Annotated in this window: 50 protein-coding genes and 1 pseudogene (2 of these 51 cut by a window edge); 25 read left to right on the top strand and 26 right to left on the bottom strand. The window is 69.0% G+C overall.

What is annotated here, in order from left to right; all coding sequences use genetic code 11:
• Nucleotides 1-477, bottom strand: the beginning of a protein-coding gene (locus tag EBN03_RS10520; RefSeq protein ID WP_199742713.1) for a flavin monoamine oxidase family protein. It extends 912 nt beyond the left edge of the window; the window shows 477 of its 1389 coding nt (coding positions 1-477); it begins with the start codon at nt 475-477; its stop codon lies beyond the left edge, outside the window.
• A 132-nt stretch (nt 478-609) separates the two neighbouring features.
• Between EBN03_RS10520 and EBN03_RS10515 the strand changes: the two genes are divergently transcribed.
• Nucleotides 610-1155 (top strand): TetR/AcrR family transcriptional regulator, encoded by a 546-nt coding sequence (locus EBN03_RS10515; RefSeq protein WP_158675585.1) that lies wholly within the window; start codon nt 610-612, stop codon nt 1153-1155.
• Here EBN03_RS10515 and EBN03_RS10510 read toward each other — a convergent pair.
• The gene (locus tag EBN03_RS10510; RefSeq protein ID WP_199742712.1) at nt 1115-2089 is read right to left on the bottom strand and encodes a hypothetical protein; all 975 of its coding nucleotides are present in this window, start codon (nt 2087-2089) and stop codon (nt 1115-1117) included. The two genes, EBN03_RS10515 and EBN03_RS10510, sit on opposite strands and share 41 nt — an antisense overlap.
• A 171-nt stretch (nt 2090-2260) precedes the next feature.
• Nucleotides 2261-3052, bottom strand: coding sequence for a hypothetical protein (locus EBN03_RS10505; RefSeq protein ID WP_147471519.1), 792 nt, complete (start codon nt 3050-3052; stop codon nt 2261-2263).
• Nucleotides 3053-3416: 364 nt separating this feature from the next.
• Here EBN03_RS10505 and EBN03_RS10500 point away from each other — a divergent pair, with 364 nt between their 5' ends.
• The 8 genes from EBN03_RS10500 (at nt 3417) to EBN03_RS10465 (ending at nt 9369) form a co-directional block, all read left to right on the top strand.
• A complete protein-coding gene (locus EBN03_RS10500) occupies nt 3417-3647 on the top strand; it encodes an SHOCT domain-containing protein (RefSeq protein WP_325052065.1) in 231 nt (76 codons plus the stop codon).
• Between the two features lie 282 nt (nt 3648-3929).
• Nucleotides 3930-4613: a response regulator transcription factor gene (locus EBN03_RS10495; protein WP_122187735.1), complete on the top strand. Its 684-nt coding sequence runs from the start codon at nt 3930-3932 to the stop codon at nt 4611-4613.
• Between the two features lie 14 nt (nt 4614-4627).
• Nucleotides 4628-5866 (top strand): sensor histidine kinase, encoded by a 1239-nt coding sequence (locus tag EBN03_RS10490; RefSeq protein ID WP_122187734.1) that lies wholly within the window; start codon nt 4628-4630, stop codon nt 5864-5866.
• Between the two features lie 39 nt (nt 5867-5905).
• Complete coding sequence (locus EBN03_RS10485) at nt 5906-6427, top strand: DUF2231 domain-containing protein (RefSeq protein ID WP_122187733.1); 522 nt, start codon at nt 5906-5908, stop codon at nt 6425-6427.
• Nucleotides 6428-7026: 599 nt separating this feature from the next.
• Nucleotides 7027-7593 (top strand): hypothetical protein, encoded by a 567-nt coding sequence (locus EBN03_RS10480; RefSeq protein WP_199742711.1) that lies wholly within the window; start codon nt 7027-7029, stop codon nt 7591-7593.
• A 339-nt stretch (nt 7594-7932) separates the two neighbouring features.
• Entirely contained in the window at nt 7933-8160 is a 228-nt protein-coding gene (locus tag EBN03_RS10475) for a hypothetical protein (protein ID WP_147471518.1), read from the top strand.
• A gap of 11 nt (nt 8161-8171) precedes the next feature.
• Nucleotides 8172-8408, top strand: coding sequence for a hypothetical protein (locus EBN03_RS10470; RefSeq protein WP_199742710.1), 237 nt, complete (start codon nt 8172-8174; stop codon nt 8406-8408).
• A 169-nt stretch (nt 8409-8577) separates the two neighbouring features.
• Nucleotides 8578-9369 carry a sigma 54 modulation/S30EA ribosomal C-terminal domain-containing protein gene (locus EBN03_RS10465; protein ID WP_233608294.1) on the top strand — a complete coding sequence of 264 codons (792 nt, stop codon included), beginning with the start codon at nt 8578-8580 and terminating at the stop codon, nt 9367-9369.
• Between the two features lie 276 nt (nt 9370-9645).
• On the opposite strand, the gene EBN03_RS10460 is transcribed toward EBN03_RS10465, so the two are convergent.
• The 6 genes from EBN03_RS10460 to EBN03_RS10430 all read right to left on the bottom strand — a co-directional run bounded on the left by EBN03_RS10460 (nt 9646) and on the right by EBN03_RS10430 (nt 15726).
• Nucleotides 9646-11412, bottom strand: coding sequence for an oleate hydratase (locus EBN03_RS10460; RefSeq protein WP_122187903.1), 1767 nt, complete (start codon nt 11410-11412; stop codon nt 9646-9648).
• Nucleotides 11413-11477: 65 nt separating this feature from the next.
• Nucleotides 11478-12338: a 3-hydroxyacyl-CoA dehydrogenase gene (locus tag EBN03_RS10455; RefSeq protein WP_122187730.1), complete on the bottom strand. Its 861-nt coding sequence runs from the start codon at nt 12336-12338 to the stop codon at nt 11478-11480.
• Between the two features lie 41 nt (nt 12339-12379).
• Nucleotides 12380-13036: a TetR/AcrR family transcriptional regulator gene (locus EBN03_RS10450; protein WP_233608293.1), complete on the bottom strand. Its 657-nt coding sequence runs from the start codon at nt 13034-13036 to the stop codon at nt 12380-12382.
• A 513-nt stretch (nt 13037-13549) separates the two neighbouring features.
• Entirely contained in the window at nt 13550-14206 is a 657-nt protein-coding gene (locus EBN03_RS10440; RefSeq protein ID WP_122187727.1) for an HhH-GDP family DNA glycosylase, read from the bottom strand.
• A 438-nt stretch (nt 14207-14644) separates the two neighbouring features.
• On the bottom strand, nt 14645-15022 hold the full coding sequence (locus tag EBN03_RS10435) for a DUF2784 domain-containing protein (protein WP_122187726.1): 378 nt from the start codon (nt 15020-15022) through the stop codon (nt 14645-14647).
• An 83-nt stretch (nt 15023-15105) separates the two neighbouring features.
• Nucleotides 15106-15726 carry a CGNR zinc finger domain-containing protein gene (locus EBN03_RS10430; RefSeq protein ID WP_233608312.1) on the bottom strand — a complete coding sequence of 207 codons (621 nt, stop codon included), beginning with the start codon at nt 15724-15726 and terminating at the stop codon, nt 15106-15108.
• A gap of 85 nt (nt 15727-15811) precedes the next feature.
• On the opposite strand from EBN03_RS10430, the gene EBN03_RS10425 reads away from it, so the two are divergent.
• Nucleotides 15812-16147 carry a VOC family protein gene (locus tag EBN03_RS10425; protein WP_122187725.1) on the top strand — a complete coding sequence of 112 codons (336 nt, stop codon included), beginning with the start codon at nt 15812-15814 and terminating at the stop codon, nt 16145-16147.
• 34 nt (nt 16148-16181) lie between these two features.
• The gene (locus tag EBN03_RS10420) at nt 16182-16601 is read left to right on the top strand and encodes an SRPBCC family protein (protein ID WP_122187724.1); all 420 of its coding nucleotides are present in this window, start codon (nt 16182-16184) and stop codon (nt 16599-16601) included.
• A 532-nt stretch (nt 16602-17133) separates the two neighbouring features.
• Here the strand turns inward: EBN03_RS10420 and EBN03_RS10415 are convergent.
• Both EBN03_RS10415 and EBN03_RS10410 read right to left on the bottom strand, forming a co-directional pair.
• Nucleotides 17134-17487, bottom strand: a complete 354-nt coding sequence (locus EBN03_RS10415) for a hypothetical protein (RefSeq protein ID WP_122187723.1) — start codon at nt 17485-17487, stop codon at nt 17134-17136.
• A 478-nt stretch (nt 17488-17965) separates the two neighbouring features.
• Complete coding sequence (locus tag EBN03_RS10410) at nt 17966-19447, bottom strand: SDR family NAD(P)-dependent oxidoreductase (RefSeq protein ID WP_122187722.1); 1482 nt, start codon at nt 19445-19447, stop codon at nt 17966-17968.
• Between the two features lie 171 nt (nt 19448-19618).
• On the opposite strand from EBN03_RS10410, the gene EBN03_RS10405 reads away from it, so the two are divergent.
• A complete protein-coding gene (locus EBN03_RS10405; RefSeq protein ID WP_158675584.1) occupies nt 19619-19963 on the top strand; it encodes a YrdB family protein in 345 nt (114 codons plus the stop codon).
• A gap of 4 nt (nt 19964-19967) precedes the next feature.
• Here EBN03_RS10405 and EBN03_RS10400 read toward each other — a convergent pair whose 3' ends face one another.
• The 4 genes from EBN03_RS10400 to EBN03_RS10385 all read right to left on the bottom strand — a co-directional run bounded on the left by EBN03_RS10400 (nt 19968) and on the right by EBN03_RS10385 (nt 23742).
• The gene (locus EBN03_RS10400) at nt 19968-21029 is read right to left on the bottom strand and encodes a DNA polymerase domain-containing protein (RefSeq protein WP_122187720.1); all 1062 of its coding nucleotides are present in this window, start codon (nt 21027-21029) and stop codon (nt 19968-19970) included.
• On the bottom strand, nt 21026-22117 hold the full coding sequence (locus tag EBN03_RS10395; RefSeq protein WP_199742708.1) for an ATP-dependent DNA ligase: 1092 nt from the start codon (nt 22115-22117) through the stop codon (nt 21026-21028). The genes EBN03_RS10400 and EBN03_RS10395 overlap by 4 nt, the downstream gene beginning before the upstream one ends.
• Nucleotides 22118-22226: 109 nt before the next feature.
• Entirely contained in the window at nt 22227-22604 is a 378-nt protein-coding gene (locus tag EBN03_RS10390) for a cold-shock protein (protein ID WP_233608292.1), read from the bottom strand.
• 37 nt (nt 22605-22641) lie between these two features.
• Nucleotides 22642-23742, bottom strand: a complete 1101-nt coding sequence (locus EBN03_RS10385; RefSeq protein WP_122187718.1) for an SPFH domain-containing protein — start codon at nt 23740-23742, stop codon at nt 22642-22644.
• A gap of 444 nt (nt 23743-24186) precedes the next feature.
• On the opposite strand from EBN03_RS10385, the gene EBN03_RS10380 reads away from it, so the two are divergent.
• Nucleotides 24187-25161 (top strand): hypothetical protein, encoded by a 975-nt coding sequence (locus EBN03_RS10380; RefSeq protein ID WP_147471517.1) that lies wholly within the window; start codon nt 24187-24189, stop codon nt 25159-25161.
• A 19-nt stretch (nt 25162-25180) separates the two neighbouring features.
• Here EBN03_RS10380 and EBN03_RS10375 read toward each other — a convergent pair whose 3' ends face one another.
• Nucleotides 25181-25399, bottom strand: coding sequence for a hypothetical protein (locus EBN03_RS10375; protein WP_199742707.1), 219 nt, complete (start codon nt 25397-25399; stop codon nt 25181-25183).
• Nucleotides 25400-25556: 157 nt separating this feature from the next.
• Between EBN03_RS10375 and EBN03_RS10370 the strand changes: the two genes are divergently transcribed.
• A complete protein-coding gene (locus EBN03_RS10370; protein ID WP_122187716.1) occupies nt 25557-27098 on the top strand; it encodes a DHA2 family efflux MFS transporter permease subunit in 1542 nt (513 codons plus the stop codon).
• Nucleotides 27099-27167: 69 nt separating this feature from the next.
• Here the strand turns inward: EBN03_RS10370 and EBN03_RS10365 are convergent, their stop codons facing one another.
• Together EBN03_RS10365 and EBN03_RS10360 are read right to left on the bottom strand one after the other, a co-directional pair.
• The gene (locus EBN03_RS10365; RefSeq protein WP_122187715.1) at nt 27168-27719 is read right to left on the bottom strand and encodes an HAD domain-containing protein; all 552 of its coding nucleotides are present in this window, start codon (nt 27717-27719) and stop codon (nt 27168-27170) included.
• 409 nt (nt 27720-28128) lie between these two features.
• On the bottom strand, nt 28129-28635 hold the full coding sequence (locus EBN03_RS10360) for a hypothetical protein (RefSeq protein WP_122187714.1): 507 nt from the start codon (nt 28633-28635) through the stop codon (nt 28129-28131).
• A gap of 516 nt (nt 28636-29151) precedes the next feature.
• Here EBN03_RS10360 and EBN03_RS10355 point away from each other — a divergent pair.
• On the top strand, nt 29152-29730 hold the full coding sequence (locus tag EBN03_RS10355; protein ID WP_122187713.1) for an LppU/SCO3897 family protein: 579 nt from the start codon (nt 29152-29154) through the stop codon (nt 29728-29730).
• 81 nt (nt 29731-29811) lie between these two features.
• Here EBN03_RS10355 and EBN03_RS10350 read toward each other — a convergent pair whose 3' ends face one another.
• Both EBN03_RS10350 and EBN03_RS10345 read right to left on the bottom strand, forming a co-directional pair.
• The gene (locus tag EBN03_RS10350; RefSeq protein WP_267899272.1) at nt 29812-31389 is read right to left on the bottom strand and encodes a serine/threonine-protein kinase; all 1578 of its coding nucleotides are present in this window, start codon (nt 31387-31389) and stop codon (nt 29812-29814) included.
• 146 nt (nt 31390-31535) lie between these two features.
• Nucleotides 31536-31814, bottom strand: a complete 279-nt coding sequence (locus EBN03_RS10345) for a hypothetical protein (protein ID WP_147471516.1) — start codon at nt 31812-31814, stop codon at nt 31536-31538.
• Between the two features lie 432 nt (nt 31815-32246).
• Between EBN03_RS10345 and EBN03_RS10340 the strand changes: the two are divergent.
• From EBN03_RS10340 to EBN03_RS10320, 5 genes and pseudogenes are all read left to right on the top strand, one after another.
• Nucleotides 32247-38306: pseudogene (locus EBN03_RS10340) on the top strand (amino acid adenylation domain-containing protein); the annotation flags it as partial.
• 398 nt (nt 38307-38704) lie between these two features.
• Nucleotides 38705-39082, top strand: coding sequence for a hypothetical protein (locus tag EBN03_RS10335; RefSeq protein WP_147471514.1), 378 nt, complete (start codon nt 38705-38707; stop codon nt 39080-39082).
• A gap of 101 nt (nt 39083-39183) precedes the next feature.
• Nucleotides 39184-40779, top strand: coding sequence for a MutS-related protein (locus tag EBN03_RS10330; RefSeq protein ID WP_147471513.1), 1596 nt, complete (start codon nt 39184-39186; stop codon nt 40777-40779).
• A 139-nt stretch (nt 40780-40918) separates the two neighbouring features.
• Complete coding sequence (locus EBN03_RS10325; protein WP_158675583.1) at nt 40919-42415, top strand: MutS-related protein; 1497 nt, start codon at nt 40919-40921, stop codon at nt 42413-42415.
• Between the two features lie 265 nt (nt 42416-42680).
• Nucleotides 42681-43358 carry a CPBP family glutamic-type intramembrane protease gene (locus EBN03_RS10320; RefSeq protein ID WP_122187707.1) on the top strand — a complete coding sequence of 226 codons (678 nt, stop codon included), beginning with the start codon at nt 42681-42683 and terminating at the stop codon, nt 43356-43358.
• Here EBN03_RS10320 and EBN03_RS10315 read toward each other — a convergent pair.
• Nucleotides 43334-45202, bottom strand: coding sequence for a Na+/H+ antiporter (locus EBN03_RS10315; protein WP_122187706.1), 1869 nt, complete (start codon nt 45200-45202; stop codon nt 43334-43336). The genes EBN03_RS10320 and EBN03_RS10315 overlap by 25 nt on opposite strands.
• Before the next feature lie 113 nt (nt 45203-45315).
• On the opposite strand from EBN03_RS10315, the gene EBN03_RS10310 reads away from it, so the two are divergent.
• Complete coding sequence (locus EBN03_RS10310; protein ID WP_233608311.1) at nt 45316-46782, top strand: FtsW/RodA/SpoVE family cell cycle protein; 1467 nt, start codon at nt 45316-45318, stop codon at nt 46780-46782.
• A gap of 6 nt (nt 46783-46788) precedes the next feature.
• On the opposite strand, the gene EBN03_RS10305 is transcribed toward EBN03_RS10310, so the two are convergent.
• The 5 genes from EBN03_RS10305 to EBN03_RS10285 form a co-directional block, all read right to left on the bottom strand.
• Complete coding sequence (locus EBN03_RS10305) at nt 46789-48117, bottom strand: pyridoxal-phosphate dependent enzyme (RefSeq protein WP_122187704.1); 1329 nt, start codon at nt 48115-48117, stop codon at nt 46789-46791.
• Nucleotides 48117-49769, bottom strand: a complete 1653-nt coding sequence (locus EBN03_RS10300) for a type III PLP-dependent enzyme domain-containing protein (protein WP_122187703.1) — start codon at nt 49767-49769, stop codon at nt 48117-48119. Before EBN03_RS10300 ends, EBN03_RS10305 begins: the two co-directional genes overlap by 1 nt.
• Complete coding sequence (locus tag EBN03_RS34530) at nt 49766-51658, bottom strand: heavy-metal-associated domain-containing protein (RefSeq protein ID WP_199742706.1); 1893 nt, start codon at nt 51656-51658, stop codon at nt 49766-49768. The genes EBN03_RS10300 and EBN03_RS34530 overlap by 4 nt, the downstream gene beginning before the upstream one ends.
• On the bottom strand, nt 51655-52863 hold the full coding sequence (locus EBN03_RS10290; protein WP_122187702.1) for an aminotransferase class V-fold PLP-dependent enzyme: 1209 nt from the start codon (nt 52861-52863) through the stop codon (nt 51655-51657). Before EBN03_RS10290 ends, EBN03_RS34530 begins: the two co-directional genes overlap by 4 nt.
• 325 nt (nt 52864-53188) lie before the next feature.
• Nucleotides 53189-53722, bottom strand: a complete 534-nt coding sequence (locus EBN03_RS10285; protein WP_233608290.1) for a DUF2599 domain-containing protein — start codon at nt 53720-53722, stop codon at nt 53189-53191.
• Between the two features lie 165 nt (nt 53723-53887).
• On the opposite strand from EBN03_RS10285, the gene EBN03_RS10280 reads away from it, so the two are divergent.
• The 4 genes from EBN03_RS10280 to EBN03_RS10265 form a co-directional block, all read left to right on the top strand.
• Nucleotides 53888-54973, top strand: a complete 1086-nt coding sequence (locus EBN03_RS10280; protein ID WP_199742705.1) for a TerD family protein — start codon at nt 53888-53890, stop codon at nt 54971-54973.
• Between the two features lie 151 nt (nt 54974-55124).
• On the top strand, nt 55125-55652 hold the full coding sequence (locus tag EBN03_RS10275; protein ID WP_233608289.1) for an HAD family hydrolase: 528 nt from the start codon (nt 55125-55127) through the stop codon (nt 55650-55652).
• Between the two features lie 200 nt (nt 55653-55852).
• Nucleotides 55853-57193 (top strand): NHL repeat-containing protein, encoded by a 1341-nt coding sequence (locus tag EBN03_RS10270; protein ID WP_122187699.1) that lies wholly within the window; start codon nt 55853-55855, stop codon nt 57191-57193.
• A gap of 96 nt (nt 57194-57289) precedes the next feature.
• Nucleotides 57290-57671: the start of a family 1 glycosylhydrolase gene (locus EBN03_RS10265; protein WP_122187698.1), read on the top strand. Its footprint extends 926 nt past the window's final position; only the first 382 of its 1308 coding nucleotides appear in the window; its start codon is at nt 57290-57292; its stop codon lies beyond the right edge, outside the window.

The raw sequence follows: 57671 nt of genomic DNA, 5'->3' as shown, positions 1-57671 counted from the left end.
GTCTTCGGCGTCGTCCTGGGCCTCGGCGAGAGCCGCGGCGATAGCGTTGCGCCAGTGCTCGATCCGGTCGGCGGAGTCCTGGCCGACTCGGTGACCGTCGGTGCCGTAGACGGTGTTGTCGTCGGCACCGGTGGGTATGGTGCGCGCGCCCGCTCGGCGGGCCAGGTCGGCGATCGGGTTGCCGTCCACCCCGTGGATCCAGGATGCGCCCAGGTCCACCGGAGCGTCGGGCCACTGATCGGATGTCCGGATCCGGCCGCCGATGCGATCGCGGGCCTCGAGCACCATCACATCGTGGCCGCGATCGGTGAGGGCCCGCGCTGCGGACAAACCCGCGATCCCGGCGCCGACCACGATCACTGAGCGCCGTGCGCCCGCGGGTGGGGTGGTGTCGTCGGTGTTGCACGCCGCGGCGGCGAGCGTCGTCAGCGCGGACAGTCCGCTCGCCCGCAGGAATCGGCGCCGATTCATCGTCATGTGCCACCGAACCTGTCTGTCGCCCCTTCGCGCCATGGCTCGGCAGCGGCGACATCTAGAATGATCATCTGATACACCAGAGAATACTTTGAGACACGAATGTGTCAAATGAGACGTATGGAGTGCAGTGAAATGCGTACCGATGCGACAGACGTCCTGGATGCGGCGATCCCGGTCCTGGTGCGGGACCGGGGTGCGTCGATGCAGGTCGTCGCGGCCCGCGCCGGCATCAGCCGTGCCACGCTGGCCCGCATGTTTCCCACCCGGCAGGCCTTCGTACAGGCCGTGGCGGCCAAAATCCTCGACGACTGCGACAGTGCACTGACCGCCGCCGAATCCGGTTCGGGTCTCACCGATGCCGCGCTGGCCGGACTGACCGCGGAATACATCCCGTTCGCTCAGTTGTGGAATCTGGTCTATGTCGAGCCGGACGTGCTCGGCGCCCCCGAGGCCGCTGAACGAGCCGAGCGGATCTTCGCCCGTACCACCGCCTTGATGGCCGCCGGCCAGGACGCCGGCATACTGCGCACGGACATGCCTGCCACCTGGCTGGCCTCCACCTTCTGTGGACTGGCCGAGACCGCGTGGGAGTTGACCTTGGAAGGCCATATGGGTACCCGCCAGGCCCCCAGTTTCCTCACCGCGGTGCTGCACCACGGCCTGGCCGCCGCGCGGTAACAGGTGTGCCAACCCTGTCGCGGTGCGGGTCGACCGCCGCGTCCAGGGACGCATTCAAGGCCCGGAGCTGCTCGACCGTGTCGCCGTGCTCGCGCAGGAACTCCGCGCGCGCCTGCCCGCGCCGGAAGTGGACAAAGGCCCGGCCGGTCTCGAGCTGCCAGGTATACCAGAACAGGTACGGCACGGTGAGGACGAAATTCACTACGCCCCAGACGATCCAGATGTCGTTGTCGAACCAGCCGTCCGAGGGCATCACCTTCGGGAAGATGTTGTAGATCGCGATCACCAGCATCAGCACCGGCAGGGTGTAGATGCGGGCCATGATGTACAACTCCGGTCGCCGCTTCACCAGCGGATAGATCTCCGCTACCGCCAGAATGCAGATGCTGGCGGCGAAGTGCTCTTCCTTCGGCGGATAGCCGCCGTAGGTGAAGCACAGATTCCAGGTGGTGTAGAGGAAGTTCCACGCCATGGTCGTGTAGGCGACCAGTTCGGCGTTGCGGCCCGGGATCACCTCCCAGAAGCGGGGGCAGTAAGGGATCGTGAGACACAGCCCCAGGCCGACTGCGGCGTTCCAGTAGTTCCCGATCTCGGCATCCCGGAGTGTGGCCTCGGCGATGTTGAGGAACAGGATCGCGTACGGAAACCACAGGAACCGAGGACTGCGCAGCAGCTCCCAGATCCGGCCCGTGCGCTGTTCGGCGACCGCGACCCGCATCGCCCCGACCACGACCAGCGGAATCAGTACCGACAGGATCTTCGCCCAGGAGAACCAGTTGACCAGCCCGATGTCGCGGCCGGGTCCCCAGATCCACAGCGGAAAGGTCAGCAACGACAGTCCCCACGCCCAGCCCGACGCGCGGGGGTGCCGTCGCATGAATTCGACCACGAGCCAGAGGACTGCGCAGAAGACGAGCATCGATACCGCAGTCACCCAGGTGAATCGGGCCGGGTTTCCGGAAACCGCTTCGGACGCCGCCAGTATCATGCCGCTACCGCCTCTCGCATTGTTCGGGACGACGGGCCGCTCCGGTAGCGGAACGGTTCCCCGTATCGTCGACAGCGGTCGCGCCGGAACCGGGTGCGACGCGCCTGTCGCTGCAGGTCAGACTTCCGCCGCCACAGGAACAGCGGCAGCCGCCGGCTGATCGGAGCGGGTGTTCTGCGGAGTGCCGCGGTACATCCCGAAGTAGACGCGGGCGGCCATGTACAGGTACGCCACGGTCTTCGGGATCATGAGCAGGCCCACCTGCGGGATGCGCCGGGCGAACAAGATGACCGGGGTGTAGCAGGCGAACGATGCCGCCATGGCGTCGGCGAGGGAACGGAACGTGCGATCGCCGGCGCGATCGGCCTCCCGACGCATCATGACCATCTCACCGGCACCGACGGACAGCAGCGGCAGGTTACGGACCACACCCCAGCCCGGCGGGGTTTCGTCACGGTCCCACCGATTGAACGGCATGGCCAGCAGCAGCAGCCGTAGCCCGGACAGTCCCAGCAGCGAACCGGTGAAGCGGTCCCATGACTTGCGGAACCGCAGCCGCCAGGCGTCGAGAGTCAGGACGTAGAACAGCGTGATGGTGATCGAGGTCGCCATCTCACCCAAGCCGATCAAGCTGGCCCGCTGCCCGCGATACCGGATGAAACCTCGCCCCTCGCCGCGCGCCAGCGATACCGAGCGCAGCGCCAGGTGACCGGTGTCGCCGACTGCCAACAGGGTGAACGCTTCTCGCAGCCGCTCGGCCTCCGGGCGCTGCTCGACCGGCACCCGATCCCGTCGGCGGCGCATGGCGACGACCAGGCCCCAGAGGCTCACCAGGTAGGACAGGTTGAAGATCAACTCGATTCGCTTGCGTGCCGTCGACACCATCGTCTGCTCCGTTCGTTCGATCACGATGGCTCGAGTCTTGTCGGGGACCGCGTGCCCGCAGTAGGGACATTGGTCCCGACCGGTCGATCATTCGGTTGATTCGTCCCACAAGCCCGTCCGGTGAGGACCTTCGGCCCGCGATCGGTGCCGCAGGCCCCTACGGCCGGCGTCCGGGACCGGCGAATATCGAGGTCGAAACACTGGATGGCCCCTGTGGGCCGGCCTGGAGGAGGTCAGATGGATACGCCGATGCCGGACATGTCGATGCAGTCGCCGCTGAGGCAATTGCTGCACCCGTTCATGATGTGGATGCACCAGATGGGCATGTGCCCGCCGATGGCCATGTGACGCGGGCGGTGCGCTGATGATGATGTGGTACGGAAATGGCATGGGTGGCTGGGGTTACGCCCTCATGACGATCGGCATGATCGGATTCTGGAGCCTGGTGCTGGCCGGGTTCGTGTTGCTGCTGCGCAGCACCGGTGCGTCGGTCTCCGGGCAGCGGCCGGTCCCGCATCGGCCGACTCCGCAACAGATCCTCGCCGAGCGGTATGCCCGAGGAGAGATCGACGACGATGAATACACCCGCCGCACAAGGGCTTTGAATTCGACGACCTGATCAGGAGCTGGGGCTGACGATCGCCGTGATCGCGTGCCGCCGCGGCAACGCAATTCGGGATCGAGAGAGTCGACACGGCCGGCAGGCCCCGGAGGCTCGGTCACCAGCAGAGCACCGACATCGCCCCCGATGCGGGCGCGGTGTCGGCGCGTGCGGCAAGCCGATGACGCGCGGATCCATGGGGCGCCCGGCTGGGACTCCCGGTCCCGGTGATTCGGAAGGATTGTCACACCCGTGTACGCCGCGTCAGGGAGAGATCGGCTGCGATGGCAGGCTGACAGCATGTCGAGTCCGGACCGTGCCGTGCCCCGAGTGTTGCTGGTCGAGGACGACCGTACCCTTGCCGACCTGGTGAGCACCCTCCTCCAAGAAGAGAGTTACCAGGTCCGCCTTGCCGTTGACGGCCAGCTCGGCTTGCATCGCGGGCTTACTGAACGGTTCGACGTTTTGATCATCGATCGTGGCCTGCCTGTCCTGGACGGACTGGATCTGCTGCGTGCACTGCGTGCTCACGGTGTCGACACCCCGGCCCTGCTGCTCACCGCTCTGGGTGCGGTCGCCGACCGAGTCGAGGGCTTGGACAGCGGGGCCGAGGACTATCTTGTCAAGCCGTTCGAGGTGCCGGAGTTCTTGGCGCGGGTCCGGGCCCTGCACCGTCGGCATCGAGCCACCGCGGCCTCGTTGCCGATCGGTACGCGGCGGCTGGTGCCGGTCACCAGGACCGTCGTCGATCCGACCGGCAGAACCGCGGATGTGTCGCTGTCCGAACGGGAATGCGCGCTGTTGGCGCTGTTGGCGCGAGCGCCGCATCAGATATTCACCCGGTCTCAGCTCCGGGAACTGATTTTCGACCGAGCCGACAAGGACAGTACCGTCGACACCTACGTGCACTATCTGCGCCGCAAACTCGGCCGCGACACGGTGCAGACGGTCCGTGGCCTCGGTTACCGGCTGGGTGCCCGGTGAGTCGGCGCACCCCCATGACCGAACCCGCCCGGCTGCGCCGAGCCACCCGGATGGTGGCACTGCAGGTAGCACTCGTGCTCGGTGGACTGTTGATGCTTGTCGGGGTGGTGCTCTATGCCGTTGATCTGCGCTTCCAGCACCAGCAGATCGACGGCCAGCTCGCCCAGGTCGCCGCGCGCGTGGATGACACCGACGACCCGCCACCCGGGATGGCAATCGGCATCGTCGACCAGGGCACCGGCCGCGTCGTGGTCAGCGACCGCGCACCCGAGCCGACCGCCGATTCGACCCACGGCCCCATCGGCTACCGCGATCTGCGGGCGGGCGACGTCGACTACCGAGTGCTGGTGACCGAACGGCCCGGCCGGCGCATCGCGGTACTGGTCGACCAACGGCCTTGGCAGGCAGGCCGGCAGCGTCTACTCGAGGCTCTGCTGGTGGCCGAACTCACCGGCGGGGTCGCCGCTGTCGGTGCCGCGGTACTGCTGTCGCGTCGGGCGATCCGGCCGCTGACCGAAGCACTGGCGCTGCAGCACCGCTTCATTGCAGACGCCTCGCACGAACTGCGAGCGCCGTTGACGGTGCTGCACACTCGCGCTCAGCTGCTCGCTCGCCGCGCTGAACGCGAGCAACTGCCCGGCCCGTGGCGCGAACAATTGGACGGCCTGGTCACCGACACCAGGGCACTGTCCGGCATCATCGACGATCTACTGCTGACCGCAGCCGCCGACCATCACCCGGACCGGGTCGAGTCCGTCGACCTGGCAGCACTGTGCCGGGAAGTGGCAGGCAGCTTCGAGGCCCACGCGCAGACCCTCGGCGTCGCCGTCGGTGTCGAGACCGTCGCGGCTGGTGCCGAAGCGACAATCGACGGGGTACGCCCGGCGCTGCGCCGCGCGATGTTTGCGCTGGTGGACAATGCCCTGCAGCACGAACAGTCGGGCGGCTCGGTTTCGATTCGGCTCGCCCGCACCAGATCCGATGTTCTGGTCACGATCAGTGATACCGGCGCAGGCCTCGAACCGCGGGACGCCGGCCGACTGTTCGAGCGGTTCGCGCACGGCGACGGGCACACCGCCGGAGTCCGGCCGCACGGTATCGGCTTGGCACTGGTCCAAGCAGTCGTCGAGGCCCATCGCGGGCATATCACGGTAGACGGCGCCCCGGGCCACGGCGCCGAATTCACTCTTGTACTGCCCGCGCGCACAGACGTCCGAGAATTCTCCAAGAATTCGGACCTAGGCTCACGCTGACCGCTTCGAATTCGTTCTCCTGAGGAGTGCTCGATAACCATGGGCCCAGTCACGTTCAATGGCCTACCCGCTCACGTTTTGCTCGTGCACTTCGTAGTCGTGCTGGTGCCGCTCGCGGCCCTGCTGCTGATGGTTGCGGTGTGCTGGCCGGCGGCCCAACGCCGGCTCGGCGTCGTGTCGCCGCTGGCCGCGTTCGTGGCGCTGGTGTGCGTGCCGCTCACCACGCACTCCGGCGAATGGCTGGAGGATCAGCTTCCACACGACCCGATGATCCGCACTCACGCCCACCTCGGTGACGACCTGCTGGTGTGGTCGCTTGCCACGTTCCTGCTCGCGACCGCATGGTGGGCAATTCGCAGCGAGACCGCCCGGGCCGCGCTGAGCTCGCGAGTCCCCGTCGCCGCAGGTCTGGCCGGCCGCAGGGCCGTAGTGGCGGTAGTTGCCGTCCTCTCCGTTGTGGTCGCCGCCGGATCGATGGTTCAGGTCTACCGGATCGGCGACAGCGGCGCGAAAGCCGCGTGGCACGACCAGATTTCTGCGACGGCTCCGAACGGGCGGTAGTCGGCTCCGGACATCGGACACCGCACCGCGACCACCGGGTTGCCCGACTGGTGGCCGACCTGCGAAGGCCGCGCGCACACCGGCAGATCGTCCACGCGGGCGATCAGATGTCGTTCGGGGCTCGCGCTGTGGACTTTCGGCCCCTGCGCCCGACCGGCGCGGCAGGTGATCTTTGGATGTGGCAGTGACAGCGCCGTCATTGCCACTTCGAGAAGGTTCCTGTCGATCGGGAGAATCGCATGAGCAACACCACCCGGCCCACCGTCCGCCGTATCCCTGCCTCGGTAGCCTGGCCCGACCCCAGCCCCCTGGACACCTGGTGGCGCAGCGTCATGTATCCCGAAGCCGAGTCGGTTCCGCAGACACTTCACACGACACGGTGACCAGCGCCTGACAGTCGATCGGTACGTCAGCGACGGCCCGAGAGGAGTGTTTCCGGCAAGGCGCTACACCGCGAACACACCGCCGGTCAGGATGCTGTTCTGGCCGCCGGCAGGGACCCTTGTCAGAGATTCGAAAGGACGGCGGGTGAACGATTCGCTGGCGGACACCTATAGCAGGCAGCTCCGGTGACCGCGGCTTGGCACTACTCGGCAGTCGTGGGCATCGTGTTCCTGGCAAACCTGATGCCGGCCTTCGCGCCACCGACCTGGACAATCCTGGTGCTGTTCAAATTGAACTGGCACCTCGATCCCGTCGCCCTGGTCATCACGGGTGCTGTTGCCGCGGGCAGCGGGCGCTACCTGCTCGCTCTCGCTACCGGCCGTATCCGTGACCGCCTCAGCCCACACCGCAAAGCCGGTCTGCAGGCAGCCGAGAACTATCTCACCGGACACAAAGGCCGGTCTCTGCTGGGGTTGGCGTTGTTCACGCTGTCTCCACTGCCATCGGCTCAGCTGTTCGAGGCGGCTGGACTCATGGACGTTCCGCTGCTGCCGGTCACCACCGCCTTTTTCGCAGGTCGGCTCGTGAGCTACTCGCTCTACATCGGCGCCACCCGTATCGCCGAGCGCAACCTCGGCTCCGCGTTCACCGCCTCGCTCACCTCCCCTTACGGCATCGCGATCCAGCTCGTGCTGATTCTGGGTGTGGTAATGCTCGCCCGCATCGACTGGGTCCGAATCCTTTCACCGCGTGACGCGGCGACAGGTCATGAACCCGAATGAGCGCGACACGATTACCCGCAGGCGACGTAACGGTTGCGGGGACCGCGCCGGCTACTGCCGCTGCGTGGGCGAACACCATCACGCCGCGCGAGCGGCGCGGCGTCTGCGTAGAAATCGGCCACCGCCTCCGCGGAACCGACCGAGACAGCCGGCACGATGCGGTCGGCGCCACGTAGCCGGGCGATGCGGCGCCCGGCGCGAGCCGTGACGCCAGTGGCAGGGTTGATCTCCGGCTGCGGGCGATATCACCGGGTGTCGACCAAGTCAGGGACGAAAGACCTTGTCGGCAAGGACTTCGTGATCGCGTGCCGCCTCGTGGTGGGGCGGATAGTTCTCCCCATGGACGCCACAACACCCTGCGAGACGCAATCGGTGGAGATCGATCACATGATGCTTCACCTCGAATGTGCGGTCTGGTGGTCGCCGGCCGATTCCGCGTATGTCGCGGTCGACCTCCACCACGCACCCTTCATCCATTCCGATCCGCGTTCGGCGCAAGCGGCGATCGATGGCCTCGAATCCGCTGTTCGCGCCCACCTGCTGTCCGCATCGCGGCGAGCTGCCTGAAGGAGAATGTCATGTCGTCGGTATTCGGTGTCGCCGCGATCGTCGTCGTGCTGATGATCGTCCTTGCGGCACTGTCCATTCGGATCGTGACGCAGTACGAGCGGGGTGTCTTGTTCCGGCTCGGCCGGGTCGTCGCGGTGCGCAGCCCCGGACTGAATGTCATCGTCCCGGTCGTCGATCGGCTGCCCGGGAGGCATCCGCGGCGAGTGCGCGGCCTGCGGTCTGATGGATCGATCGCGCGTCAGTGATTTCGAGATCCGGCCGGGCGGCGGCGCCCTTGCTGCTGGGGGCAGATAGAGCCGATAGACCCTGCCCGACAAGTGAATTCGACCCTGCCGGCGATCCCGGTGAGCGTGCAGGGTGGAAGTGCATCATCCGGGTCGCCGTTGTCATCGGCGCACGAGAGTGAGGAAGACCATGCACGACGTTGTGCAAACACCCCAGGAGTTGCTGCGGATATCGGTCGGTGATCGAGTGTCGATGGGGGCTGCTGCCTATGCGCAGGAGAAGATCGGCCGGGTCCTTCGCCACGTGAGTGTCCCGGTGCTGGCTGTTCAGGTGCGGCTGACCCGCCATCGCGACCCGGTGGAACCGATCATCGCGCAGGCCAATGTGGATATGAACGGCCGCGCGGTGCGTGTCCAGGTCGCCGCTAGCAGCACCCGCGAGGCGGTCGACCTGCTCGAGGCGCGCCTGCGCGCGCGGCTCGACCACCTGGCACGGCACCACGAGGCGGTACGTTGTGCGCGCCCGGACTGCGGGCCGGCCACCTGGCAGCACGGTCGAGCCGCCCGGACTCCGCTACCGTACTTCCCGCGGCCGGTCGAACAGCGAGAAGTGGTGCGACACAAGTCGTTCGCGCTGACCGGTGAGACCTGCGACGAAGCGGCGTTCGACATGGAACTGATGGACCACGACTTCCATCTGTTCACCGAGCACGGTAGTGGTATCGACAGCGTGCTGTACCGCGCTGACGGCGAATTCCTTCTGGCGCAGCTGGAACCGCGTTCCGACACCGTCACCCGGGGTGCGTTGCCGGTGACCGTGAGCCCGCTGCCGGCGCCCACGCTGACCGTGGACGGCGCGATCGAGCGCCTGGAACTGACCGGGGTCCCGTTCGTGTTCTTCCGCGATCCGAATCTGCGCCGCGGTTGCGTGCTCTACCACCGCTACGACGGACACTACGGACTCATCACCCCCACCGTTTAGTGGCCTACAACAGCAGTGGTGGCCGCAGCTGGGACCGGACCGTTCCAACCTGCCCGCGGTCACAGCCGACACGGTACCGGCTTCGGCGGTCCGGCCATGACCGCCGAAGCCGCCGAGCCGAGAGCCGACCACCGGTGTCCTGGCCGCCGGCTGTCGATGATGTGGTGGACGGCACCCTCGTCGGTGTGGCATTACCGGTGCCGCACACCTGAGTTGTCCACCTTCGCGCGCGGAAGCGAGGATCGGCCGCCGGTCGATCCTCGCGAGTGAGCGCCGCTATTTGTCTGCGATGAGCCCGAATTCGGTGAGCAGCTGACCGACCTCGGAACTGTCCAACTTGCCGATGAGTCTGCGCCGCAGCGCATCCGGGCCGGGTATTTTCAGCGGGTCCCCGTCGCGCATGTGGCTGACGGCGTTGAGCAGGCTGCGCAGGTCGTAGGTGGAGTTGAACACCTCCGGTATGCCCCGCTCGATGCCCAGCAGCCGGTATGCGGCCTCCATGCCGGTGCGCACGGAGTACTCGGTGGTGAAGATGCAGTCACGGCTCGTCTCGGCGAACTGGCCGATGAAGGCGAAGTTCACCGCGCCCTCGGGCACCACGTCGGGCCGGTCACCGGCCTGGCGCGGCATGAAGAACGAGGTGACATAGGGCATCATCACCGGCACGCACTTCGCCGCCTCCGCCGCGAGTTCCGGGATGTCGTCGAGCGGAACGCCCAAGTGGTACAGCCATTCCTGGGTGATCTCCTCGCCGGTGCACTCCTGCATCGGCTTGTGCACATAGTCGCCTGGCTTGTCGACGAACAGCGAGTACACCCAGACCACGATCTGATCGGCCGGCTGCTGTTTGAAGTGTGGTTGCCGATTGACCGTCCAGCTCATCAGCCAGTTCGAATCCCGGGCGGTGACGATGCCGCCGGTGACGACCTTGCCGCTGAACGGGTCTCGCTTGCAGATCTTGCGGATGTATTCCGGGATGCGCTGGTCGAGTGTGGTGACGGTCGCCGATTCCCATTTGGTCTCGGGGATATGGGATCCGAAGACGTCGGGGCGGCCGAAGGCGGGGTCCACGGCCGCGATCCGGCGCCACAATTCCCATGCGGGCGCCGGTCCTTCGTTCAGTACGGCCGGGGTGTGGTGATCGCCCTCGTCGGAGTTCTCCACCAGCGATCCGATCGTGGTGAACAGCAGATCGTCCGGGCCCAGCCGAACGCCGCCCTCGACCCCCTCCGAAACCCAGTGGATACCGGTGGCTTGCTTGCGATCCGGGGTGATGTCGAAGTCTATGTCGGTGACCTCGGTATCGAAGCGGAACGTCACGCCCTGATCGAGCAGCCACCGATACAGCGGCAGCACCAGCGATTCGTACTGGTTGTATTTGGTGAACTTCAGCGCCGAGAAGTCCGGCAGGCCGCCGATGTGGTGGATGAACCGGTGCAGGTACAGCTTCATCTCGAGCGCGCTGTGCCACTCCTCGAAGGCGAACATCGTGCGCCAGTAGAGCCAGAAGTTGCTCTGCAGGAAGTCTTTTCCGAAGACCTCGTCGATACGCTTGTTCTCCATCTCCTCGCGGGTGGCGAGGAAGATCTTCGCGATGTCCTTCTGCGCCTTGTCGTTCAGCGCGAACAGGCCGTCGGTGTGCGCGTCCTGACCGCGGTCCACGGTGGCGCGCTGTAGCGAGTAGTTCGGATCGTCCTTGTTCAGCCAGTAGAACTCGTCGAGGACGCTCGCGCCCTCGATTTCGATCGAGGGTACCGACCGGAACAGATCCCACAGGCATTCGAAGTGGTTCTCCATCTCGCGGCCACCGCGGATGACGAAACCTTTTGCCGGTTCCTTGATTCCGTCCAGCGCGCCGCCGGGCAGCTTCAGCCGTTCGAGGATGGTGATCCGGTCACCGGACATCTGCCCGTCGCGGATCAGGAAAGCCGCGCCCGAGAGCGAGGCCAGGCCGGCGCCGACGAACCACGCCGTCTTGTCGTCGACTCCCTCGGGTTTGCGCGGGCGAGCGAACGCCTCGTAGTTTCCGCTGCTGTAGTACATCCGAGTTTTCTCCTGTCTGTAGTTCATGGGCGCCGACGTGTCGAATGTCTTCGTGTCGCAGTGGCCTAGGCGTTGTAGCGGTAGAAACCCTCGCCACTGGCCAGACCGAGCTTGCCCTTGTCGATGTATTCCGACTTCAGCCACTGCGCCAGCTTCTTGCCCTCCTCGCCGCTGTTGACCAGGATGTTGTACGGCGTGGTGAGACCGACGATGTCGAGGATCTGGAACGGGCCCGCCGGTGCGCCGGTACCGATGCGCCAGGTTTCGTCGACCGCCTTCGGTTCGGCATAGCCGCCCGCTGCCAGTGCCATCGCGGAGTTGAGGAACGGCACGAGCAGGGAATTGAGGACGTAGCCGGCCTTCTCCTTGTGCAGTTCGATCGGAACCATGCCGATGGCCCGAGCGAATTCCACCACCACCTGGTACACCTTCGGGTCGGTGTCCTCGGTACCCATGACTTCGGCGGTGTTGAAATGCCACACCTGATTGGCGAAGTGCAGAGCGAGGAATCGGTCTGGGCGGCCGGTGGCGTCCCTCATATCGCTGGGCAGCAGCGTCGAGGAGTTGGTGGCGAAGATCGTGTGCTCGGGCGCGAGCTCACCGAGCCGGCGGTAGGTGTCCTGTTTGATCGACAGCACCTCGGGCACCGCTTCGATGATCAGGTCCGCGTCCCGGGCAGCCTCGGCGAGATCGCTGGTGAGCGTGACGCCCGCGGCGGTTGCCTCGGCCTTGCCGTCGCCCGCGCCCGGTACCTGCTCACGGTAGGTGGTCGCGAGTTTGTCGAAACGCTCGTGCGCCGCGGTCAGCGCCTCGTCGTTGATGTCGTAGGCAGTCACCTCGAAACCGTGGAAGGCGGTCTGGAAGGCGATCTGGGATCCGAGGACTCCGGTCCCGAGGACGCTGACCTTGCGAATCGTGCCGGACATGTCGACTCCGTTCTGCGGACCGTGGCCCGCGCTGGTGTTTTTCAGGTTCGGGTGACCGCGGTGGCGCGGAAACCGGCGACGAGCTGAGTGATCTGGGCGCTCAGGTCGTCGATCGGATCGTGGTGGGGGTGGACGCCGGTGGACGGGCGCACCAGCGCCATGTGCAGCACCGCGAAGAGACTGCGGCCGGCCACGCGGGCCGCTTCCCGTTGCGCGGCCGTGGGCTCACCGGAGTCCGCGACAGCGGTCAGCAAGATTTCGGCGAGGGCCGACTCGAGCTGCGCCACCAACGCCAGCCCCTGTTCCCGGTAGGTCTCCTCGGGCGGCCCGAACAGCAATTCGCGCTGGTAGGCGATGGTGTTTTCGGAATTACGCGCGGCCGCGACCAGGATCGGTCGCAGCAGTGCCGTGATCGCCCCGACCGGATCGGCGATGTCGCGGGCGCGGTGGGCCCCGGTCTGGAGTGCCGATCGGAAGTCCTCGTTGTAGACCATGAGCAGCAGCTGCCCCTTGGACGAGGCGTAGCGGAACAGGGTTCCCGCGGCGATATCGGCCTGATCGGAGACCTGCTGGGTAGTGACCGCGCCGAATCCGCGCTCGGCAAACAGTCGCGCGGCAACCTCAAAGATCCGGCCCTGCTTCTCGCGCATACTGCGCGCCCGGCGCCCGGCCTGCTGGCTTTGCTGTGGACTTGCCAACCGACACCTCGCATCTACCGATAAAAATGAGTGTGCTCATAAATGAGCATACTCAGTGAGGAAGATGGTGGGCAACGTGAGCGACCTGACCCCGGTCACGGGTGCACCCACGTGGGCGGCCGGAAGCTGGAGCGCGTCGCCGGCGGAGGTAGTCCGGCGGCGGATCGCTGTCCAGTCCGCGTAGACGACGGCGACTCGGCGCTTGGTGGAAGTCATGACATTCAGCGTCGCCGGGCGGCTGTGCGGGCGGGAGGGTCGTGGGCCCACGGAAGTAGGGCCGTTCGTCATCACGAGACGGGCCGGGGAAAGGAGGCCGTCCGGTAGATCGCCCTGCGGCGGCAGCGGTAACCGATCACGACCGGTGGCCCAGCAGTCCGCCGGGCGGGGTCGCCGACGGTTCTGGACGAGGCCGCGACCGGCGTTCGACCGCATGCTGGCGGCTGTGCGCGAACGCTCCAAGCCTGAGCAGCCTTGTCCCCGGATGACCGTCCGCTCAGCCTGGGTGTGCGACGGTTAGGCCGGGATGATTTTGGTTGCGGCGAGGACCTGATCGGCGACCTCGTTGTTCAGGGTGACGCGGACCAGCGCCGCGGCCAGGTCGGCGGTGTGGTTTTCGGGGGCGAGGTCGGCCAATCGGTCCGGGTCGGCGGGGAGTTGTACGCGTTCGGCGCCGCGCAGCGCGCGTTCGTCGAAATGCGGTCGCGCCCAGGTCCAAATGTCTTGGACTTCGCGCAGGAAGATGTCGCTGCCTGTGGGGCCGATTCCCTGGAACTGTTGCAGCAATTGGGCAGCGCGGGCTGGGTCGCGCTCCGCTTCGTCGGCCAGCTTGCGCAGGTCGCCGCCGTAGCGGTCCAGGATGCGGGAAGCAATATCCCCCAGGCGGGAAGCCGTACTTTCGTCGTAGCGCTTGTAGTGGGCGCGGCCGAGTGCGTCGACCAGTTCCTGCCAGTCGGCGTCGGCGACCCGCTGTGGGGTGCGATATCCGGTGCTGACCAGCTCCTTGGCGGCGGCGACGGCGATATCGGCGGAGATCCTGGTGCTGAGCAGTTCGGTAAGCATGAGCAGTTGGAACAGTGGAGCGGGTTTATCGGCCAAGTTTATTCCGGCCTCTGCCACGTAGCTCGTGCCCGCCCGATCCATCAATACGTTCACCACGTCCTGTTGAGTCATTGCGCTCTCCTTGCCTCGGTAATTCCAGGCGTACCGCAAGTGACAGATCGACACAAGCGACAGGTCACGCGGTTTCCACCACCGCGTCGATCTGAGTGGTCACTCGAGCGAGCACCCGCCCAGCGATTCGCCAGTTTCGTGGTGGAGATATCGGTGTAGGCCCACGCTGTCGCGCCATCGATCTGCGCGGACGCTGCTGAATCGCGGCGGTGTGGCCGGTGGGCCGGGCGTCTCCGCAGAACGGGCCGGAAAAGGCAACACAGGACAGACGAACCGTCCTTGCCCCGCTACGGATCCACGACGGCTCCCCAGCCTTAATTCCGGACCCGTGGCGGTGGTCTCGGACCACGGACCTCACCCGCCGCCGGCATGCAACCCGCGTGAACGCGCGGGACCGAATGGGGCTCCTAACTGAACAAACCAGCCTGGCGCGTTCGCCTACCGGACGGCATGCCCGGGCTGGCGATGCCGACCGCGCAGCCAGAACCCGAGCCACGACACGACCACCGCGACCACCACCAGCATCCGAACCAACTGCAGGTCCTCCCGCGGATACAGCACCCCGGTCAGGTAGTGATCAATGAACCCGCTGGGCGGCAGGCCGGCCTCGCCGGCGCGGTGGCGGGCCCAGTTCTCGAGGGTGGTCAGGGGGCAGTCGACGGTGAAGACGACCGTGCTGAAACCCCATACGACAGCGAGTACGTGCAGCCAGATGGTCCGGCGGAAATACCACGCCAAATATCCGCCTGTCACCACGTAGGCGACGAAGAGGAAGTGGAAGACGGCGGTGGCGTCCGCCAGGAGTCGGAACCCCATGGGTCCAGCGTAGAAGCGTAGAGCCTGCGTGGCGTGCCCAGGGCGATCCGCTCCGGCACTTTCGCTGGGCGGGTCGTCGTGGATCAGCGGTCTGCGGCTGAGGGCGGGGCGGACTTGCGGTGATGGGAGGCGCGGGCTTTGGCGCGGTTTCCGCAGAGGTCCATGGAGCACCAGGTCCGGCGGCGATTGCGTGAGTGGTCGTAGTAGGCCCATCGGCAGCTCGGTTCCCGGCAGGCCTTCAGTCGTGTCCAGGTGCCCGCCGCAACGGCCTCGGCCACGATCACGAGGAGCCCGGCCAGCGCCGCCTCCACCGGTACGGGAGAACAGGCGACCAGTCGGGGCGGAGACACCGTCACGTCGAGCTTCAGCGGGAATTCTCGGGTGAGTTGCGCGAGTTCGGTGCGGGCGGCGGGGTCGAGGCCGTCGGGGTGTGGGCTCGGAACCGGTTCGGCATTGTTCTCGGCGATCAGTGCGCGTAGTCCCTCGCGGATCCGCTCGGCGCGGTCGCGCTGCTCGGCGGTCACGATCTCGCCGGCCGGTACCAGGCCGTGGTCGTGCAGCCACGTCGCCAGCTGAGGTCGGGTTCCGATCTCGTCGCTGTCGCGGCGGCGCGTGTTGATGAACTCCTCGATCAGGCGCAACGGCATCGGCGCGGAACCGGCTGCGAGGTCGTCCGACTCGGGGGCGGACGCGTTGTCGTTCATCACTCCTCGCATTCTACCCGTCTATCGGCTATGGTCGGTTATGTAACCGACGTAACTGGTACGTCAGTTAGATGAAGGGCAGCTTGTGAGCGTCACCATCGGCAATATCTGCATCGACACGAACGACCTGGCGGGCAGTACCGCCTTCTGGCAGGCGGTGACGGGATACCGCGTCGCCTCCTCGGATGAGGGCGCCATCTATCTGGAAGACGCGAACAAGGCCGGCGCCGGTCTCTCGCTGCAGGCCGTACCGGAGCGCCCCGAGGGCAAGAATCGATTGCACCTGGACCTGTTCGCCGACGACCTGGCGGGTGAAGCCGAGCGAATTCAGGCCCTGGGTGCTATCGAAGTGCGGCGCTTCGACAGCTGGATCGTGTTGGCAGATCCCGAAGGCAACCAGTTCTGCGTCGTCGCGGCGTAGCCGACGACGCGTCCGGCAGACAGGAAGGGCCGACATGGCTTCCGTGCAGAAAGAGATCGCCATCGACGCCGACGCGGCGGTGGTGTGGGCGATTATCGGCGACTTCACCGCCGGGCCCGTCAGAATGGCGCCCGGCTTCGTCACCGACAGCAGGCTCGACGAGCCGGACGTCCGAGTTGTCACCTTCGCCAGCGGAATCGTGGTGCGAGAGCGGCTCATCGCGCTCGACGACGAATCGCGCCGGCTGGCCTTTTCGATCATCGGCGGCAGCTTTACGCCCACCCACGACAACGCGACATTGCACGTCGTACCTGAGGGGGAGGGCCGCAGCCGAGTGGTGTGGATCCATGATGTGAAACCGGACGAGCTCACCGTCTCGATGGGCGCTGCGATGGACCAGGGTCTCGGCATCTTCAAGCAGACGGTGGAAACCGCCGACCAGCACCACGGCTAGCTCTGTCTCGAAGTGAGTGATGGGGTGGCACCGCGCACCAGCGGTGTCACCCCATCAGCATGTTCGACCGAAGTTGTTGCCTGCGTTGGCGTGTGGGCGAGGTCTGCGGTATTCGGGTAGGGGACCGGCCTGAGCGCACAATGTCGGCCAGCTGCGGGCAAATCTTGCCGGTCCGCGACCCCGTTTGTGCGCTCAGGCGGGTGTCGGAATGGGGCGCTACCCACGCCGGGAAGTAGATTGCGATACATGGATATGCGCATCAATGCATTAATACGTCCGTGCGATCGGATGTAGCTGACCATCTCGGCCGGCATGCTCAGGGTGCGATCGATCCGTTCGATCGCCGCGGACTTACGTCCCTAGTCGACCTCGGTCGCCATGAACGACACGGACAGTTCGATCGGGGGAGGGGCCGAGCAATGTTGAGTTCGGGTGTGGCAGAGGGGTTTCGTCGCAGTGCCCGGCTCCGGCTCAGGTCTTCGAGCCGAAGCCGAGCTGGAACCGGGGCCATCTTTGCCGCATGGCGAGCCGGCTACGCCGGGTCCAGTCGGACCTCGACGGTCACCCGTCCACTGTCGTCGCGGTGGGCGACGGCGTGGCCGGGCCGGTCGACGCCGTCGAGGCGCAGGGAGGCCGGGCCGCCCGCGCCGAGGAAGTTGCGCCACCAGGTCTTGGCGTCGGGCATGATCACGTTGATCGTCACCGTGTCGCCGCTGCGGGTGAACGCGATGGGTGTGGTGATGGTGCGGCCGGAGCGGCGGCCCACGTAGGTGATCTCGGCCAGGTTCTTGGAGATTCGCGGACCGATCACCGGCAGGCCGGCCAGGGTCATGACTCCTGCGTTGACCACCCGTGCGACGGGTGAAAGTACTGCTCTGAGTGCCATCGTCTCTCCATATCGTCCGAATGCCTTTGGGGGCAATCTAGTTGATCGGAGTGCGATCGCGCCCGCCCACGGTGGCGCCGGAAGCGCGCGGGCATGTCCCGGTCCGCCCGGCTTTTCGGCAGCAACCGATCGTGGGCGGGGAGGGTGTGCACTTGACGGTGCCGCTGGCGACGCGGGGGGAGGTGGAAGTGATTGTGGGGGAGCGGTTTTGCGGATGCGAGCGCCCTTGCGGGGGAGTGCGGCGGCATGACCGAAGAGTATGTGGGGCGCGGGGCTCGGGCATGCCTGTTCGAATCGCCCCAGGTGAGAGGACCCTCGGATCTCATTTATAGAAATGGAGATATGCGCATCTAAACATGAAAGATTTCGAAGTGTCCGCAGCACTGTTCCAGCACACGTGCGGTCCCACACATTCAGCTCAGACGAAGGGGGTTGCCCCGACTGCCGGGAGCTTCCAGCCCGGCAGCCGGGGTTGCTCTCACCAGTCGGACGGTTCGAAGTCCTTGAGGAAGCACCCGAACAGATCTTCACCGGCTTCGCCGCGCACGATCGGGTCGTACACGCGGGCGGCGCCGTCGACCAGGTCGAGCGGGGCGTGGAAGCCTTCCTCGGCGAGACGGATCTTGGTGTAGTGCGGGCGCTCGTCGGTGATCCATCCGGTGTCGACGGCGGTCATGAGGATGCGGTCGGTCTCGAACATCTCGCGAGAGCTGGTGCGGGTCAGCATGTTCAGTGCTGCCTTGGCCATATTGGTGTGCGGGTGTCCGGGGCCCTTGTAGCCGCGGCTGAACACGCCTTCCATCGCGGAGACGTTGACGATGTACTTGCGGCGCCCGGTGGCGGCGGCCATGGCGGGACGCAGCCGGGAGATGAGGATGAACGGTGCGGTCGAGTTGCACAGCTGCACCTCGAGCAGTTCGGTCGGGTCGACCTCGCCGACGGTCTGCACCCAGCTGTTCGTGTGGGCGAGATCGGGGACCAGGCCGCCGGCGTCGATGGCGACACCGCGCGCGATCCGTTCCGGCGTGGCCGATCCGGCGACCAGGGCGAGTTCGGTGAGGTCGGCGGCGGAGAGGTCGGCGGACAGGTCCGCGGCGACCGACAGTGACGCGGTGAGTGCGGTCGGGTGTGGCTGCATGGTCTTGCCGAAGCTGACCACCTCGGGCAGTTCGCCGGCGGGCAGCGGGCCGGATTCGGCGTCGACGAGTGCGGCGTAGGAGCCGGCCGAGCGGCGGACGGTCTGGGCCGCGTTGTTGATGATGATGTCGAGCGAGCCGGCCGCGGCGACGTCGTCGGCGAGGGCGACGACCTGGGCGGGGTCGCGCAGGTCGATGCCGACGATCTTGAGCCGGTGCAGCCAGTCGGCGCTGTCGGGCTGGGCGGTGAACCGGCGGATCGCGTCGTTGGGGAAACGGGTGGTGACGGTGGTGTGGGCGCCGTCGCGCAGCAGCCGCAGAGCGATGTACATGCCGATCTTGGCGCGGCCGCCGGTGAGCAGGGCGCGCTTACCGGTGAGGTCGGTGGCGGCGTCGCGTTTGGCGTGGCTGCGGGCGGCGCAGGTTGGGCACAGCTGGTGGTAGAAAGCGTCGACGACGGTGTAACGCTGTTTGCAGATATAGCAGGGCCGGGCGCGCAGGAGGGTGCCGGCGGTTCCGTCGCCGGTGGGGGAGCTGATCAGGATGCCGGCGGTTTCGTCGTCGATGCGGTTGGGTGAGCCGGTGGCGGTCGCGGCGACGACGGCCTTGTCCGCGGTGGCGATGGCGTCGCGGGCTTCGGTGCGGCGGCGGATCTTGAACTTCTTGAACATGTGGCCGACCGCGCGCTGCACGGTGATCGAGTCGGGGTGTTCCTTGTCGAGTTGTCCGGCTTGTTCGAGGACCCGGAGGCAGACGGCCAGATCGGCGGGGTCGATCGCGGGTTCGGTGGTGGCCTGATCGGTCGTCGCGTCGTGTTCGGCCATGGGGCTGCGGTGGTGTCCTTCGTGCGCGGGCGGGATGACAGGCCATTGTCGCATCGTGGTGGTTGTGGTCCGGCACACGGTGAGGGTGTGCGTGCGGTTGACGGCGGGCCCGCGAGAGTGCACACTGCTCTATATAGAGAGCGGTGCTCTCGACGATTGAGGGAGATGGACATGTCGGAACTGTGGAAGTGGGGCAACCTCACGCTGGCCTTCGTGATGGAGCTGGTCGCGCTCGGCGCGCTGGGCCTGTGGGGCTGGAAGGTTTCCGACACCCTGGCACTGAAGATCGGCCTGGCCGTGGGGGTTCCGCTCGCCGCCGCCGTGGCGTGGGGTCTGTTCGCGGCTCCGCAGGCGGCGATCCATGGGACCGTGATCGGTCTGGTGGTGAAGGTCGTCGTGTTCGGTGGTGCGGCGCTTGGGTTGTGGGCGGCGCACTATCGTACGGCGGCAGTGGTTTTCGCGGTGGTGCTGGTGGGGAACCTGCTGGCGATCAAGTTGGGGCACTTGGCCGTGTGACGGTTCAGTCGGTCTTCTTGGCCCGGCTGGGTGCTACGCGCGGTGGTTCGTTGGGCATCTTCGGGTAGACCGGTGGCCAGGGTGCGTCCATGAGGCCGGCGGCGAGGTCGCGTTCGGACATCTTCAGCAGGGGTTCGATGGATTGCGGGACCCGCCCGGCCCAGGGATCGCCGTGGGCGGCGACGCGGGCGGGGACGGTGGCGATGGTGAGTTCGTCGGGGACGACGGTGGCGAGTTCGTCCCAGCTGATCGGGGTGGAGACCTGGGCGCCGACCTTGGGGCGCACCGACCAGGCGCCGAAAACCGTTTTGTGTGGAGCGTTCTGGTTGTAGTCGACGAAGACGCGGGTGCCGCGTTCCTCTTTCCACCAGGCGGCGGTGATGGTGTCGGGGTGGCGGCGTTCGAGTTCGCGGGCGAGGGCGACGGCCGCGGCGCGGACCTGGTAGCCGTCCCAGCGCGGTTCGAGGAGGGCGTAGATGTGCAGGCCGCGGGATCCGGAGGTCTTGATCCGGGTTTCGATGCCCAATTCGGTGCAGAGGGTGCGGGTTTCGACGGCGGCGGCGCGGAGTTGGTCGAATCCGATGCCGGGGGACGGGTCGAGGTCGATGCGGAGTTCGTCGGTGATGCCGGTGGGTGGGAGCAGGGCGCCGGCGGCGTCGTGGACGGGTGGGGCGGAGGTGTCGGGTTCGGGGTCGGCGTGGGTGGGCCAGACGTGGAAGCCGAGGCAGCCGAGGTTGACGGCCCACAGGATGTGGGCGAGGTCGGCGGCGACGAGTGCGTCGCTGGTGGTGCCGTTGGGTGTTTGGACTTCGGTGGTCTGTAGCCAGTCGGGTACGCCTTTGGGGACGCGTTTCTGGAACCAGGATTTGCCGCCGGCGCCGTCGGGGTAGCGCTCGAGCAGGACGGGGCGGCCGCCGATGGCTTCGAGGAGCGGGCCGGCGACGGCTCGGTAGTAGGTGACGAGGTCGAGTTTGGTTTCGCCGCGTTTGCTGAAGTAGATCTTGTCGGGGTTGGTGATGGTGACGGTGTGGCCGTCGGCCTGGATTTCGGTGGCGGCGGCGCTCATGGGCGTTCCTGTCGTGCGCTGGTGAAGATGTCGGCGAGTTCGGCGGGGGCGACTTCGTCGAGTTGGGCGTAGGTGCAGGATTCGGGGGTGCGGTCGTCGCGGAAGCGGACGAGGCGGCCGCCGTGGCGGAAGCGGCCGGCCATGACGTGTTCGTAGCGGACTTCGGCGACGAGTTCGGTGCGCAGGGGTTCCCAGGAGAGGTCTTTGCCGCCGCTCCAGCGGCTGAGGCCGCCGGGCATTTTGCCGTCGGCGGCGGCTTGGGCGGCGGCGTCGGCCCAGTCGCGCCAGGGGTGGTTGTCGAGGGCGTGTTCGCGCAGTGGGGCGAGTTCGTCGACGAGTTGGGCGCGGCGGGCGGCGGTGAAGCTGGAGGCGACGCCGACGTGGTGGAGGTTGCCGTCGTCGTCGTAGAGGCCGAGCAGGAGGGAGCCGATGCCTTTGCCGTCTTTGTGCCAGCGGAAGCCGGCGACGACGCAGTCGGCGGTGCGTTCGTGTTTGACCTTGATCATGACCCGTTTGTCCTGCAGGTAGGGCAGGTCTTTGCTCTTGACCATGACGCCGTCGAAGCCGGCGCCTTCGAAGCGGGTGAACCAGTCCTTGGCGACCTGTGGGTCGGTGCTGATGGGGGTGAGGTGGGTGCTGGGGTGGTTCCGGGTGAACAGGGTTTCGAGGATGCGGCGGCGTTCGTGGAAGGGTTCGCCGGTGAGGTCGGTGTCGCCGAGGGCGAGCAGGTCGAAGGCGATGAAGCTGGCGGGGGTTTCGGCGGCGAGTTTGTTGACTCGGGAGGCGGCGGGGTGCAGGCGCTGCTGCAGGACGTCGAATTCGAGGCCGTTCTCCGAGACGATGACGATTTCGCCGTCGAGGACGCATTTGTCGGGCAGGGCGGCGGCAAGGGCGGCGACGAGTTCGGGGAAGTAGCGGGTGAGGGGCCGGTCGTTGCGGGAGCCGAGTTCGATGTCGGCGCCGTCGCGGAAGACGATGCAGCGGAAGCCGTCCCATTTGGGTTCGTAGTAGAGGCCGGGGTCGTCGGGCAGCTCGGCGGCCGCTTTGGCCAGCATCGGTTTGACCGGCGGCATGACGGGCAGATCCACGGCGAGCACCTCCTGGGTCGGTTACATCCTTACCGACGATGTGGGCACCGTGTTCTCATCGGTGCCTGTGCCCGATCGTAAGGGCAGGCACCGACAAAGTCGGGGCAGGTCAGTCCAGCCAGCCGTGTTGTTCGGCGAAGGTGGTGAGGCGTTCGCGGAGGGTGACGATCTCGGCGGCGGTGAGGTTGGGTGTGGCGTCGAGGAGGAGTTCGGTGAGCAGCCGCTTGTGTTCGGTGGCGGTCATGGTGCCGCGGTCGCGGCGGGGGTGCCTGGGTGCGGGTGCGGGGCCGATGGCGGTGAGGTTGACGGCTTTGGGGCCGCGGTCGCCTTCGGTGACTTCGAAGTCGAACACGCGGCCTTGGCGGAGTTCGTCTTCGTCCAGGCCGATGTCGTTGACGTGGACGAAGACGTCGGGGCCGCCGTCGTCGGGGCGGATGAAGCCGAACCCTCTGGAACTGTCGAAGGACACCAATTTCCCGATCGACACCCGGCACCCGCTCCCTGTAGCAACTCTCGTCGTGACTCTAGCTGGATTCGGTGTCGTTGGCCGATGAAAGCGCCTTCTGCAGCGAGTTGAAGACTGTAAGTCCTTGTCCCACCATGCCATTGACGATTTCGCTGACGCCGTCGGGGCCGTTGAGGACGGTGAGGTTGGCCTTGGAGAGGCCGAGGGATGCCTGCTTGACGATCTCGGGGAGCTGTTCGATGAGCAGCTGGTCGAGGGCGATGCGGTTGTTGGAGGCGGCGGCTTCGGCTTGGATGCGGGTGCGGTCGGCTTCGGCTTGGGCGAGGATGCGGACGCGTTCGGCTTCGGCTTCGGCGGGCTTGACGACCTCGGCTTGCAGCTGCTGTTCGCGCAGGGTGGCTTGTTTGCGGGCGCGTTCGGCTTCGGCGGTGAGCACTTCCTGCAGGGCGATGGCTTCGGCGAGCGGGCCGGCCTGTGCGGCTTCGGCTTTGGCTTTGTCGATGTCGCGCTGGTATTCGGCTTGCAGGATGGCGGTCTGGCGCTGGTATTCGGCTTGGCGGCGCAGCGATTCCTGTTCGGCTTCGGCGGCGGCCTGGGCGGCGTTGGCGCGGGCGATCTGGGCGTCGCGCTGGATGGCGGCGTTGTGTGGGGCGGCGAGGGCGGAGATGTAGCCGAGGTTGTTGTCGTCGATGGACTGGATCTGGAACGAGTCGACCCACAGGCCGATGTTGCTCATCTCGACTTTGGAGGCGACGAGGACTTCGTCGGCGAGCTTCTGGCGTTCGCGGATGATCTCCTCGACGGTCATGGAGCCGACGATGGAGCGCAGGTGGCCGGAGAAGATGCGGCCGGTCAGCACGGACATCTCGCGTTGCTGTTCGGAGAGGAAGCGCTGTGCGGCGTTGACGATGGATTGGGTGTCGTTGGGCACCTTGAACGCGATGACGGCCCGGACGTCGAGCTGGATGGCTTGGCGGGTGACGCAGCGTTCCTGGATCTCGGATTCGAACATGGCCAGCGACAGGTAGCTGACCTTGCGGAACATGGGCATGACCCAGGCGCCGTGGCCGGTGATGACCCGGAAGGGGGTGTTGTCCTTGGCGCGGCCGCCGCTGATCAGCATCGCCTCGTCGGGATCGGGTACGTGATATCCGAACATTGCACTCTCCCTGAGTGTTTCGTTTTCCGCCTGACCAGCTATCCAACGGTGTGTGCCCGGGATTGTCCAGCGGAATCTCGGTGGTGTTACCGGTACGTGTTGGGGATCGGGGCTTTCGGTGCCGTGGTAGGGCTCTGATCGCGCCTCCCATGGTCCATGGTGGCGTAGCCCGCGGCGACCCGGTCGGGTCGGATGGTGTGGTCGAGGGCGTTTGCCGGGTAGATGTCGCCGGGTGATGCGGTCGATCAGGTCGGCTCTGCCATGACGAAATCGCCAGGCCGCGAACGTGATCGGGGCTGGGCGCGCGGCGGCAAGTGGTGATCGAAAACGGTTCCAGCACAGTAGTATTGAAGATGCTCACACGGCGGTCGGAGGGTAGTGCGCACTTCAATCGAGCGGTTGCAGCGGTCGATCGTCCTCGCGATCCGGCGACCGGAGCAGTATGTGGTGGCGGCGAGCATTGCCGCGGCCGGGCTGCTGGGTTCGCTGCGGCCGTTTCGTCCGATGTTTCAGCAGATCGAGCATATACCGGATGTCATCGACAGCGATTGGCTGAATACGGTGCTCATGACGCCCGTCGCTTACCTGTGTATCAAAGGCGCGGCGCTGCTCATCCGGCGGGCGTTCGGCCGGGATCCGTTCGAGGCGTTCGCCGCCACATTGGATCGGACCGCGGGGGCGCCCAGCCTGACAAAGCATTTCGAACGCCGGATGGCCGGCTACCCGGCCGAGGTGCTGGACTACCGGATGCGGATCGTGACCGGGCGGGAACTCGATCTGCTGTCGCAGCTGAATCGGGAAGTGTTCGGGCGCACCGCGTTCTCGTTGCCGCTGGACGTGATCAAACGTCGTAACCGCAGTTTGTTCGAGGCCAATCCGTTGGTCTTCGCGTTCATCGAGGCACGGATCGGATCGGGCTATGTTCCGATCGGGATGTCGAATATCTTGCCGCTGAACGCTATCGGTGATTCGCTGTATTGCCGGACCGGTGGCCTGCGAGATTCGCAGCTGCGTGGGGTGCATGTCGCCGGTGTCGGGGAATGGCCGGAATCGGTACTGCTGTTCTCCATGGGGATTCTGCGGTCTTTCCGGGGGCGGCTGGCGGACAGCCCCCTGACGCTGGGCAACGTCTTCGTGGACCATTTGGCTGAGATAGTGGCGGCGACGCGGAGCCGGCAGGTGGGCGAGTCGCAGCTGCGAGTTCTGGCGCAGACCGAGTATCCGCGCGGGGGTATCGGAAAGTTGTTACAGCGCTGTGGCTTCACCGATTCGGGCATTGTCACTGGGGACGGCTACCCGTTGTGGGAGATCCGCGGTGCCGTGCCGTCGGCGACGCCGCCGTCGGCGACGGCTCTGGCTCTGTTCATTCGGTCGCTGACGAGTCTGTCGACGGGTCGTCGGCCGCTGCCGCGGAGCTGATTCGTCGGCCCGGGCGCGGTTACGGCTGGTCCGGTGCGATCCATGGCACGACATCGAGTATGCGGCCGGGAGCCACGGCGACGACGAGGACGGTGGTGCCGGTGGGGATGGGTTCGTCGGCGCGCGCGAGGAAGATCTCGGTTCCGCCACGAATCGCCACACGAACCTCACCGATCGCGCCCGCTGCGCGGATGGGCGTTATCAGCGTGCCGGTGGAACCCTGCACCGGGTCGTTCACTGCGGTGATACTCCTTGCGGGACAACGGCAAGCTGGATGACGTTCCAGCCTACACAGCGGCAGGGGTGCGCTGGGTCGTGATCATGCAGGTGAACGATTCCCCATTGGTGGACGAATGCACTTGGCGTAGTGGGGGGAGCCCTGGCACGCTTATGCGGTGACTACTCCTCCGGATAATGTGGCTCCGGCAGATCCGACCACGGACAAGCTCGACGCTGCCGTGCTCAAGATCGCCGGCGTGGTCGTGCTGGGCGCGATCATGTCGATCCTCGACGTGACCGTCGTCAACGTCGCGATGAAGACCTTCACCTCGACGTTCGACACCACGCTGGCCACGGCCGCGTGGGCGATGACCGGGTACACGCTGGCGCTGGCCAGTGTCATCCCGCTGACCGGCTGGGCAGCCGACCGGTTCGGCACCAAACGGCTCTACATGATGGCGCTGGTGTTGTTCGTCGCAGGCTCGGTGCTGTGTTCGACGGCCTGGAACATCGAGACACTGATCGCGTTCCGCGTGCTGCAGGGTCTCGGTGGCGGCATGCTGATGCCGCTGGGCATGACGATCATGACCCACGCCGCCGGGCCGAACCGGATCGGGCGGGTCATGGCCGTCCTGGGTGTGCCGATGCTGCTCGGCCCGATCCTGGGCCCGATCCTCGGTGGCTGGCTGATCGACAGCTTCAGCTGGCACTGGATCTTCCTGATCAACCTGCCCGTGGGTGTGGTGGCGCTGGCGCTGGCCTACATCGTGTTCCCGAAGGACAAGCCGGAGCCGTCGCAGACGTTCGACTTCGTCGGCATGCTGCTGGCCTCACCGGGTCTGGCGCTGTTCCTGTTCGGCGTGTCGTCGGTGCCGGAGAAGCAGACGGTGCTGGCCGCGCGGGTGTTGATCCCGGCGATCATCGGTCTGGTGCTGCTGGTGGCGTTCGTGTTCCACGCGCTGCGCACCGAACATCCGCTGATCGACCTGCACCTGTTCCGCAACAAACAGTTGCGGTTCTCGGTGTTGACCATGGTGTTGTTCGCGACCGCGTTCTTCGGCGCCAACCTGCTGCTGCCCACCTACCTGCAGGAGGTGCGGAACCTGAGCACGTTGAAGTCCGGGTTGATGCTGGCGCCGCAGGGTCTGGGCGCGATGCTGACCATGCCGGTGGCGGGCCGGCTGGTCGACAAGATCGGGCCTGGCAAGATCGTGATGACCGGTCTGTCGATCATCGCGCTGTCGACCGCGTTCTTCACCCAGCTGTCCTCGACCACGCCGTACCCGGCGATCTGTGCCGCGCTGTTCGTGATGGGTCTCGGTATGGGTTGCACGATGATGCCGACCATGACCTCGGCGATCCAGACCCTGAGCCGGGATCAGATCGCTCGCGGTTCGACATTGATGAACATCATCAACCAGGTCGGTGCCTCCATCGGCACCGCGACGATCTCGATGGTGCTGACCCTGCTGCTCAAGCGGAACCCCCCGGTCCCGCCCGCCCAGCCGACCTCGCCGGACCCGTCCGCCCTGGCCGAATTCAAGCTCAAGATGGCGGAGTTCGGTGCCGCCATGTCCAAGCACGCCGGCGAGGCCTTCGCCCACACCTACATCGTCGCGGTGTGCCTGATCGTCCTCACCTTGGTGCCGGCGTTCTTCCTGCCGCGCACGAAACCGGAAATGCCCGCCGACAGCGACGAACCGGTGCTGATGCACTGAGTCACCGACAGCGGTTCTGTGCGGCTCGGGTAGCGATCGCTACCCGAGCCGCACATTTTTCTGCCGCGATCAGTCGGTCGGTTGTGTCGCCCAGTCGGCGAGGGCGGCGATGTTGATGTCGGTCAACCCGATTGCCGGGTCGACCCACTGGGGGAGCGTGGCAGCGGGGTAGTTGCGGTCGAGGTAGCGGCGGTCGGTGTCGCGGATGTCGTCGTCGACCCAGGCGAAGGGGCGGCCGGCGGCGTAGGCGATCAAATCGACGGTCTTGAAGAATGTGCCTTCCGGGCCGGGGGACCGGGCGCTGCCGGTGAATTCGACGACGGGGAGTTCGGGCAGGCCGAGCAGCGGTGCGATGTGTGAGTTCGCGTCGTGCTCCCAGGTGGTCGCCCACACCAGATCGAAGTAGGCGGCCAGCTCGAGCAGCGCGGAGCCGTGGGACGGATTCAGCCACACCCGAAGAGGTTTCACCTGCCGGGACGGCCCACCGAGGTGTGCGATCCAGTTCGGCGGCGTCAGGTGATGAGTGCGGTAACCGTCCGGACGTCGGTGCGGTTTCGCCGCATACGGGTTGAGAGGGCCGTCGACGTCGACGAACAGGATCGGGCGGGTTGTCGGTTCCACGGGGTCCTTTCCGGGGTGGGTCCGGCGGGCCGGATCGAACTTGGAGTGGTGAAATCGGTTGCGGCACGCAGGGTGTCGACTTGCGGCCGGTATCGGTGCGGAGGGAATCACCGCGTGTGGGCTGCACTGGCGCGCGTGGTCGACGAGTCGGCGGTGCAGCGAGCCGGAGCGAGCCGGGCGGGTGTGTGTCCACGAACCGGCGGTGCAGCGAGCCGAGCGGTATGTCTCGCCCGGCCAGGTGCAGTGCCGAGGTATTCGTCGCGGCTGCCGGAGATTCGTCGCAGCCGGTCGTCGACGAAATGGGCGGCGACATCGTGCACCGTCCGGGTGTTGCACCGATTCGGTCGGATGCGTCCAGGGACCGCAGCGGATGCATCCGCGACCGCCGTTCCCGCGTGACCCGGCGGGATCAGCGTGTGGCGTCGAGGAGGGCTTGGCCGGCGATGTACCACCAGAGCAGGAGTAGGCCGGCGGTGGCGCCGGTGGCGGCGGGGATGCGCCAGCTCGGGGGTGGTTCGGTGACCGGACGGTCGTGGGGGATGCCGCGCAGCCGGTTCCAGCGCCAGCGCAGCGTGGCGCGGGCGGACTGTATCGAGGTCGACGGGAACAGGCCCAGGACGAGGCCGAAGCCGCGGGTGCCGCCGATCCCGATCCCGCCGGCCCACGCCACGCCGACCGCGAACTGGCCGATGGCGGCCAGGCCGATTGCCAACTGGCCCACCGCGATTCCGCCGCGGGCGAGCTGCCCGATCGCGATCAACCCGGTCGATACCTGACCCAATGCGATAGCACCGGTCGCGATCTGGCCGAGTGCGAACACTCCGGTCGCGTGCTGGCCGACCGCGAACACCCCGGACGCCATCGGCCCCGAGGCGAAGAATCCGACCTCGCCGGGGCCGACCGCGAACAACTGCACGGCGGGAGCATACAAGAGCGGATTCGCTTGCGCGCGTGGTCGACCGCGTCGCGGTTGCGCGACAGTGCGTGCGGCACCGGCGATCCGGTGCACCGGCCGGTCGTGGCAGGCTCACAGTGAGGGTTGTGGCCCTGTGCGCGTGCCGATTCGGGGTTGTGTAGCGTCCCTTGGTTGCCCGCCGGATCGGAGGAGCGGGCCATCAGTTGTGTAAGGGACAATGTGACAACTCCATCGAGTATTCCGCCGCAGGGACCGGGACCGGGCGCGCCGTACGGGGAACCGGCGCCGACGCCCCAGTACCAGGGTGCGCCACAGCATCAGGGCGGCGCGCAGGCCGGCGGAACGGCACCCGGGTATCAAGCCGCTCCGGCGCCGGCGGGCGATCCGGCATCCGGATACCAAGCCCCTCCGGCGCCGGCAGGCGGACCGGTACCCGGCTATCAGGCGGGTGGGGGGCAGCCCGGCGATCCAGCCCCCGGCTACCAGGCGCCTGTGCCGCCCGGATACCAAGGCGCTGTGGTACCGCCGGCGGCGCCCGCCAAGCGCGGTATTCGCGCCCGGGTGGGTTCGCTGGTCGGTGGTGTGCTGGCGGTGGTGCTGGTGATCGGGCTCAAGCTCGGCATCGCGGGCGGTGTCGCCGGCATCTTCCACATCGTGGACAACAAGACCTCCGATGCCGCGCTGGCCTCGGTGGGCGACTGCGTGCAGGTCACCGACAAGAGCCTGACCACGGTGAAGGTGACCACGCTGGGATGCGGTGACCCCGCGGCCAGCTACAAGGTCGGCGCCCGGATCGGCAACGCGGGCGGGTCGTGCCCCGACGGCGACTACATCAAGATCACCGACACCAACCTGGGCAACGACTACCTGCTGTGCCTGGCGCTGAACGTCACCACCGGCGACTGCGTGCAGGACGAGGCGACCAAGACCCCGGTGAAGGTGGCCTGCGGGCCGGCCGCCACCTACAAGGTGGGCCCGGTCGTCACCGGCGCCACCGATCGGTCGGTGTGCGGTCCGGGCTCCGACGACACCAACACCATGTTCTATCCGAAGCCGAACCCGGTGGTGATGTGCCTGGAACCGGTCGACCAGTAGCCCTACGGCACGGATCGGGCGCGAACGCTGCGCCCGATCCCGTTGCGCGGCAAGCGTGAACGCCGCCCAGGTGCGGCGAGCTCAGTAGAGGTACACGACGGCGTTGTTGCCGCCGCTGCACACCACGACCACCGACTGTGGCACGCAGTGCATGTCGTAGTCCTGCTGCGTGGTCGGCGAATGAGCATTGACGGTGCGATCGGTGCCGCGCGGCCCGGCGCCGTAGGCCTGCCGCACGTTCTCCGCGAACGGGCAGCGGGTGTTGGGGCCGACCGCCGAATGCGTGTAACCGTTCTGCGGGCCGAGGGTGGGCGTGAAGTCCGGCGGCCGGCATTGTGTGGTGCCCGCCGGGAAGCTGATCGCGACACCCGGCGCGGTTTTCGTGGTCTTCCACTTGTATGCCGCGACCCCGCCGGCGCCGGCGACCGCGAGCAGTACGACGATCAGCACCGCGGGCCACACCCGGCGCCGCCGCCGCGGCGGTGCGGCGGGCGCGGCCTGCCGGTCGACGGCGGGAATGGCCCTGGTCGCCGGGGTCGGCACCGGCAGCGACGCGGGCAGCCGGATCGGCGGCGCGGCGTGCTGTCCCAGCGGAATCCGCTGCGACCCGGAAACCTGCGGCGTCACCTGGCCCTGCGGTGACCCCCCGCCCTGTGTCGATCCCGCGCCCTGCGGCTGTGCCTGCGGCGGTGCCGAAACCCGGTGGGACGTCGAAATCTGCTGCGGCGGAATCGAATCGATGCGGCTGTAGGCGATCGGTGGTGCCGCCGGCACCCCGACCATCGAATCACGAGTCTCGTCACCGGCATCCACCGCCGCGATCCGATGCGTCGGTGGTTCGGCGGGCCGTCCCCCGGTCAATGCCGCGCGGGCGGCCGCGGCCAGGTCGCCGGCGGTGCGATAGCGGGCGGCCGGGTCCTTCGCCATACCCCGCGCCACCACCGAATCGAACACGTCGGACACCGGCGCGTGCCGGGACGGCAGCGGAATCGGGCCCGACAGGTGGGCCGTGATCAGGCGGGTGATGCTGTCGGCCGGGAACGGTTTACTGCCGGTGAGGCATTCGTAGAGGATGCAGGCCAGGGCGTACACGTCGGCGTGCGCGGTGGTGGGTCCGCTGTCGAACCGTTCCGGTGCCATGTAGGCGTAGGAGCCGATCAGCGAGTCGGCGGCGGTGAGGGTGCTGTCGCCGCTGGCCTGCGCGATCCCGAAGTCGCACAGGTACGCGAAATCGCTGGGTGTGACCAGGATATTGGCGGGTTTGACGTCGCGATGCACCAGCCCGGCGGTGTGCGCGGCGTCCAGGGCCGCCGCCACCTGCTCGACGAGGGCGACGCAGCGTTCCGGTGGCAGCGGTCCGCCGCCGGCGAGAACGGTTTTGAGGTCGTTGCCGGCGACCAGGCGCATGTCGATGTAGAGGATGCCGTCGATCTCGCCCCAGTCGTGGATGGGGATGACGTGCGGCTCGTTCATCTGTGCGGCCGTGTGGGATTCGCGGCGGAACCGTCGCCGGAACACCGGATCGTCGGTCAGTTCCGCGCGCAGCAGTTTGAGGGCGACGACCCGGTCTCGTCCGCTGTCGTAGGCCAGGTAAACCTCGCCCATGCCGCCTCTGCCGAGCAGGGAACGCAACTCGTATGCCCCGAACCGCGTGCCCACCCGCGTTCCGGGTACCACGTGCACAAGCGTAGCGAATCCCCTGCCCGCGACAGTAATTGAACAGGTAACCAGCTGGTGTCGAGGTGCGCGCCGGGTCGGTCGGTTCGTTCGGAGAGCCGGAGGTGTGGCCCGCGGTGGCGCCGTTGTCAGCGGGGTGACCTGGTGCTACCAGGGACCGTCCAGCCGATGTTGGTGACCGCGGGTTGGCGGCCGAGGCGACTGACGACGGTTTCCGTCCGGCGGTCGTCGCGGTGTTCGCCGGCATCCCCGGCGGACACTTCCACCTGCCCGCCGGGGGTGTCGCTGCCGGAGATCGAGGTCAGGTGGAAGCCGACGTGGGTGGGGTCGGCGGAGCCGCCGTGGAATCCGTTGGCGGACAGCAGGACGAACGGGTGCGGACGCGCGGTACGGTGAATTTTCGGCAACCTCACGAACGGCAGGTCTCGCGGCGGGACGAGGAGGGGCGCGGACCGTGCTGTCGGGCAGTCGATGTCGGCGTGCACTCGATGCAAGATCGGGAGGGTCGGGACAACGGCCCGGTGGCGGGCAGGTTTCCCGCTATCATGGCCCGGCTAGGTTCGGGTGGCGGTCGCTGTAACAGTCACGAACAGCCACCCGAATAGGTGCACATACCCGGGTTCGAGTGTTTCGCCTGGGTTGATCCCGGACCGGGATCTGCATTTAGATGCGTGACAGTTCGGCCGCGATGGGGATGCTCTGCTCGGTACGCCAATTTTCCATCCATCTGTGCGGCACAGGGAAAATCGGCCGGGCCCGGGTGGCCCGTCCCCGTGCGGGAGGATCGGGACCGGATGCGACGACGCGGTGGCGCGACGGCCGACAGGCACCGGCGGACCCGGACACTGCCGCAACTGCTGGCAGCCGCGGTCGAGATCGACCCGCGCGCGGTCGCGGTCCGCGCCGGCGGCATCGAATGGACCTACGCCGAACTCGACGAACGATCCAACCGGCTCGCCCGCGTCCTGATCGGGCACGGCATCGGCCCCGAGGACCGGGTGGTCCTGGCCCTGCCCCGCAGCGCGGACTCCATGCTCGCGGTCTGGGCCGTCGCCAAAACCGGCGCCGCGTTCGTCCCCGTCGACCCGAACTATCCGCCCGAACGCGTCGCGCACATGCTCACCGATTCCGCCGCCACCACCGCAATCACCGTCGGCGGCAACGGGCCCGCCCTCGGCGGCGGCGCCGGAGCGGGCCTGCGCTGGCTCGACCTCGACAGCGCCGACACCGCGGCAGCCTGCGCCGCCGTCGCCGACCTGCCCGTCCACTTCGGTGAACGTGTCCGCCGACTGCACGCCACCCATCCCGCCTACGTCATCTACACCTCCGGGTCCACCGGCACACCCAAGGGCGTGGTCGTCACCCACGGCGGGCTGGCCGCCCTGTCCGCGGAACTGCTGCGCGCGTTCGAGGTCACCGCGGGCGCGCGCACCCTGCATTTCGCCTCGCCCAGCTTCGACGCGTCGGTGCTGGAACTGCTGCTCGCCGTCGGTGCCGGCGCGACCATGATCGTCGCGCCGACCGACGTGTACGGCGGCCCGGAACTGACCGATCTGCTGCGCGCCGAACACATCACGCACGCCTTCATCACCCCGGCCGCGCTCACCGGCACCGACGTCGTCGCCCTGCCCGAGCTGGCCGTGCTGGGCGTCGGCGGCGAAGCCTGCCCGCCGCAACTGGTGACCCGTTGGGCGCCGGGCCGGCGCGTGCTGAACCTGTACGGGCCCACCGAAGCCACCGTCGCCGCCACGATCAGCGACCTGCGGCCCGGCGGGCCCGTCACGATCGGGCGCGAGATCGCGGGCGTGGCCGCGCTCGTCCTGGATTCCCGGCTGGGTCCGGTACCCGACGGGGTCGCCGGCGAACTGTATCTGGCCGGCACCGGTGTGGCCCGCGGCTACCACGACCGTCCCGCGCTGACCGCCACCCGGTTCGTCGCCCACCCCGGCGGGGAACGGCTGTACCGCACCGGTGACCTGGTGCGCCGCACCGCCACCGGTGACCTCGACTATCTGGGCCGCACCGACACCCAGGTGCAGATCCGCGGGTTCCGGGTCGAACCCGGCGAGATCGACGCGGTCCTCACCGCCGCCCCCGCGGTCGCGTTCGCGGTGACCGTGCTGCGCGCCCTGCCCGGCGGCGCCGACGCACTCGTCTCCTATGTGGTTGCCGTACCGGGTAATTCGATCGACGTGGCCGCGCTCGGCGAACTGTGCCGGCGGACGCTGCCCCGCCACGAGGTGCCCGCCGCGATCGTGGTGCTCGACCGGGTGCCGGTGACCCCGGCCGGGAAACTGGACCGGGCCGCGCTGCCCGCCCCCGAACTCGCCACCGCCGCATACCGGGAACCGGGCACCGACACCGAACGGCTGGTGGCCGAGACGATCTCGGAGCTGCTGGCCGCCGAACGCGTCGGCACCGACGACGACTTCTTCGACCTCGGCGGCAACTCGCTGCAAGCCACCAGGCTCGCGGCCCGCCTCGGCGCGCGGCTGGGCACGCGCGTGCCTGCCCGGCTGGTGTTCGACCGGTCCACCGTCGCCGGGCTGGCCGCGGCGCTCGCCGACCTGGAACCCGGCGATCGGCCCGCGCTGGCCGCCCGCGCGCGCGGACCGCGCCCGCCGCTGTCGCCGGCCCAGCAGCGCATGTGGTTCCTGGCCCGCCTGGACCCGGACTCGGCGGCCCTGCACATCCCGATCGCGTTGCGGCTCACCGGTGTCCTCGACCCGGACGCGCTCGCCGCCGCCGTCCGCGACCTGCTCGACCGGCACGAAGTGCTGCGCACCCGCTACCCCGAAGCCGACGGCACCGGCTATCAGGAGATCCTGCCGGCCGACGCGGTCCCGCTGCGGCTGACCCCGGTGCCGGTCACCACCGCCGACCTGCCCGCCGCACTGGCCGCCACCCTGCTCGCCGGCTTCGACGTCACCCGGGATGTGCCGCTGCGCACCGGGATCTGGCGGCTGTCGGACACCGAACACGTGCTCGGCGTGGTGATCCACCACATCGCCGCCGACGGATTCTCCCTGGGCCCGCTCACCCGCGACCTGGCCGCGGCCTACCTGGCCCGCACCGGCGCCGCCACCGCGACATTGCCGCCGCTGCCGGTCCAATACGCCGACTACGCGATCTGGCAGCGCGAACTGCTCGGCGCGCCCGAGGACCCGGAATCGTTGCAGGCCCAGCAGTTACGGTTCTGGACCGGCACCCTGGCCGGGCTGCCCGACCTGCTCGAGCTGCCCGGCGACCGGCCCCGCCCGGCGGTCGCCTCCGGCCGGGGCGCGATGTGCGGGTTCACCGTCGACGGCCAGGTGCGGGCCGCGCTGGAGCGGATCGGCCGCGCGCACGGGGCGTCGCTGTTCATGGTGGTGCACGCCGCGTTCGCGGTGCTGCTGGCCCGGGTGTCGCGCAGCACCGATATCGCGGTCGGCGCCCCGATGGCCGGGCGCGGGGAACGCGAACTCGACGACCTGATCGGCATGTTCGTCAACACTGTGGTCCTGCGGACCCGGGTCGAGACCGCCGAACCGTTCACCGCCCTGCTGACCCGGGTCCGTGACGCGGACCTGGCGGCGTTCGCGCACGCGGAGATCCCGTTCGAACTGCTGGTCGAGCGGCTGGATCCGCCGCGCAGTCGAGCCCATCATCCGCTGGTCCAGGTGGCGTTGTCGTTCCAGAACCAGGACCGGGGCGCACTGTCGCTGCCCGGCCTGACGGTGGCCGCACTCGACCTCGACGAACACAGCGCGCCCATGGACCTGCAACTGACGGTCGTGCCCGGCGAGCACGGAATGTCGTGCAGCTGGCGGTATTCCACCGACCTGTTCGACGAGCGGACCGTCACCGCGTTGGGGCAGCGGCTCACCGCGCTGCTGGCCGGGATCGTCACCGACCCGGGCCGGGCGGTCGGTGACCTGCCGCTGCTCACCGCGGGCGAGCGGGCGGCGCTGCCCGGGCGCGGTCCGCGGCGCGCGCTGCCGCGGCCGTTGCTGCCCGACATGCTGCGGACCCGGGCCGCGCAGTTGCCGGCCGCGATCGCGGTGGTCGCCGACGGTGTGGTCCTCACTTACGGTGATCTGGCGCGGCGCTCGAATCGGCTGGCGCGCACCCTGATCGGCGTCGGTGCCGGGCCGGGTAGGGCGGTGGCGGTGGCGTTGCCGCGCGGGGCCGACCATGTGGTGGCCTTGCACGCGGTACTGGCCGCCGGTGCCGCCTACGTGCCGGTCGACCCCACCCAACCGGCCGACCGGATCGGCCACCTGCTCACCACGGTCCCGCCGGTGTGTGTGATCACCGGCAGCGCAACGGAATTCACCGCCACCGGGGCCGAAGCGGTGCCTGTGCTGCGGCTCGGTGACCCGGCCCTGGCCGACACCATGGCCGCCCACGCCGACACACCGGTGACCGACATCGACCGGATCCGGCCGCTGCACCGCGACGACCTGGCGTATGTCATCTTCACCTCCGGCTCCACCGGCCGGCCCAAGGGCGTCGGGATCCCGCAGTCCGCGGTCGCCGCGTACCTGGACTTCCTGACCGGCGAATTCGGGATCACCGCCGCCGACACGTATCTGCTGCACGCGCCGACGACGTTCGACGCCTCGATCATCGGGCTGCTGTCGACCGCGGTGGCCGGGGCGCGGCTGGTCATCGCGGCGCCTGGACAGCAGTTGGATCCGGTGGCGCTGGCCGAACTGATCCGCGCCCACCGCGTCACCTACACCCTGTACGTGCCGTCGCTGCTGGCCGCGCAACTGGAGTTGGCGCCGGCGGGGAGCCTGGCGTCGCTGCGGCTGGTGTTCTCCGGCGGTGAAGCGCTGCCCGCGGATCTGATCGGCCGGTTGCGGGCGGTGAGCGGGGCACGGCTGCAGAACCTGTACGGGCCCACCGAGGCCACGGTGTCGGCCACCGGCGCCGACGTCACCGCCGTCACCGGCGGGCCGGTGCCGATCGGGCGGCCGCACTGGAACACCGGTGCCGCGGTGCGCGACGAGCGGCTGCATCCGGTGCCCGCGGGAACCGCGGGTGAGCTGTATCTGTCGGGGCCGCAGTTGGCGCGCGGCTATCTGGGCCGTCCCGGCCTGACCGCGGCCACGTTCGTCGCCGACCCCGACGGGGAACCCGGCACCCGCATGTACCGCACCGGTGACCTGGTGCGGCAGCTGCCCGGCGGCGACCTCGAATACTTGGGCCGCACCGACTTTCAGGTGAAGTTGCGTGGCTTGCGGATCGAGCCCGGTGAGATCGAGGCCGCGTTGACCGCCGTGACGGCGGTGACGCGGGCGGCGGTGACCGTACGGGGCGAACAGCTGATCGGATATGTCTGCGGCACCGGCGTCGACACCGAATCGGTACTGGCGCAGGTTCGTTCGCGGCTGCCCGGATATATGGTGCCGGCCCGGCTGGTGGTCGTGGACGAGTTCCCGGTCGGGGTGAACGGGAAACTGGATCTGGCGGCGCTGCCCGAGCCCGCAGGACCCGACCGTGAGTACCGGGCCCCGGAATCGGCGGACGAGACGATCGTGGCCGATGTCTTCGCCGATCTGCTCGGTGCCGCGAAGGTCGGCCGCGACGACGACTTCTTCCTGCTCGGCGGCACGTCACTGTCGGCGATCCGGGTCCGGGCCGCTCTGGAACGCGAGCTCGGGGTGCCGGTCGCGTTGGGCGCCTTGTTCGCTCATCCCCGGGTGGCGGAACTGGCGGCGGTGTTGCGCGGTGGTGCGGTGGCCGAGTCGGGGCCCGACCCGGTCGCCGACGCGGTCCTGGACCCCGGCATCGACCCCGCCGGCGCGGGCCCAGTGTATTCCGGTGCGCCGCAAGCGATCCTGTTGACCGGTGCGACCGGATTCCTGGGCGCGTACCTGGTGCGGGAACTGCTCGACCGCACCGACGCCACCGTCTACTGCCTGGTCCGGGCCGGTTCGGATGAGGCTGCGGCGCGGCGTGTGTCGGCGGCCGCCGCCCGGTACCGGCTCGATCACTCCGGCCGCGCACAACGGATCGTGGCCGTCGCGGGGGATCTGGCGCAGCCGCGGCTGGGGTTGAGCGCTTCCCGGTTCGCGCGGCTGGCCGAACAGGTCGATGTGATCGTGCACAACGGCGCCCAGGTCAACCACCTCGAACCGTACGAGCGGATGCGGGCGGCGAACGTGACCGGCACCGCGGAGGTGCTGCGGCTGGCCACCACCGCGCGCGTGAAACCGGTGCACTATGTGTCCACCGGTTCGATCGGGGACGCCGGCGCGCGGCCACCGCAGGCCGGCGGCTACGTGCTCACCAAATGGGTCGGGGAGCGGCTCGTGCACGCCGCCGCCGAGCGTGGCGTGCCCGCCGCGCTGTACCGGCCGGGGCTGATCACCGGCGCCTCCGACACCGGCGCGACCGCCACCGACGACGCGTGGTGGACCATGCTGCGGTCGATGCTGATCCTCGGCGCGGCACCGGATCTCGGGGCCGCCGAGGTGGAGATGGTGCCGGTCGATCATGTCGCGGCCGCGGTCGCCGCGCTGGCCGTCCAGACGCCGGACCTCGCGGCCCGTACCGCGCCGACGCGGCACGTGGGCGCGGCACGGCCGGTGCCGTTGCGGGACCTTGTGAGCGAGGTGCAGCGGGCCGGATACCGGATCGAGGTGGTGGCGCCGGCGGAGTTCGGTGCGGCGCTCACCACGGCGGCGGAGTCGCGGGCGGCGGCCGGTGACGACAGCCTCGCGCGGGCGGCCGCGTTGAGCATCAACTACGCGGGCGGGCTGGGTGCGGCGCCGGCGACGGCCGACCCGGCCACCGACGCGGCCCTGGCCGCGGCCGGTGTGGTCCGGCCGATCGTCGACCGCCCGATGCTGGCCCGCTATATCCGGTACTTCGTCGAGGTGGGATTCTTTCCGACACCGCCGGCGGACTGAAATTCGCGGGCTGACATCGCGGGCGGGACTCGCGGGCTGACATCGCGGGATGACTTCGCGGGATGACTTCGCGGGATGACTTCGCGGGATGACTTGGCGGGATGACTTCGCGGGATGACTTGGCGGACGGGACTTACGGACTGGCATCGCGGCGGAACTCGTGGACTGACTTCGTGGACTGACTTCGTAGGCGGGATTCGTAGGCGGGATTCGCGGGCGGAGTGGCGCCGCCGCGAGCTGCGGGATTCGTGGACTGACGTCGCGGCGCGATTATCGAACGAAACGGTCTCGTTCGCGCACTTCCGCCGCTACGCTGCGAAACGTTTACATTTCAGATATTGGCATCGCGTCGCGGCAGTTTCGCGACAGCGGGCTTTTTCGGAAGGAACTTTTCTTCGATGCGTATGTCCTTGTTGCTCAACGGTGTCGCGGCCGGTGCCGCCGCGATCGCCTGCTCGGCCGGCCTCGCGGCCGCCACCACCACCCCCGCCACCGCCATCACCACCGACGGCACCTTCCACCTCGGTGTCGACATCCAGCCCGGCACCTACACCACCACGACCGCCGGCACGGTCTGCGCCTGGGCGCGACTGTCCGGCAACGCCCAGGGCACCGCGACCCTGCAGGCCGGCGGCGCGATCAACGGCACCACCACCGTCACCATCGCGCCCACCGACTACGCCTTCGTCACCACCGGCTGCGGCACCTGGAACCTCACCACCACCGTCAGCGGCGGCTCCTCCCTCTTCCCCAGCGGCACCTTCGGCAGCTCGTAGCCGGCAAGCGCGGGCGGCCCGGCACCGGCCGGGCCGCCCGCGGCAACCGGTGCTTGACGCCGGTCCACCGCCCTTCTACCGTGCTGACCCGGGAGGTCGGGATGCAGGAAACCAGCGTGCTGTGGGCCACGCCGTACACCGGCGGCGACGAGCCGATCCTCGGCGACGACACCCTCACCGACCTCGCCCTCGACCAGGTGATCGCCGACATCGTCGGCGCCCCCGACGAATTCGGTCTCACCGCCGTGTTCGCCCGCCCGGTCACCGACCCCGCCACCGTGCGCCTGCGGCAAGACATCTTCGACGACCTGGTCGAACCCGGACTTCGCAGCGCGGCAGACGAATTCGCGCTCGGCATGCGGCGGCTGCGACTACGCGCGCAGACCGTGGCCCGCGCCACCCACCCGCAGGTCCGCCACCGCGCGATCCTGGACGCCGCCACCGACTACCTCACCGTCGTGCGCGCACTGGCCGCTGCGCTCGCCGCCGCCGACCTCACCGCAGCCGCCCTGCACCGGCTGCGCGACCGGCTCGACACCTACATCGGCAGCAGCGAATTCGCCGACCTCACCGCCGCCGTCGAACGAACCGGATCCGCGCTGGCCGCCGTCCGGCTCACCATCACCGTGCGCGAACGCACCGTCGAGGTCGGCACCAACCCCGGCACCGACTACAGCGGCACCGTCGCCGCGCTGTTCGCGCCGTTCGGGGTCACCGCCCCCGCGCAGGCGCCCCCCACACCGGCCGTGGCGTCCCCGCTCGACGAACTCGTCGCCGAACGAGCCGCCGCCATCCACCCCGAAGCGTTCGCGCTGCTCGACGAATTCGCCCGCGAACACGCCGATTTCCTGGCCCCCGCCCTGGTGGTCCTCGACCGCGAACTGCAGTTCTACCTGCGCTTCCGCGCCTTCGCCGACCGCGTGTGCCGCGACGGCCTGCGGCTGTGCCGGCCGCGGATCGTCGCCCACGACAGCGGCGTCGAAGCGACCGACGCGTTCGACCTGGCATTGGCCGCCCAGCGGGTCCGCACCCGCCACGTCGTGCGCCGCCCCGGCGGCACCGAACCCGCCGCCACCGCGCCCGAACCCGCCGCACCGGCCCGGGAACCTGTGGTGTGCAACGACTTCCGGCTCGACCCACCGGAACGGCTACTGGTCGTCACCGGACCCAACCAGGGCGGGAAAACCACCTTCGCCCGCACCTTCGGCCAGCTCGTCCACTTCGCGGCGCTCGGCTGCCCGGTAGCCGCCACCTCCGCCCGCCTGCCCCTGGCCGACCGGCTGCGCACCCACTTCGGGCAACCCGAACAACCCGGCGACCCCGACGGCCGGCTGCTCACCGAACTGCGCCGCATGCGCGAGATCCTCGACGTGATCACCGACCGCAGCGTCGTCGTCCTCAACGAGAGCTTCGCCGGCACCACCGCCACCGACACCGCCACCATCTCCCACGACATCCTGACCCGCCTGCTCGACACCGGCCCCCTCGGCGTCTGGGTCACCTTCACCGACACCCTCACCGACGCCGGCCCCGCCGTCGTCGGCATGGTCGCCGCCACCGACCCCGCCGACCCCGCCCGCCGCACCTATCGCATCCACCGCCGCCCCACCGACACCACCGGCCACGTCGCACTACTGATCCAGCGCTACCGGCTCACCTATGCCGACATCACCGCACGGATGGGGGACCGCGCATGAAGCTCATCTGCCGTGGGGACGGCTACATCCGGAATCTACTCGGTGGCAACAGGTTCCGGATCGCCGAGCGGGGCACGACCGTCGCCGTCGTGGACTCGGTCGCCGTGTCCGGTCCCGCTGCCCGATGCGGAGGCCGCGCATGATGCGCTTCGATCTGCTGGCACCCGCCGGCCCGGCTGCCACCGCACCGGTGGCGGCCGCCGCCGAGACAGCCGCGGACCTCGGCTTGGACGCGCTGTATCAGGCCATGGCCGAACAGGATCCGGTCGTGCTGGAGGCCGTGCGGGCGGTCCTGCCGCTCTCGCTCACCGACGCGGCGGTGATCCGATACCGGCAGCAGGTGCTCGCCGACTGTCTCGCCCACCCCGACGCGATCCGGGAGCTCTACGAGATCGCCTGCCGCGCAACAGGTATCCGCCGCTACACTGTGGGCCGCAGTCGCCGCTCCAACGGCATGCTGCGTCTGGCGCTGCAACCCATGACCGAGCTGATCGCGACCCTGCGCACGCTGCGCGAAGCCTGCGACCGGCACCGGGCGCGGTTCGACTCGGCCGGGCTGAACGAGCTCACCGGCAGCCTCGCCGCCGTCCTCACCGACGACTACCTGCACCGCGTCGACACCCAGCTGGCCGCACTGGAATTCGACCACGGCCTGCGATTCGGGGCGACCCTCGGCCCCGGCGGCACCCTGACCGGACTCACCCTCTACGACCCGCCACCACCACCCGCGCGCCGCCGCCTCGGCTTCGACCGGGCCCGCCCGCAATCGTTCACCGCCCCCGAAACCGCCGAACCCGGCACCGACCCGCTCACACAGCTCAAAGACCGCGCCCTCACCACCGTCGCGGCGACCGTCAGCCACGCCGCCGACCGGATCCAGGACTTCTTCACCCGGCTGCGCGACCAGCTGGCCTTCTACATCGGCTGCCTCACCCTGCACCGCCGCCTCACCGCCGCCGGAGTCCCGGTCTGCCTGCCCGTCGTCCACCCCGCCGGCGCACCACGCCTGAACTGCACCGGCCTGCGCGAACCGGGACTGTGCCTGTCCACCCCCGACCCCGCGAACACCGTGACCGGCAACGACATCGACGCCGACGGCCGCAGCTTCCTCATCGTCACCGGCGCCAACAACGGCGGCAAATCCACCTTCCTGCGCAGCGTCGGCTATGCCCAGCTGATGATGCAAGCCGGAATGTTCGTGACCGCCGACCATTTCGAAGCCGACGTCCGCGCCGGCGTGTTCACCCACTTCGCCGCCGGCGAGGACCGCGCCCTCACCCACGGCAAACTCGCCGAAGAACTCGCCCGCATGAGCCACCTCGTCGACACCCTGCACCCGAATTCGCTGCTGCTGTGCAACGAATCGTTCGCCGCCACCGGCGACCGGGACGCCACCACCATCGCCACCGACCTCTTCGCCGCCCTCACCACCGCCGGCGTCAAGATCGTCCTCGTCACCCACCTCACCGCCTACGCCCACGCCCGCCACACTCTCGCCGACCCCGGCGACCTGTTCCTGCGCGCCGCCCGCGCCACCGACGGCCACCGCTCCCACCGCCTCACCCCCGGCGCCCCCGAACCCACCGCCCACGCCACCGACCTCCTGCGCACTGTGTTCCCCGACGGCCGAGGGTGATCATCGACGGCCCCAAGCGCGTACGGCAGTGCCCGGATCCTGCTGTACGGCTCGCCACCTGGTACGTCGCCGACATCGCGTATGCGCCGCCACCCCGTGCGTCGCCGCCACCCGTATACGCCGCCGCCGCGTACGCGCCGACACCCCGCACGCGCCGACACTCGGTGGATTCGGTGCCGCAGCCAGCGACCGTCGACAATGGTGTCCCGCCCCGGTGGCAACTCGTCGCCCGCCGCGCGAGGCGCGCGCGAATTAGTCTGTGCCCATGAGGATCCGACGGTGGAAGCCGGTGTATCTGGCCGCCGAGTACGCGGCACTGTTCTTCGGCGGGACCGCCCTCTGCAACCGGTATCTGCGCGGGAAACCACCGATCCCGATCCTGATCGCGCTGTCCGCGGGCGCGGTGCTGTATCTGCGCCGCTCCCCGGGTTTCGACCGTGCCGCCCTGTGGCGTCGCGAGGCCCTGCCCGGGCACGCGCGATCCATGACGGTCCTGGCCGGTTCGACCGCGCTGGCGCTGACCGGCGCGGTCGCCGCCACCCGCCGCCAGGATCTGTTCGACCTGCCGCGCCGCAGCCCGCTGCTGTGGGCGGCGGTGATGGTGCTGTATCCGGCGCTGAGCGTCTACCCGCAGGAAGTGGTGTTCCGTTCGTTCCTGTTCCACCGCTACGCGGCGGTTTTCGGTGACGGATACCTGATGGTGGCAGCCAGCGCGGCCGCGTTCGCCTACGCGCACATCATCTTCGGCAGCTGGTTCTCCGTCGCCGCCAGTGGTGTCGGCGGCTGGCTGTTCGCGGTGCGGTATCTGCAGTCGCAGTCACTGTTCACCGCGTCCGTCGAGCACGCGCTGTACGGGATGCTGGTGTTCACTGTGGGTCTGGGCCGCTACTTCTACCACGGCGCGGTGGCCGAGAACGGTCAGCCCAGGATTTCGTCGAGGTAGCACCAGCGCCAGCTCTCACCCGGCTCGACGCTGCGGATCACCGGATGGTCGGTGACCCCGAAATGCTTGGCGGCGTGGTTACCGGGGGAGGACTCGCAGCACGCGATGTGCCCGCAGGACAGGCACATCCGCAGATGCACCCACACCAATCCCTCCTCGATGCACTCCACGCACACGTCGGGATGGTCGGGAACCATCGTGCAGGGCGCGTACCGCAGGTGATCGCAGGCGTCGGCGGGGACCGGGACGGCCAGCACGGCGGGTGCGCGGTCGTCGGGTTCGATCACCCGGTCGACGGTCGACTCCTCCAGATCCAGGGTCGACATGACGGCCTCGAGCACCTCGTGGTCGAGGCGGCCCGTGTCCCGGGCTTGCAGCACCGTTTCGCGTTCGGCACGCAACATCAGCAGGCGCAGCCGCCGGTACTCGCCGCTGGGTGTCACCCGCAGCGATTCGTCGCGCCCCAACTGCTCCCACGCGCTCTGCGCCCGCTGCGCGGACCGATTACGCAGCGCCGCAATCACTTCCGGTGGCGTGTCGGGTGTGATCTCGGCATCGAGGACGGCCAGGCCCGCGGTGGTGGCCCGCTGCAGCAGCCCCGCCTCCTGCAGCGCGTCCTCCGCCCGGCTGGGTCCGCGCAGACCCAGCAGCCGGATCAGCCACGGCAGCGAAACACCTTGCAGCAGCAGCGTTCCGCCGACCACCACCAGCGCCAGCAGTTTCAGGGTCGCCAGCTGTGGTGTGTCGGCGGGCAGCGACAGCGCACCGGCCAACGTCACCACACCCCGCATCCCCGCCCACGACACCACCGCCGGATACTGCCACGGCGACCGCGGCATCCCCTGACGCCGATAATCCACCAGCCACGCGAAATACGTGGCCGGGAACACCCAGATCGGCCGCGACACGATCACCACCAGCAGCACCGCCGCGCACACCAGCAGCAACCGCGAATGCGGCAGCCCGCCGCCCCACGCGTCGGTGACCAGATGCCGGACCTGCAAGCCCATCACCAGGAACACCGCGTTCTCCAGAATGAACTGGATCGTGCGCCAGTTGGTGCGCTCGGCGATCCGCGACGCCGCGCTCTGCCACTGTGGTGCGCCCCGCGACAGGATCAGCCCGCACACCACCACCGCGATCACCCCGGACGCGTGCGCGGCCTCGGCCGGCAGATACGCGATGAACGGCGCCAGCAGCGACAGGCACGTGTCGAGCACCGAGTCCTCGATGCGGCGGCGCAGCATCCCCAGCACGGTGGCCGCGACCGCGCCGATCACCGCGCCGCCGATGGTGGCGAGCAGGAAACTGCCGCCGGCCTGCCAGACGCTGAACGCGGCCGCGGTCGCCGCGAGCGCGGTCCGCAACGCGACCAGGGCGGTCGCGTCGTTGAACAGTGCCTCGCCCTCGAGCAGGGTGACGATCGGCCGCGGCATCCCCACCCGGCGCCCGATCGCTGACGCCGCGACCGCGTCCGGTGGCGAGACGACCGCCCCGATGGCGACCGCGGTCGCGAACGGTATGTCGAGCAGCTTCCACACCACCACGGCGACGGCGAAGGCGGTGAACAGCACCAGCCCCACCGACAGCATCGTGATCGAGGTCCGTTTGCGTTTGAACTCCACCAGCGACGCCGACAGCGACGCGGTGTACACCAGTGGCGGCAGGACACCGAGCATCACGATCTCGGGCTCGATGTCGACCTGGGGAACGAGCGGCAGATACGACACACCGAGCCCGGCGACCGTCAACAGCAGCGGCTCGGCGACGCCGACACGCCGGGCGAGGGCCGCCAGTGACACCGTCACCGCGACCAGCACAACCAATCCGATCGCGAATTCCACCGGATCATCCTGCCCTACCTCGACCGCGTTCCCGAATCCGGCGTTCCCGAAATTGCGGATGCGCTCCGATCACCCGGTGGCCCGACCGGATGTCGGTGCGGGACCGCATACTGGTGGATGTGAGCGCGTTCAGGGACGGTTCGTCCGGTCCGTTTGCTGCGGTGTCCGGTCCCATCGGGCGGCCCAATCCGCGGCGTGCCGAACTGGTGTTGTGTCTGGCGGCGATCGCCCTGGTGGCGGTGGCCGGGCTGGGAATGGCCGCTGGCGCGGGCGGTGAACCCGCCGCCGGTGCCGCGGGGGTCTCGCTGCCGATGGCGCTGGGTATCTTCGCGGCACTGAGCCTGCTGGCGCACGTGTCGGTGCGGGTGCTGGCCCCCATGGCCGACCCGGTGATCCTGCCGTGCGTGATTCTGCTCAACGGACTCGGCCTGGTCCTGATCGACCGGCTCGACCGCGCCGAGGCCGCCGACGCCCTGTCGGTCGGCCAGCCGGTTCCCGAACCCGACAGCGCCCACCAGCTGATCTGGACGGCGGTGGGGATCGCGTTCTTCGGCCTGGTCCTCGCTGTGGTGCGCAACCACAGCCAGCCCGCCCGTTACGCCTACACCTGCGGCCTGGCCGGTGTGGTGGCGCTGCTCGTGCCGGCGGTGCTGCCGTCGCGGTTCAGTGAGGTCAACGGCGGCAAGAGCTGGATTCTGCTGCACGGCTTCTCGATCCAGCCCGGCGAGTTCGCCAAGGTCCTGCTGATGATCTTCACCGCCGGTTTCCTGGTCGCCAACCGCGACCTGTTCACCGTCGCCGGCAAACGCGTCTTCGGCATGACCGTGCCCCGGCTGCGTGACCTGGCCCCGCTGCTGCTGGTCACCCTGGTGTCGGTGCTGGTGCTGGTCTACGAGAAGAACCTCGGCTTCTCGCTGTTGGTGTTCGGCGCGACCCTGGCCATGGTGTACATCGCGACCCGGCGGGCGTCGTGGCTGCTGATCGGGCTGGCCATGTTCAGCGTCGGCGCCGTCGTCGCCTACCAGCTGTTCCCGCACGTGCGGGTGCGGGTGTCGGTGTGGGCGGACCCGTTCGCCGACTACAGCAACAAGGGCTACCAGATCGCGCAGGGCCTGTTCGGGCTCGGCACCGGCGGCCTGTGGGGCGCCGGGCTCGGCGAGGGCCGCCCGCAGAAGGTGCCGTTCGCCAAGACCGACTTCATCGTCGCCACCATCGGCGAGGAACTGGGCCTGATCGGGCTCACCGCGGTCATCCTGATCTTCACCGTCATCACCATGCGCGGATTCACCGCCGCCCTGGCCACCCGCGACGCGTTCGGCAAACTGCTCGGCGGCGGGCTGGCGTTCTCGATCGGCTGGCAGCTGTTCGTCGTGGTCGGCGGCGTCACCAAACTGATCCCGCTGACCGGCCTCACCACCCCGTTCATGTCCTACGGTGGTTCGTCCCTGCTGGCCAACTACATCGTCATCGCCCTGCTGCTGCGGATATCGCACGACGCCCGAAGCCAAGCCGCACCGGCCACCCCCGCGCCGTCCACACCGCTGGCCGACGCCATGACCCAGGCGATCCGCCGCCACTGACCCCGCTCACGCGGGCCGGGGAGCCGTCTCCAGCGGATACCCGCCGTCGCGCCACGCGATCATCCCGCCCGCCAGACTCGACGCGTCGTAGCCCGCGCGCCGGGCCGCCACCACGAACCGGGCCGACTGCTCGCCCACCGGGCATACGAACACCAGCGGCCGCGATCGCGGGAACGGCATACCGTGCGCGAGCATATCGTCGAGCTGGTCGTCGCGGATATTGATCGCCCCCGGCACATGCCCGATCCGGTAGGCCATCGCGCCGCGCGTGTCGACGATCGTGGGCCGCCCGCTCGCGTCCAGTTCGGCCAGCGCCGCCGGCGACAAGGCCGGGGCCGCATCCAGTTCCGCCGCGGTCGGCGGCCGCGGCCCGGTCGCGGCGCGGCCGAACAGGTCGGGGCGCCGCCGCCGCAGATACGACAGATACGGTTCCAGCCGGTCGCACACGATCAACACCGCCACCACCGGTTCGGTCGCGGTGCCCGCGCCCGCGAGTATCTGGCGCGCGGCCGCGTACGCGGCGCCGCTGGTCGGCCCGCACAGCACCCCGTGCGCGGTCGCCAGGTCCGCGGTCGCCGCGACCGCGGTCGCCGCGGGGATCGCCAGGATGCGGTCGTAGAGTTCGGGCTGGAACAACCCGACCTCCCACATCTCGGTCTCCGACCGGATCCCCGGGATGAAATCGCCGCGCTCCGACACCACCGCCACCGTCCGCAGATTCGGATGATGTTTGCGCAGGTAGGTGGCGGTGCCGCGCGTGGAGCCGGTGGTGCCCAGCCCGCCCAGCAGCCAATCCACCCGCCCGATCCCGGCCGCTGCCAGATCCTCGTGGATCTCGCGTCCCGTGCCGTGGCAGTGGGCTTCGACGTTCTTGTCGTTGGTGTACTGCGAGAGATGATGGAACGCACCGGGATTGCGGGCCATGGTGGCCTCGATGACCGAGTACACGTCCTGCGGGGTGGTGGGATCGGGGCATTCGCTCAGTCCCGGCAGCTCCTCGATCTCGGTGCCCAGGAACTCGAGCATGTCCCGCACCTCGGCGACCTTGATCCGGTTCGTCACCGCCCGCAATGGAATCCCGTGCAGCGCACCGAGAATCCGCAACGCCTTCGCGGTGTTCCCGCTCGAAGCCTCGATCAGCGTGCGGTCGTGGGCGGTGAGCTCACCGAGCTCGTCGCGGATCATCGCCCACGCCACCCGGTCCTTCACCGACCCGAACGGGTTGTGCGACTCCAGCTTCGCGTACAGCTCGACGTGCGGCATCCCGTGGGCGGCGGGATCCAGCCGCAACAGCGGGGTGTTCCCGATCAGCTCGGTCACATGCTGATACAGCATCAGCGACCCCCCGAGGTGGGTGCCGCGTCCGGAACCGGCGGCACCGTGGCAGGCGGGGACACCTCGCCGGAACCGCGGACCGTCGTGCCCGGAACCGATAGTGCCGCACCGGGTTCGGGCACGTTTGTCCCGCCGGAAGCGGCAGCCGCAGTTGTCACGGGCGGCACCGTAGGGTCGCTGTGGAGGCGGTCCGCGAACCCGCTGGAGCCGACTGTCGCCGTCGTTGCGCCCGCCGCCCGGTAATCGCTGTCGGGGCAGACCGTGAACCCGCCGGGCCCGTGGGTGACGGCCAGCTTGGGGACCGGCGGATGCAGCGCGGCCGACGCCGCCGACAGATCACTGTGGTAGGCGGCGGTATTCGGGAACACCACCAGGTCGCCGGGTTCGGGCAGCCACGGCAGCCGGACCAGGTGATTGGTGATCAGATCCCGCTCCAGGCACAACTGCCCGGCCAGGAACACCCCCACCGGCGTCCCGGGATGCGCGCCGCGCCCGGCGCCGGGCAGCAGCAACGGATCGACCATCACCTCCTGATCGGCCGGGGTGACACAGTCGCGGGACAGATCCAGGTTCACCAGCGTGCTCCCGTCCGCCGCGTTCTTCACGAATTCGACCGCGGCGACCGTGATCCCGGCATGATCGGCCAGCGACTTGCCCGGCTCCAGCCACAGCTGCAGCAGGTTGTCGCCGATCACCTGGGCGACGCTGCGCCGGTCGTGCGCCGGCAGCGGCGCGGTCAGCAGCTCGTCGAGCATGCGGTCGGCCGTCACGGTATTGCCGTACTTGTGGAACACCGGCGTCCCGTGCACCCCCGTGTCGTCGACCTGATAACCGAAAGTGTTGCCGCCCCACGTCATCCGCGGACCGCGCCCCCGCAGCGACTCCCGCAAGGCCGCCACATAACCGTCGTAGGCCTCGGCGTCGGCGGTGAACACCTGCCGCAGCCCGCCACCCACATCCAGTACCGTCGGAGCCAACCCGAGATCGCAGGCCCGTTCGCACAGCGCCAAGCATTCCTGCACCGCCCGCACCCGCTCGGGCACCTCACCCGAATCCAGATGGAACGCGAAGCCACGCAGCACGATCCGCGACCGATTCGCATCCAGCAGGCGCAACGCCGTGTCGATGTCGGCCGGTGCCACCCCGAAGCGGCTGACCGCCGACCCCGCGAACCCGCCGACCCGCACCAGCACCGGAACCGGCGCACCGGGCGCCGCCAGCTCCGCCAACCGGCCCAGCTCCCACACATTGTCGACGTTCACCGTCACACCGGCCCCCACCAGCTCCCGCAGCAACCGTTCCCCCTTGGGCCCGGTGACCTCGATCCGCTCCGGACCGAACCCGGCGCGGCGCGCCGCCGCCAGCTCACCCGCGGACGCGACATCCACCCCGACCCCGGCCGCCGCCGCGGTCACCAGCAGCGCCCGCGACCGGTTCACCTTGTGCGCGTAACAGATCCGATGATCGGGCAGCCGCGCCCGCAGCACGCTGCGCAGCCGCTCCAGATTCTCCGCGAACACCTGCGGAAACACCAGATGCGCGGGAGACCCGAAGCGCCGCACCACATCTCGCACCGCCCCGGGGTCGTCGAGGAACGCGCGCACCAGCGGATGCACCTTCGCCGGCAACGCGGCCTTCTCAGCCGCGCTCATCGCGCCGATTCCGGTGCCGCGGTAGCCGATGCCGCGGGCGCGGGTGCTCCCGACTTGGGCGCGGCCGACGGTGCCGCGGTAGCTGGTGCTGCGGGCGCGGGTTCCGGGGACTGGGCCGCGGCCGACGGCGGCGCCGTATCCGGTGCCGCAGTAGTTGCTGCCGCGGGCGCCCGTGCTGCCGACGACGCGGCCACGGCCGACGCACGCGCGGTTTCCGGTGTTGCAGCAGCTGGTGCAGTAGGCGCCGGTGCTGCCGACGACTTGGGCGCGGCCGACGGCGGCGGAGTTTCCGGTGCCGCGGTAGCCGGTGCCAGCGACTGGGTAGCGGCGGTCGGCGGCGTAGTTTCCGGTGCCTCAGTAGCTGGTGCCGTGGACGCGGGCGCCGCCGACCGGGCCGCGGCCGAGGGTGGTGCGGGTTCCGGTGCCGCGGTAATTGCTGCCACGGGCGCGGGTGCAGCCGACTGGGTCGCGGCCGAGGGCGGCGTCGTTTCCGGTGCCGACGGCGCGGGTGCCGTGGATGCGGGCGCCGTCCACTGGGCCGCGGCCGACGGCGGCGCCGTTTCCGGTGCGGCAGTGGCCGGTGCCGGTATCGCTGATGCGTCCCGCGGGGTCAGGGACATCATCGACGGTGCGGCCGAAGGCTTCTCGACGGTCGGGTTGTACCCGCTGTCGCGCAGCGCCTCGAACGCCCGGTCGCGGTTGCGGGGGCTGCGGAACTCGGCCACCACTCGTTTACGCACCAGATCGATATCGCCCACGGTGATCGACATCGACTCCAGGACCGCGGTGATGGTTCGCACGCAATGCCGGCAGTTCATATCGGGCACAGAGAAGACACCATCGGCGAGATCGTCGCTCCCGGAGGCGGCCGGCACCTCCGTGACCGTGAGCCGCCCCAGGACTGCGGTGAAGCGGGACACGAACTGCGCCACCACGATCGGCAGCAGTGCGGTCTGCTCGCCGTCGATCCGCTGCGCCATCGCCGCCAGGCAGGTCGGATGGGTGCCCGCGGGCAGGAGTGCGTACTGGCGCGAGATCAGGTCCAGGTCGTCGTGGTACTTGGCGATCGCGGCCTCGATGTCGAGTCCTTCCACGGTGACCGCCCGGTGCATCACCGTGCGCGCGTCGGCGATGGTCGCCTCCTTCATGGCGAGCAGCGTCGCCACGGTGTCGGCGCTGTAGCGCAGCGTGCCGTCAGCTGCCGGGCAGAACGACACCGCGATCATCCCGCGCCGGTAGGTGGAGGCCTGCAGTTCCCAGTACCAGCGGGTGGCGACGGCGGTGAAGATGCCGTGATCACGCAGGGCCGCAGCGAATTCCGCCGGGGAGGTTATCGAGGTGGTGGCGGCCAGCAGCGCGTGCTGGGCCAGGGCCCGCCCGCACGCCTCGATCCCGATCCGCAAGATCTCCATGGGTTCGTGGTCGGTGGTGGTGGCGGCCAGGATCGCGCGCTCGCCGTCGCCGAGCTCGGCGATCCGCGCGCCGAGCGCCGGGTCGGCTGCCAGCGCCCGCCACAGGTCGAGTACCGTCTCGCGCACCGCGATCGGCACCAGCGGGCCGAAACCGTCGTCGCGATAATGGCCGGTATTGGGGATGCCCGCCGAATCGGTCCAGGTCATCCGATGGGTGGCGACGGTGATCTGCTCGGGCCGGCACGGCCGCATGAACCGTTCCAGATACAGCCGCTGGGACAGGGTGAGATGGCTGCCGGGCTCGGGTGTGATGGCGGTGCAACGGTATTCGATGCGCAGCGGCTGCGGGTCGGGCAGTGTGGCGAACAGGCCGGGGTGGGCGAGCCCGGCCAGGATCCGGGCGGCGGCGCGGCGGTCGTAGACGGCCGTGCCGGTGGCGGGTGGTTCGCCGGTCGCGGTTCGCTGGTGTTCGTTCACTGCTGGACCTCCTGCGCGATGGTGGCCACGGCCGCGACGAAGCGGCCGATGTCGTCGGCGGTGGTGTAGACGTGCGTGCTGACCCGCACCGATTCCTCGTCGCCGCCGGGCACACAGTGCACGCCGGTGCGGACCAGGAACCCCAGTTCGGCCAGCACGAACCCGAGATCGGCCGCACCGATCCCGTCGAGGGTGAACGACACGATGCCGTAACCGATCTCGCACGGCGCGTACGCTGGACCGGGCCGGAACTCCACCCCCCGCACGCGGCGCAGACCGTCGACGAGCAGGCGAGTGAGGACCCGGTTGTGTTCGGCGATCCGGTCCCGCCCGAGGGTATCGAGCACGTCGAGCGCGGCCCCGAGAGCGAGGATGCCGGGCAGGTCCGCGGTGCCGCCCTCGAGCCGTTGCGGCATCGGCGCGCGGTCCGGGTCGTCGGCGCCGAAGCCGCCGCCGGGCAGGAACGCGGCCAGCTGATCGTGTACCCGCGGCGCGCAATACAGCAGCCCGGTGCCCGGGGTGCCGAACATCTTGTGCGCCGCGAAGATCGCGAAATCGGCGCCCAGCTCCCGCACGTCCACCGGCAGATGCCCGCCGCTCTGACTGCAGTCGAAGACCACCCGCACGTCGGGCGGGAGCTGCGGCCGCAGCTCCGCCAAGGTGGTGACGGCGCCGAACACGTGATGCAGATGGGTGACCACGACCAGCCGGGAGCGCGGGCCGATCCGCTCGGCGAGGTCGGTGAGGTCGGCCTCGCCCAGCGCGGTCACGGCGTAGGGCACCAACCGGATTCGCCGCCCGAACCCGGCCAGGATCGTTTGTAGCCGCCGCCACGGTGCCAGGGTGGAGGCGTGATCGGCGGGGCTGTAGAGGATGTCGTCGCCGTCGGCGAGATTGCCCAGCCCCCACGCGAGCGCGACGGCGTTCATGGCTGCGGTGGCGCCCGCGGTGAACACGATCTCGCGCGGGTCGCCGGCTCCGACGAATGTCGCTGCGCGGCTCCGGATCTCCTCGATCTCGGCGGCCAGCCGGGTGGACCACGCATAACTGCCGCGACCGGCATTGGCGGTCTCCCGGCTCAGATACCGGTGGACCGCGTCGATCACCGGTTGCGGTTTCTGCGTGGTGGCGGCGCTGTCCAGATACACCGCCGCGGTCGTTTCGAGCGCGGGGAACCGCACGCCGCCGGCAGCTGGTGAGACCATGCGACGCTCCCTCCGGCCGGTGCCGGGCCGGTGCGGCACGGCTCGTACAGGCGACATCGTCCACCATACGCACCGATCCGGGACCACTCGAAGGCTATGGCGGGCAACAGGATTCAGGTCGCACTCGGCAGTGGGCCGGGGATGCGGCAGTTCGGGACGGTACCGCCGCACACCCGGCACGGCAGGTCGCACACCCGGCACGGCAGGTCGCAGACCCGGCATGGCCGAAGGGGCACCGCGTCCACGGAGTGGTCCGTCGAATCACCCCTCGCCCGAGCAGTACCCGCGCGCATGCCGTAACGGCCAGCCGAGCTCGAGTGGCGGCTCAGCGGCCCGCCGGGTCCGGTCCGCCCGGGTTGCACAGCGCCGCGACGGTCGCCCCGTAACCGACCGCCGGCCGCCACGGTTCGATGTTCCAGCTCGGTTTGTCCGGCTCGACGAGGCGGGCCCAGTCCCAGTGGCAACGGAACTGGTCGTACATGCCGGGCGTGTCCGCGTCGGGGGCGTCGGCGAGTACTTCGCTCCAAGCCCGATCCAGTGCCGGGCCGTAGGAATCGGTGCGGCCCGCCTGGGTCGGCACGATGGAGAGCCGTCGCCCGTCCGGGTCGTCGAGCCATTCGACGTGATCGATGAGCGGCTGTCCCGCGAGCGGATCACCCGTGGGCCGCGCGGGACGGGTGACAGTGGTGGTGGAACCGGTTGTCGTGTCACCGGATTCGACGGTGACCGGTTCGGATCGGTCGGCCGTGGCGCAGCCGGCGAGGGCCAGGACCGCGACCGTCAGTCCGCAGGCACCGAGCTGTCGCAGCCAGCGCACGCGCAGCACCCCTTTCCGCTCGAATCGTCGAACCGCGTCCACGCTACAGGGATCACCCCGACCGGGACGGACCGCGCGAACCGGACGGTCGGTCGTGGCCGGTCCCGGTGGCCGGGCGCGACCGGCAACGAGCAGGCGAACCCGGCGGCGGCGCGAGGTCGGCCGGGCTGCCCGAAACATCGCGGTCGCCGACGTACCATGAGCGGTGTGGCCGCCCAGTTGACCAAGGGACGAGTGGAACCGCTGACCGTCGACGACCTCGTCGTGGCGGTCCGGCACAGTGCGCCGGTGGATCTGTCGGCATTGCTGCTGACCGCCGCCGGACGGGTCCGCGACGCAAAGGATTTCGTCTTCTACAACCAGCCCGACGGTGCCGGGGTGCGGCTCATGCACGGCGGACAGCCGGGCATCGCGCTGGCGCTGGCCGCGATACCACCGGACGTCGCGCACGTCCGGATCGTCGTATCCCTCGACGGGCCGGGCGGATTCGATGGTGCGGTACCCGAGGTGCGGGTGTCCGACGCGACCGGCAACACCCGCTACGAGTACGCGGTCGAAGGCCTGCACGACGAATCGGTCGTGATCGCCGTCGATTTCGACCGGGACGGCCCGCGCTGGTACCTGCGCGCCGTCGGGCACGGCTATCCCGCCGATCTGGGCGAGCTGGTGCGCGGGCACGGCGTCGAGGTCGGCGGGCAGACGATGCCCGACGTCTACCACGGCACCACGGTGCTCGACCCCGGCCAGGACCTGGCGCTCTCGGACATCCGCAAGTCCGAACTGTCGCTGGTGAAAATGGCGCTGGGCTGGGACCCGGTACGGGTGCAGGGGCCGAAGGGCCTGCGCGAGCTCGAGATCGACCTGGACGCCTCGGCGCTGCTGTACGTGGGCGACCAACTCGTCGACACCGTCTACTACCAGCAGCTGACCTCCAAGGACGGCCACATCCGGCACTCGGGCGACAACCTGACCGGTGAGGGCACCGGCGACAACGAGGTCATCTCCGTGGATCTGGCCCGGCTCCCCAGCGCGGTGACCGCGGTCGTGTTCGTGATCACCTCCTACGCGGGCCACACCTTCGAGCGCATCAACAACGCGTTCTGGCGGCTGGTCGACGGCGCGGGCAACGCGGAGCTGGCGCGCAGCAATCTGCGCGGCGGTGGCGCGCACACCGGCATGGTGGTGGCGAAGGTGTACCGGGAGGGGGGGGCCTGGCGTCTGCAATCGATCGGCCAGCCGATCCAGGCCGGGCACCCGGTCGAGACGATCTCCCAGGTCGCCTCGTACCTGTAACCGTCCCGTGGCGCCGCTGAACTGACCTGCCGGTAGGCGACTGCTGGGCGAACGGTTGGCTCCGAGTTCGCCGAAGCCCTGGTGTCGCCGGACACGTGCGCCCTACGATAGGCAGCCAGTGGGTGTTCGGGGTACTGATCGAGGGGCTGGAGTGGCATCACCGGCTGTGAAATGTCTTGTCTGGGAAGTGGACAACACGCTGTGGGACGGCGTGGTATGCGAATCGAGCAGCGGCGCGTTGCGTCCGGAGGCGGTGCGCGCCCTGCGGGCACTGTCGCGGCGCGGGGTCGTCCACGCCATCGCCAGTCGCGGTGAGTACGCCTGGACGGTCGAGAAGCTGCGTCAGCATGAACTGTCCGCGTCGTTCATGGCGATCGAGGTCGGCTGGGGACGCAAGTCCGCGGCGATCGAGCGGATCGTGCGCACCCTGGGCATCCCCGCCGAGATGGTCGGCTACATCGATGCCGAACCGCTCGAACGCAGCGAGGTCGCTCACGCGCTGCCGCCGGTCCGCTGCTATGCCGCCCGGCACGTGGACGTACTGACCGCCCTGCAGGAGTTCCGCGCACCGGTCACCAACGCGGCCCCGCCCACCTCGCCGATGGGTTTCTCGCACGTCGTCGACAACACCGCTCCGACGACCACTCCGATGGGCTTCTCCCGCATCGTCACCGGCTGACGATCCGCGGCTCACCGGCTGACCCGCGGTCGGGCGGGTGCTGCTCCCGAGTCGCCGGAGTCAACGAAAAGGTTGCGGCCGCAACACAATACATACATACGCGTCCAGGGTCGGCCGACTCTTGGTCATACTGACCGGGATACGTGTCACGCTGCTCCACCTGTGTTCTACCCCTTCATCGTTGAAATGAGGTAGCTCAGATGTTGTGTGCATCCCGCTCAGGACCGGCGGTCCGGCTCGTTCGCTCGCTGTGTTCCGGCGCGGTCGTCGCGCTGGTGGTGGCCGCCTGCTCGACCTCGCACAGCGCGACGGTGCTGCCGGCCGGCACTGTCGACCCGGTGTTCGGCTCGGGCGGCAAGCTCTCCGTCGACCTCGGTTCGAAAGCCGATCGGGCGCATGCGGTGGTGGTGACCGCGAACGGCTACCTCGTGATCGCCGGTTCCACCCTCGACCCCGCCCAGAGCGACAATTTCGCGTTGGCTCGCTTCACCTCGGTCGGCCTGACCGACCCGACCTTCGGCGACAACGGCAAGGTCTCCACCGACTTCGGCGGCAGGTCCGATGTCGCCGCGGCACTCGCCCAGACACCGGACGGCAAACTGGTGGCCGCCGGCACCAGCCACGGCACCGACACCGGGGACACCATCGCCGTCGCCCGCTACACCGCCGACGGCAGACCCGACCCGAGTTTCGGTGACAACGGCAAGGTTTCCACCGACCTGGGTACCCGGGCCGACCACGCGAACGCGGTGGTCGTGCAGCCCGACGGCCGCGTCGTCGTCACGGGCTCCACTCTGGACGCGGCGCAGGGCGACAACTTCGTGGTCGTGCGCTACACCGCCGACGGCAAGCCGGATCCGAGTTTCGGCGCCGGCGGCAAGGTTTCCACCGACTTCGGCGGCAGGTCCGACATCGCCGCCGCGGTGGCGTTGGAATCGGACGGCAAGCTGATCGTCGCCGGCACCAGCCACGGGACCGACACCGGCGACACCATCGCCGTCGCCCGCTACACCGCCGACGGCACCCTCGACGCGAGTTTCGGTGCCGGTGGCAAGGTCTCCACCGATCTCGGCACCAAGGCCGACCACGCCACCGCGGTCGCGGTGCAGCCCGACGGCCGGATCGTGGTCGCCGGCTCGACCCGGGACGCGGCGCAGGGCGACAACTTCGCCGTCGTGCGCTACACGGCCGACGGCACGCTCGACCCGAGTTTCGGTGCCGCCGGCACGGTCTTCACCGACTTCGGCGGCAAGTCCGACACCGCCACCGGCGTGGCCGTCGGCAGTGACGGCCGGATCGTGGTGGCCGGCACCAGCGCCGGAACCGCCGCCGGCGAAGACATCGCCGTCGCTCGCTACACCGGTGACGGCAAGCTCGATCTCACCTTCGGCACCGCGGGAACGGTGTCGACGGACTTCGGAAGTAAGGCCGACCACGGCAACTCCCTCGCGGTGCAGCCCGACGGGCGCATCGTCGTCGCCGGTTCGACCCTGGATCCCTCCGAGGGCGACAACGTCGCCCTGGTCCGCTATCAGAACTAGAGATGGGGTCCGCGTATGTGGGGTGGGAACGGCCGGTCGGCGACACACGGTCCTCGACACGGCAAATCAGGCAAAACGGTAGCTAACATTTCTGGGATGCGGCAGTGGAAGCGCGTGCTCGCGGTGTGCGTCACGGCGACGGTGGTGCTGGTTCCCGGGCAGGCGGTCGCTGCACCGCCCGCCACGGCCGGTGGCCTGCCCTCGCTCGGGCCCGGATTCCTTTGGGGCGTATCCACTTCGGGATTCCAGTCCGAAGGCCACGAGCCCGACAGCAACTGGTCGCGGTACGCCGCGAGCGGCGCGGTCGGCGAGGTCGGGGATTCGGTCGACTTCCTGAACCGCTATCCCGCCGACGTCGTCCGCGCAGCGCGCTTGGGCGCCAAGGTGTTCCGGATCAGCATCGAGTGGGCGCGGGTGCAACCCACCCCCGACGGCTGGGACGAGAGCGCCTTCGCCCAGTACGACGGCATCCTCAACG

The organism is Nocardia stercoris (genome assembly GCF_003696265.1).
GTDB lineage: Bacteria > Actinomycetota > Actinomycetes > Mycobacteriales > Mycobacteriaceae > Nocardia > Nocardia stercoris.
The sequence above is the reverse complement of the archived record's forward strand: the minus strand, read 5'-3'. Positions and strand labels throughout refer to the sequence as shown.

What these genes read in the sequence shown, in the direction of transcription:
- EBN03_RS10515 (WP_158675585.1), top strand. Translation starts at nt 610, where the DNA reads ATGCGTACCGATGCGACAGACGTCCTGGATGCGGCGATCCCGGTCCTG.
- EBN03_RS10500 (WP_325052065.1), top strand. Translation starts at nt 3,417, where the DNA reads ATGGGTGGCTGGGGTTACGCCCTCATGACGATCGGCATGATCGGATTC.
- EBN03_RS10495 (WP_122187735.1), top strand. Translation starts at nt 3,930, where the DNA reads ATGTCGAGTCCGGACCGTGCCGTGCCCCGAGTGTTGCTGGTCGAGGAC.
- EBN03_RS10490 (WP_122187734.1), top strand. Translation starts at nt 4,628, where the DNA reads ATGACCGAACCCGCCCGGCTGCGCCGAGCCACCCGGATGGTGGCACTG.
- EBN03_RS10485 (WP_122187733.1), top strand. Translation starts at nt 5,906, where the DNA reads ATGGGCCCAGTCACGTTCAATGGCCTACCCGCTCACGTTTTGCTCGTG.
- EBN03_RS10475 (WP_147471518.1), top strand. Translation starts at nt 7,933, where the DNA reads ATGGACGCCACAACACCCTGCGAGACGCAATCGGTGGAGATCGATCAC.
- EBN03_RS10470 (WP_199742710.1), top strand. Translation starts at nt 8,172, where the DNA reads ATGTCGTCGGTATTCGGTGTCGCCGCGATCGTCGTCGTGCTGATGATC.
- EBN03_RS10465 (WP_233608294.1), top strand. Translation starts at nt 8,578, where the DNA reads ATGCACGACGTTGTGCAAACACCCCAGGAGTTGCTGCGGATATCGGTC.
- EBN03_RS10460 (WP_122187903.1), bottom strand. Translation starts at nt 11,412, where the DNA reads ATGTACTACAGCAGCGGAAACTACGAGGCGTTCGCTCGCCCGCGCAAA.
- EBN03_RS10455 (WP_122187730.1), bottom strand. Translation starts at nt 12,338, where the DNA reads ATGTCCGGCACGATTCGCAAGGTCAGCGTCCTCGGGACCGGAGTCCTC.
- EBN03_RS10440 (WP_122187727.1), bottom strand. Translation starts at nt 14,206, where the DNA reads ATGACTCAACAGGACGTGGTGAACGTATTGATGGATCGGGCGGGCACG.
- EBN03_RS10435 (WP_122187726.1), bottom strand. Translation starts at nt 15,022, where the DNA reads ATGGGGTTCCGACTCCTGGCGGACGCCACCGCCGTCTTCCACTTCCTC.
- EBN03_RS10430 (WP_233608312.1), bottom strand. Translation starts at nt 15,726, where the DNA reads ATGAACGACAACGCGTCCGCCCCCGAGTCGGACGACCTCGCAGCCGGT.
- EBN03_RS10420 (WP_122187724.1), top strand. Translation starts at nt 16,182, where the DNA reads ATGGCTTCCGTGCAGAAAGAGATCGCCATCGACGCCGACGCGGCGGTG.
- EBN03_RS10415 (WP_122187723.1), bottom strand. Translation starts at nt 17,487, where the DNA reads ATGGCACTCAGAGCAGTACTTTCACCCGTCGCACGGGTGGTCAACGCA.
- EBN03_RS10410 (WP_122187722.1), bottom strand. Translation starts at nt 19,447, where the DNA reads ATGGCCGAACACGACGCGACGACCGATCAGGCCACCACCGAACCCGCG.
- EBN03_RS10405 (WP_158675584.1), top strand. Translation starts at nt 19,619, where the DNA reads ATGTCGGAACTGTGGAAGTGGGGCAACCTCACGCTGGCCTTCGTGATG.
- EBN03_RS10400 (WP_122187720.1), bottom strand. Translation starts at nt 21,029, where the DNA reads ATGAGCGCCGCCGCCACCGAAATCCAGGCCGACGGCCACACCGTCACC.
- EBN03_RS10385 (WP_122187718.1), bottom strand. Translation starts at nt 23,742, where the DNA reads ATGTTCGGATATCACGTACCCGATCCCGACGAGGCGATGCTGATCAGC.
- EBN03_RS10335 (WP_147471514.1), top strand. Translation starts at nt 38,705, where the DNA reads ATGCGTATGTCCTTGTTGCTCAACGGTGTCGCGGCCGGTGCCGCCGCG.
- EBN03_RS10330 (WP_147471513.1), top strand. Translation starts at nt 39,184, where the DNA reads ATGCAGGAAACCAGCGTGCTGTGGGCCACGCCGTACACCGGCGGCGAC.
- EBN03_RS10325 (WP_158675583.1), top strand. Translation starts at nt 40,919, where the DNA reads ATGATGCGCTTCGATCTGCTGGCACCCGCCGGCCCGGCTGCCACCGCA.
- EBN03_RS10320 (WP_122187707.1), top strand. Translation starts at nt 42,681, where the DNA reads ATGAGGATCCGACGGTGGAAGCCGGTGTATCTGGCCGCCGAGTACGCG.
- EBN03_RS10305 (WP_122187704.1), bottom strand. Translation starts at nt 48,117, where the DNA reads ATGCTGTATCAGCATGTGACCGAGCTGATCGGGAACACCCCGCTGTTG.
- EBN03_RS10300 (WP_122187703.1), bottom strand. Translation starts at nt 49,769, where the DNA reads ATGAGCGCGGCTGAGAAGGCCGCGTTGCCGGCGAAGGTGCATCCGCTG.
- EBN03_RS10290 (WP_122187702.1), bottom strand. Translation starts at nt 52,863, where the DNA reads ATGGTCTCACCAGCTGCCGGCGGCGTGCGGTTCCCCGCGCTCGAAACG.
- EBN03_RS10270 (WP_122187699.1), top strand. Translation starts at nt 55,853, where the DNA reads ATGTTGTGTGCATCCCGCTCAGGACCGGCGGTCCGGCTCGTTCGCTCG.